This is a genomic window from Octadecabacter sp. B2R22, assembly GCF_018861045.1.
Taxonomy (GTDB): domain Bacteria; phylum Pseudomonadota; class Alphaproteobacteria; order Rhodobacterales; family Rhodobacteraceae; genus Octadecabacter.
On the sequence record NZ_JAHKQJ010000005.1, the window covers coordinates 113340 to 169789 of the forward strand.

General features: G+C 55.0%; 61 protein-coding genes, 3 tRNA genes and 1 riboswitch (2 of these 65 cut by a window edge). Of the genes, 31 read left to right on the top strand and 33 right to left on the bottom strand.

The features are described 5' to 3' along the window. The 3 genes from KO486_RS03075 to KO486_RS03085 form a co-directional block, all read right to left on the bottom strand. Positions 1 to 108, bottom strand: the beginning of a protein-coding gene (locus KO486_RS03075) for a ribonuclease HII (protein WP_216035779.1). 513 nt of this gene lie to the left of the window's left edge; 108 of the gene's 621 nt are visible here — the first part of the coding sequence; its start codon is at positions 106 to 108; its stop codon lies off the left edge, out of view. A 37-nt stretch (positions 109 to 145) separates the two neighbouring features. Then, positions 146 to 304, bottom strand: coding sequence for a hypothetical protein (locus tag KO486_RS03080; protein WP_216035780.1), 159 nt, complete (start codon positions 302 to 304; stop codon positions 146 to 148). Positions 305 to 510: 206 nt separating this feature from the next. Further along, positions 511 to 951 carry a hypothetical protein gene (locus KO486_RS03085; RefSeq protein WP_216035781.1) on the bottom strand — a complete coding sequence of 147 codons (441 nt, stop codon included), beginning with the start codon at positions 949 to 951 and terminating at the stop codon, positions 511 to 513. Between the two features lie 164 nt (positions 952 to 1115). Between KO486_RS03085 and KO486_RS03090 the strand changes: the two genes are divergently transcribed. The 4 genes from KO486_RS03090 (at position 1116) to KO486_RS03105 (ending at position 3144) form a co-directional block, all read left to right on the top strand. Next, positions 1116 to 1397, top strand: a complete 282-nt coding sequence (locus KO486_RS03090) for a hypothetical protein (RefSeq protein WP_216035782.1) — start codon at positions 1116 to 1118, stop codon at positions 1395 to 1397. Continuing rightward, a complete protein-coding gene (locus KO486_RS03095; protein ID WP_216035783.1) occupies positions 1369 to 2073 on the top strand; it encodes a hypothetical protein in 705 nt (234 codons plus the stop codon). The genes KO486_RS03090 and KO486_RS03095 overlap by 29 nt, the downstream gene beginning before the upstream one ends. Positions 2074 to 2279: 206 nt before the next feature. After that, positions 2280 to 2708 carry a hypothetical protein gene (locus KO486_RS03100; protein WP_216035784.1) on the top strand — a complete coding sequence of 143 codons (429 nt, stop codon included), beginning with the start codon at positions 2280 to 2282 and terminating at the stop codon, positions 2706 to 2708. Then, positions 2695 to 3144 carry a hypothetical protein gene (locus KO486_RS03105; protein WP_216035785.1) on the top strand — a complete coding sequence of 150 codons (450 nt, stop codon included), beginning with the start codon at positions 2695 to 2697 and terminating at the stop codon, positions 3142 to 3144. The genes KO486_RS03100 and KO486_RS03105 overlap by 14 nt, the downstream gene beginning before the upstream one ends. On the opposite strand, the gene KO486_RS03110 is transcribed toward KO486_RS03105, so the two are convergent. Together KO486_RS03110 and KO486_RS03115 are read right to left on the bottom strand one after the other, a co-directional pair. Next, positions 3141 to 3455 (bottom strand): hypothetical protein, encoded by a 315-nt coding sequence (locus KO486_RS03110; protein ID WP_216035786.1) that lies wholly within the window; start codon positions 3453 to 3455, stop codon positions 3141 to 3143. The genes KO486_RS03105 and KO486_RS03110 overlap by 4 nt on opposite strands. 149 nt (positions 3456 to 3604) lie before the next feature. Further along, positions 3605 to 3681, bottom strand: a tRNA-Arg gene (locus KO486_RS03115). A gap of 103 nt (positions 3682 to 3784) precedes the next feature. On the opposite strand from KO486_RS03115, the gene KO486_RS03120 reads away from it, so the two are divergent. The 4 genes from KO486_RS03120 (at position 3785) to KO486_RS03135 (ending at position 7874) form a co-directional block, all read left to right on the top strand. After that, complete coding sequence (locus tag KO486_RS03120; RefSeq protein ID WP_303435471.1) at positions 3785 to 4810, top strand: LacI family DNA-binding transcriptional regulator; 1026 nt, start codon at positions 3785 to 3787, stop codon at positions 4808 to 4810. Positions 4811 to 4813: 3 nt separating this feature from the next. Beyond that, a complete protein-coding gene (locus KO486_RS03125; RefSeq protein ID WP_216035787.1) occupies positions 4814 to 5242 on the top strand; it encodes a hypothetical protein in 429 nt (142 codons plus the stop codon). A 32-nt stretch (positions 5243 to 5274) separates the two neighbouring features. Then, a complete protein-coding gene (locus KO486_RS03130) occupies positions 5275 to 6009 on the top strand; it encodes a class I SAM-dependent methyltransferase (protein ID WP_216035788.1) in 735 nt (244 codons plus the stop codon). A 116-nt stretch (positions 6010 to 6125) separates the two neighbouring features. Next, positions 6126 to 7874, top strand: a complete 1749-nt coding sequence (locus KO486_RS03135) for a sugar phosphorylase (protein ID WP_216035789.1) — start codon at positions 6126 to 6128, stop codon at positions 7872 to 7874. 3 nt (positions 7875 to 7877) lie between these two features. Here the strand turns inward: KO486_RS03135 and KO486_RS03140 are convergent, their stop codons facing one another. The 3 genes from KO486_RS03140 to KO486_RS03150 all read right to left on the bottom strand — a co-directional run bounded on the left by KO486_RS03140 (position 7878) and on the right by KO486_RS03150 (position 10113). Further along, a complete protein-coding gene (locus KO486_RS03140; RefSeq protein WP_216035790.1) occupies positions 7878 to 9098 on the bottom strand; it encodes a glycosyl transferase in 1221 nt (406 codons plus the stop codon). Positions 9099 to 9109: 11 nt separating this feature from the next. Beyond that, positions 9110 to 9895 (bottom strand): HAD-IIB family hydrolase, encoded by a 786-nt coding sequence (locus KO486_RS03145; protein WP_252734537.1) that lies wholly within the window; start codon positions 9893 to 9895, stop codon positions 9110 to 9112. Positions 9896 to 10037: 142 nt separating this feature from the next. Further along, positions 10038 to 10113 (bottom strand) — tRNA-Lys (locus KO486_RS03150). A gap of 96 nt (positions 10114 to 10209) precedes the next feature. Between KO486_RS03150 and dapF the strand changes: the two genes are divergently transcribed. The 8 genes from dapF (at position 10210) to KO486_RS03190 (ending at position 17118) form a co-directional block, all read left to right on the top strand. Beyond that, entirely contained in the window at positions 10210 to 11022 is an 813-nt protein-coding gene (gene dapF / locus KO486_RS03155; RefSeq protein WP_216035792.1) for a diaminopimelate epimerase, read from the top strand. Further along, on the top strand, positions 11019 to 12272 hold the full coding sequence (gene mtaB / locus KO486_RS03160; RefSeq protein ID WP_216035793.1) for a tRNA (N(6)-L-threonylcarbamoyladenosine(37)-C(2))-methylthiotransferase MtaB: 1254 nt from the start codon (positions 11019 to 11021) through the stop codon (positions 12270 to 12272). Before dapF ends, mtaB begins: the two co-directional genes overlap by 4 nt. Continuing rightward, entirely contained in the window at positions 12269 to 12898 is a 630-nt protein-coding gene (locus tag KO486_RS03165) for a glutathione S-transferase (protein WP_216035794.1), read from the top strand. The genes mtaB and KO486_RS03165 overlap by 4 nt, the downstream gene beginning before the upstream one ends. A gap of 15 nt (positions 12899 to 12913) precedes the next feature. After that, positions 12914 to 13537, top strand: a complete 624-nt coding sequence (locus KO486_RS03170) for an FMN-binding negative transcriptional regulator (protein ID WP_216035795.1) — start codon at positions 12914 to 12916, stop codon at positions 13535 to 13537. An 11-nt stretch (positions 13538 to 13548) separates the two neighbouring features. After that, positions 13549 to 14145, top strand: coding sequence for a glutathione S-transferase (locus KO486_RS03175; RefSeq protein WP_216035796.1), 597 nt, complete (start codon positions 13549 to 13551; stop codon positions 14143 to 14145). A 152-nt stretch (positions 14146 to 14297) separates the two neighbouring features. Then, positions 14298 to 14882, top strand: coding sequence for a ubiquinol-cytochrome c reductase iron-sulfur subunit (gene petA, locus KO486_RS03180; RefSeq protein ID WP_216035797.1), 585 nt, complete (start codon positions 14298 to 14300; stop codon positions 14880 to 14882). Between the two features lie 12 nt (positions 14883 to 14894). Beyond that, positions 14895 to 16238, top strand: coding sequence for a cytochrome b N-terminal domain-containing protein (locus tag KO486_RS03185; protein WP_216035798.1), 1344 nt, complete (start codon positions 14895 to 14897; stop codon positions 16236 to 16238). Between the two features lie 10 nt (positions 16239 to 16248). Next, complete coding sequence (locus tag KO486_RS03190; protein WP_289847957.1) at positions 16249 to 17118, top strand: cytochrome c1; 870 nt, start codon at positions 16249 to 16251, stop codon at positions 17116 to 17118. A gap of 53 nt (positions 17119 to 17171) precedes the next feature. Here KO486_RS03190 and KO486_RS03195 read toward each other — a convergent pair whose 3' ends face one another. From KO486_RS03195 to KO486_RS03205, 3 genes are read right to left on the bottom strand one after another with little or no spacing between them, the layout of a single operon-like run. After that, complete coding sequence (locus KO486_RS03195; RefSeq protein ID WP_216035800.1) at positions 17172 to 17861, bottom strand: ATP-binding cassette domain-containing protein; 690 nt, start codon at positions 17859 to 17861, stop codon at positions 17172 to 17174. Continuing rightward, positions 17848 to 19344, bottom strand: coding sequence for a thiamine/thiamine pyrophosphate ABC transporter permease ThiP (locus KO486_RS03200; protein ID WP_216035801.1), 1497 nt, complete (start codon positions 19342 to 19344; stop codon positions 17848 to 17850). Before KO486_RS03200 ends, KO486_RS03195 begins: the two co-directional genes overlap by 14 nt. Next, complete coding sequence (locus KO486_RS03205; protein WP_216035802.1) at positions 19320 to 20300, bottom strand: thiamine ABC transporter substrate binding subunit; 981 nt, start codon at positions 20298 to 20300, stop codon at positions 19320 to 19322. Before KO486_RS03205 ends, KO486_RS03200 begins: the two co-directional genes overlap by 25 nt. A gap of 41 nt (positions 20301 to 20341) precedes the next feature. Then, positions 20342 to 20443: riboswitch (TPP riboswitch) on the bottom strand. A 72-nt stretch (positions 20444 to 20515) separates the two neighbouring features. Between KO486_RS03205 and aroC the strand changes: the two genes are divergently transcribed. Then, on the top strand, positions 20516 to 21619 hold the full coding sequence (gene aroC, locus KO486_RS03210) for a chorismate synthase (protein ID WP_216035803.1): 1104 nt from the start codon (positions 20516 to 20518) through the stop codon (positions 21617 to 21619). Here the strand turns inward: aroC and KO486_RS03215 are convergent. From KO486_RS03215 to KO486_RS03235, 5 genes are all read right to left on the bottom strand, one after another. After that, positions 21616 to 22026: a thioredoxin family protein gene (locus tag KO486_RS03215; RefSeq protein WP_216035804.1), complete on the bottom strand. Its 411-nt coding sequence runs from the start codon at positions 22024 to 22026 to the stop codon at positions 21616 to 21618. The genes aroC and KO486_RS03215 overlap by 4 nt on opposite strands. A 13-nt stretch (positions 22027 to 22039) precedes the next feature. Next, positions 22040 to 22753, bottom strand: a complete 714-nt coding sequence (locus tag KO486_RS03220; protein WP_216035805.1) for a cytochrome c biogenesis CcdA family protein — start codon at positions 22751 to 22753, stop codon at positions 22040 to 22042. 38 nt (positions 22754 to 22791) lie between these two features. Then, positions 22792 to 23667: a DMT family transporter gene (locus KO486_RS03225; protein WP_216036211.1), complete on the bottom strand. Its 876-nt coding sequence runs from the start codon at positions 23665 to 23667 to the stop codon at positions 22792 to 22794. Positions 23668 to 23740: 73 nt separating this feature from the next. After that, positions 23741 to 24031, bottom strand: coding sequence for an HU family DNA-binding protein (locus KO486_RS03230; RefSeq protein ID WP_216035806.1), 291 nt, complete (start codon positions 24029 to 24031; stop codon positions 23741 to 23743). A 141-nt stretch (positions 24032 to 24172) separates the two neighbouring features. After that, a complete protein-coding gene (locus KO486_RS03235) occupies positions 24173 to 25648 on the bottom strand; it encodes an AMP nucleosidase (RefSeq protein ID WP_216036212.1) in 1476 nt (491 codons plus the stop codon). Between the two features lie 203 nt (positions 25649 to 25851). Between KO486_RS03235 and KO486_RS03240 the strand changes: the two genes are divergently transcribed. The 4 genes from KO486_RS03240 to KO486_RS03255 all read left to right on the top strand — a co-directional run bounded on the left by KO486_RS03240 (position 25852) and on the right by KO486_RS03255 (position 30732). Further along, positions 25852 to 26607, top strand: coding sequence for a class II aldolase and adducin N-terminal domain-containing protein (locus KO486_RS03240; protein WP_216035807.1), 756 nt, complete (start codon positions 25852 to 25854; stop codon positions 26605 to 26607). Positions 26608 to 26706: 99 nt separating this feature from the next. Beyond that, positions 26707 to 27870 (top strand): acyl-CoA dehydrogenase family protein, encoded by a 1164-nt coding sequence (locus KO486_RS03245; protein ID WP_216035808.1) that lies wholly within the window; start codon positions 26707 to 26709, stop codon positions 27868 to 27870. 59 nt (positions 27871 to 27929) lie between these two features. Further along, a complete protein-coding gene (locus tag KO486_RS03250) occupies positions 27930 to 29945 on the top strand; it encodes an acetate--CoA ligase family protein (protein ID WP_216035809.1) in 2016 nt (671 codons plus the stop codon). Next, positions 29938 to 30732, top strand: coding sequence for a carnitinyl-CoA dehydratase (locus KO486_RS03255; protein WP_216035810.1), 795 nt, complete (start codon positions 29938 to 29940; stop codon positions 30730 to 30732). Before KO486_RS03250 ends, KO486_RS03255 begins: the two co-directional genes overlap by 8 nt. On the opposite strand, the gene aroQ is transcribed toward KO486_RS03255, so the two are convergent. Further along, the gene (aroQ, locus tag KO486_RS03260; protein WP_216035811.1) at positions 30729 to 31163 is read right to left on the bottom strand and encodes a type II 3-dehydroquinate dehydratase; all 435 of its coding nucleotides are present in this window, start codon (positions 31161 to 31163) and stop codon (positions 30729 to 30731) included. The genes KO486_RS03255 and aroQ overlap by 4 nt on opposite strands. Positions 31164 to 31246: 83 nt before the next feature. Between aroQ and KO486_RS03265 the strand changes: the two genes are divergently transcribed. Next, entirely contained in the window at positions 31247 to 32098 is an 852-nt protein-coding gene (locus tag KO486_RS03265; protein WP_216035812.1) for an SDR family oxidoreductase, read from the top strand. Positions 32099 to 32163: 65 nt separating this feature from the next. Next, positions 32164 to 32937, top strand: a complete 774-nt coding sequence (locus tag KO486_RS03270) for an ion transporter (protein WP_216035813.1) — start codon at positions 32164 to 32166, stop codon at positions 32935 to 32937. Here the strand turns inward: KO486_RS03270 and dxs are convergent. The 6 genes from dxs to KO486_RS03300 are packed head-to-tail and all read right to left on the bottom strand — an operon-like array spanning position 32934 to position 38185. After that, positions 32934 to 34841: a 1-deoxy-D-xylulose-5-phosphate synthase gene (gene dxs, locus KO486_RS03275; RefSeq protein ID WP_216035814.1), complete on the bottom strand. Its 1908-nt coding sequence runs from the start codon at positions 34839 to 34841 to the stop codon at positions 32934 to 32936. The two genes, KO486_RS03270 and dxs, sit on opposite strands and share 4 nt — an antisense overlap. Before the next feature lie 15 nt (positions 34842 to 34856). Further along, positions 34857 to 35792, bottom strand: coding sequence for a polyprenyl synthetase family protein (locus KO486_RS03280; protein WP_252734541.1), 936 nt, complete (start codon positions 35790 to 35792; stop codon positions 34857 to 34859). Then, positions 35785 to 36018, bottom strand: a complete 234-nt coding sequence (locus tag KO486_RS03285; protein ID WP_216035815.1) for an exodeoxyribonuclease VII small subunit — start codon at positions 36016 to 36018, stop codon at positions 35785 to 35787. The genes KO486_RS03280 and KO486_RS03285 overlap by 8 nt, the downstream gene beginning before the upstream one ends. Further along, positions 36015 to 36938 (bottom strand): histone deacetylase family protein, encoded by a 924-nt coding sequence (locus tag KO486_RS03290; RefSeq protein WP_216035816.1) that lies wholly within the window; start codon positions 36936 to 36938, stop codon positions 36015 to 36017. Before KO486_RS03290 ends, KO486_RS03285 begins: the two co-directional genes overlap by 4 nt. Before the next feature lie 36 nt (positions 36939 to 36974). Beyond that, positions 36975 to 37676 carry a response regulator gene (locus KO486_RS03295; RefSeq protein ID WP_216035817.1) on the bottom strand — a complete coding sequence of 234 codons (702 nt, stop codon included), beginning with the start codon at positions 37674 to 37676 and terminating at the stop codon, positions 36975 to 36977. Positions 37677 to 37681: 5 nt separating this feature from the next. Then, positions 37682 to 38185, bottom strand: coding sequence for a MarR family transcriptional regulator (locus KO486_RS03300; RefSeq protein ID WP_216035818.1), 504 nt, complete (start codon positions 38183 to 38185; stop codon positions 37682 to 37684). A gap of 145 nt (positions 38186 to 38330) precedes the next feature. On the opposite strand from KO486_RS03300, the gene KO486_RS03305 reads away from it, so the two are divergent. Next, positions 38331 to 39200: a branched-chain amino acid aminotransferase gene (locus tag KO486_RS03305; RefSeq protein ID WP_216035819.1), complete on the top strand. Its 870-nt coding sequence runs from the start codon at positions 38331 to 38333 to the stop codon at positions 39198 to 39200. A gap of 4 nt (positions 39201 to 39204) precedes the next feature. Here the strand turns inward: KO486_RS03305 and KO486_RS03310 are convergent, their stop codons facing one another. From KO486_RS03310 to KO486_RS03350, 9 genes are all read right to left on the bottom strand, one after another. After that, positions 39205 to 39390, bottom strand: a complete 186-nt coding sequence (locus tag KO486_RS03310) for a hypothetical protein (protein ID WP_216035820.1) — start codon at positions 39388 to 39390, stop codon at positions 39205 to 39207. A gap of 64 nt (positions 39391 to 39454) precedes the next feature. Beyond that, positions 39455 to 40384, bottom strand: coding sequence for a DMT family transporter (locus KO486_RS03315; RefSeq protein WP_216035821.1), 930 nt, complete (start codon positions 40382 to 40384; stop codon positions 39455 to 39457). Between the two features lie 46 nt (positions 40385 to 40430). Then, positions 40431 to 41447 carry a tRNA epoxyqueuosine(34) reductase QueG gene (queG, locus tag KO486_RS03320; protein WP_216036214.1) on the bottom strand — a complete coding sequence of 339 codons (1017 nt, stop codon included), beginning with the start codon at positions 41445 to 41447 and terminating at the stop codon, positions 40431 to 40433. 5 nt (positions 41448 to 41452) lie between these two features. Beyond that, positions 41453 to 42118: a glutathione S-transferase family protein gene (locus KO486_RS03325; RefSeq protein ID WP_216035822.1), complete on the bottom strand. Its 666-nt coding sequence runs from the start codon at positions 42116 to 42118 to the stop codon at positions 41453 to 41455. A gap of 78 nt (positions 42119 to 42196) precedes the next feature. Then, on the bottom strand, positions 42197 to 42943 hold the full coding sequence (mtgA, locus tag KO486_RS03330; protein WP_216035823.1) for a monofunctional biosynthetic peptidoglycan transglycosylase: 747 nt from the start codon (positions 42941 to 42943) through the stop codon (positions 42197 to 42199). Between the two features lie 44 nt (positions 42944 to 42987). Next, on the bottom strand, positions 42988 to 43917 hold the full coding sequence (locus KO486_RS03335) for a Hint domain-containing protein (protein ID WP_216035824.1): 930 nt from the start codon (positions 43915 to 43917) through the stop codon (positions 42988 to 42990). 238 nt (positions 43918 to 44155) lie between these two features. After that, positions 44156 to 48694 (bottom strand): glutamate synthase large subunit, encoded by a 4539-nt coding sequence (gene gltB / locus KO486_RS03340; RefSeq protein ID WP_216035825.1) that lies wholly within the window; start codon positions 48692 to 48694, stop codon positions 44156 to 44158. Between the two features lie 40 nt (positions 48695 to 48734). Continuing rightward, positions 48735 to 49439 carry a hypothetical protein gene (locus KO486_RS03345; RefSeq protein ID WP_216035826.1) on the bottom strand — a complete coding sequence of 235 codons (705 nt, stop codon included), beginning with the start codon at positions 49437 to 49439 and terminating at the stop codon, positions 48735 to 48737. A gap of 54 nt (positions 49440 to 49493) precedes the next feature. Then, positions 49494 to 50936 (bottom strand): NAD(P)-dependent oxidoreductase, encoded by a 1443-nt coding sequence (locus KO486_RS03350; protein WP_216035827.1) that lies wholly within the window; start codon positions 50934 to 50936, stop codon positions 49494 to 49496. Positions 50937 to 51150: 214 nt separating this feature from the next. Between KO486_RS03350 and KO486_RS03355 the strand changes: the two genes are divergently transcribed. Further along, positions 51151 to 51954 carry an undecaprenyl-diphosphate phosphatase gene (locus tag KO486_RS03355; protein ID WP_216035828.1) on the top strand — a complete coding sequence of 268 codons (804 nt, stop codon included), beginning with the start codon at positions 51151 to 51153 and terminating at the stop codon, positions 51952 to 51954. Here the strand turns inward: KO486_RS03355 and KO486_RS03360 are convergent. Further along, positions 51951 to 52928 (bottom strand): complex I NDUFA9 subunit family protein, encoded by a 978-nt coding sequence (locus KO486_RS03360; protein ID WP_216035829.1) that lies wholly within the window; start codon positions 52926 to 52928, stop codon positions 51951 to 51953. The two genes, KO486_RS03355 and KO486_RS03360, sit on opposite strands and share 4 nt — an antisense overlap. A 190-nt stretch (positions 52929 to 53118) precedes the next feature. Here KO486_RS03360 and KO486_RS03365 point away from each other — a divergent pair. The 6 genes from KO486_RS03365 to lptB all read left to right on the top strand — a co-directional run. Continuing rightward, positions 53119 to 53205 (top strand) — tRNA-Leu (locus KO486_RS03365). Between the two features lie 40 nt (positions 53206 to 53245). Beyond that, positions 53246 to 53857 carry a ribonuclease H-like domain-containing protein gene (locus tag KO486_RS03370; RefSeq protein WP_216035830.1) on the top strand — a complete coding sequence of 204 codons (612 nt, stop codon included), beginning with the start codon at positions 53246 to 53248 and terminating at the stop codon, positions 53855 to 53857. After that, the gene (locus KO486_RS03375; protein ID WP_216035831.1) at positions 53857 to 54822 is read left to right on the top strand and encodes a KpsF/GutQ family sugar-phosphate isomerase; all 966 of its coding nucleotides are present in this window, start codon (positions 53857 to 53859) and stop codon (positions 54820 to 54822) included. The genes KO486_RS03370 and KO486_RS03375 overlap by 1 nt, the downstream gene beginning before the upstream one ends. After that, on the top strand, positions 54823 to 55413 hold the full coding sequence (locus KO486_RS03380; RefSeq protein ID WP_216035832.1) for a hypothetical protein: 591 nt from the start codon (positions 54823 to 54825) through the stop codon (positions 55411 to 55413). It abuts the gene before it with no gap. Positions 55414 to 55425: 12 nt separating this feature from the next. Next, on the top strand, positions 55426 to 55911 hold the full coding sequence (locus KO486_RS03385; protein WP_216035833.1) for an LptA/OstA family protein: 486 nt from the start codon (positions 55426 to 55428) through the stop codon (positions 55909 to 55911). Then, positions 55911 to 56450: the 5' portion of an LPS export ABC transporter ATP-binding protein gene (gene lptB, locus KO486_RS03390; protein ID WP_216035834.1), read on the top strand. The gene runs 213 nt beyond the window's last position; only the first 540 of its 753 coding nucleotides appear in the window; it begins with the start codon at positions 55911 to 55913; its stop codon lies off the right edge, out of view. Before KO486_RS03385 ends, lptB begins: the two co-directional genes overlap by 1 nt.

Consider the following 56450-nt stretch of genomic DNA (forward strand, 5'->3'; position numbering starts at 1 on the left):
AAGTGGCCCGCGGCCAACTTCGTCAACTCCAGCGATCCGGAGCGCACCACGGGTCAGCAAATCTTGTTCAAACGAAAAGTCGGGGCCGCTGGCCGTATTCTTTGTCATAAGTCCGATCAATCAGACCCAGACGTCATACGCAAGTTTAGAGCCAGAACGCAGCGGACAGGCGGCGACCACGTGTGTAGTCATCCATCACGGGCGTCTTCACGGATTTTGGTTTCACGGCAACAGGTGCTTCAGGCTCGGTCGCTTTGGCGGGTTTGTTGCGTAGAAATTTGGCGGTCAAACGGTCTTGGATCATTGTCTATCCTTTTCAGATCATTGCTCCCCTAAATGAATGGGTAAGGCATCTTGACCTATCGAGGTAGGGCCCAGTTTACAGACCCGATATGCACGGCCTGCAATCACTCTTCTATTCAGGCACAAAAAAGAGGCAGGGGGCCATGTCCTCCCCCCTGCCTCTGATCGGGGTACCGCTGGGGGCGGTCACCCTATTTCGCGACGGCCTTAGTGCCGTGTTGTGCGAAATCCGGCGTTGCGCAGACATTGGGCGCTGTAGCCCTGACGCTGCTGACCGTTCTGCGTGCGCACCGTGATGTGACAGGCTTGCGGCAAACGATCGACGTTGCGGTAATTGTTGTTCAGACAGCGTTGCGTAAACATCCGAACGGTCCCGCGACGGCGCGTTTCAATGTCACGACGGCAACTGGACGGCAGCACCTGTCGTGCACTTTCGGCGCGCGGTGTGCGGTTTACCTGTGGAGAAGGAGCAGGGTCGTCATTGCGACTGTGATGGATCGCCGCGCCAATAACCAAGAGGGACAACAAGCCAAAGACTTCTTCTTCGGACATCCCTGCCTGTGCAGAAGATGGCGCAATGGACGTCAGAGCCATTGAGCTGGCCAAAATTCCTGCGGTGAACGTTTTCTTAAGTGTACGAGCAAACATTGTGTGATCCTTTCGGGTTCGTCTGACGGTGTGCCAGCTTGGTATGGATCAACGATGGGCTTGGGGGCAGATGTCTCTCAATATCGGGGGAATGTTATGCGCTGACAGCGGAGGCTTTTGCGATGGATATTGAATAACAATCCGTCGCAAGGCATGGTCCGGACATGAAACGCATCATCCCCTTCTCTCTCGCACTCCTTGTGCTGAGTTCCGCGGCACAAGCGGCCTGTTACGCGGATTATAAAGCCAAGCGTGACGATCCGCTTCGGTTGCATTACGGTGTCGCCGAGATCAATGGCGAATGTTCTGCCGGCGCTGCCGAGGCCGAACTGAATTCGCGCCTAGCTGCCGATGGATGGCAGCTGTTGAGTATCGAAGGCGTCTTTGATGACGCCGGACTTGAGGAGAGACAGGAAAGTGCAGGAGACTACTACCTCCGCTATTGAAGCGCGCCAGACAGGCAATCGTATTGTCGTCGGCGGAATTGCAGCCATCGTGGTCATATTGGCAACGGCGGCTGTTTTGCTGTTTCTGAACCTGCCGGACGCAAATGCGTTTAATGCACGGGTCGAACAGCTGTTCGTTGAAAACGCGTCCCTGACCGGTCAATCCGAAATCAAGCTGCTGGAAATTCTGGCGCAATCTGGCACGGCATTCTCTGCCACGTTGGACAGCTACCGCTTTGTGATCTTTGTCCTACTGACGTTTGCGACCGCGTTGTTGGTGGCCGCCATCGCGTTCCTTGTGATGCTCATCGCAATGAACCGCCGCATGGGACAGATCGAACGCAAGGGTATCGAAGTGAACTCGCTTCTGATTTCTCGTGATCAGAACATGGTCTACCTCAACAATTTCGAGTTCAAACTGACCGACGCAGCAATTGAAACGCTTTCGGTTCTGGCAGAAGCCCGCATGGATGACGAAGTCCTGACAGGTGCCGAGATTGAGGGCGTGATTTCAGGCCGTCCTTCGTCAGATTGCGAAGAGGCCGCAGGAGCAACCCGCATCAAGCGGTTGCGCGACACATTGGGCAACCAGATGATGTCAGAATTGCTGGTGCGCAACATCGCGCGGCGCGGTTATATGTTGTCGATTGATAAAGACGTCATCCGCATGGTTTGACGCGGTTTACAGGCGATTTTTCACGAACCTGCCCAGCGTGACCTTATCCACGGATAAGGTAACTATCTGTTAACAAAGACATTAAAATCACCTTAACGCGCTTTGGGGAACCTTCCGCGGGGTTTCCCCGTAAAAGGTCAACGTCCCATACCCATATCAAAGGTATGAAAAGACGAGAATTCCTCCGTTCCGCGGGAGCAGCCGCAGTGATCCCAGTCCTGCCCTTGCCCGCCGCCGCTGTCCCAGCAGCAGCAGCCCCAGCCAATGCCATGCAGGTCGGTTGGGCCGCCTTATTTGCGCGTGCAAACCACCGCGCCACCCCCGCACTTATCCAAAAATGGTTGCGGGTCGATGCCACCCAAGCCGAAGCCGTAATGCGCGAACTGGTTCGACAGAATGTCGTTCGCGCACCTGTCGCAGGTAGCGCGGCGGCGATTAAGCCGATGTATGCCTCCAATGGGCCGAACACGCTGTTTGGAAAACGCACCAAAGTTGTTGAAGCGGCCAAAGACGCGATCAAGGATTTGATGCGCGACGAAGACGTGATGCAGGCCGATGATGCTGACGACGTCACACTTGAAACCGCCGCTCAAGAGGAGCCGCACAGTCAGGAGACGCCCAATGCAGAGGCGTAAATTCCTACAAGGTATGATGGCGAGCGCAGGTGCGACCGCCCTTCCCGCACCCGTCATCGCAAAGGCTGCGACAGCAACGACGGCCAAAGTTGTGCCGTTCCATTACGGTTGGGCGTGCGTTTATGCCCAAATGAACAACGGTGTGTCAGCCGCCGATATTGAACGTGTGTTCCGGGTGTCTGGAGCAGATGCCCAAGGCTTGATGGACCGAATGCTGATGCGTGGCGTGATCCGCCCGCCAGGGATTGACGGTCGCAGCCACCCGACGCGTGCTTGGGAGCCGTGGGACAAAAAATCTCCGGCACCAGCATCTGAGGATAAATCTAAAGCACCTGATGATATGCCGAACAATGAGATTGGCCAAAAGGCGCGTAAGAAGTTTGCGCACATGATTGATCGCATGAAGGCGGAGCCACATTATTTGCACGCGGCCTAGAGCTTGAGGAAGTAGGGATCAACGCGGTGCCAGAAATGCAGCAAGTCCTGTGCTGTTGCTCGAACTTGCCCCATGGATTCAACCGCGAATGCATCCGCCGCCACGAGGGCCGCGACACGGTAAGCGAGTGCCGCAATCGCTGCAGATGACTTTGATTCGACGACGTCCTCAAACGACGCGGCCGCAGACGTCACTGCAAATGCAATCGACAAAGCAGGGACCCCCGGCCAGCGCCGCGCCATAACACGTATCATTTTCTTAACTTCGAGATGATTTTCTGTTGCCAGACAGCTCACGGCAAACTCTATCATGAGGTCTAATTCACCCTGACGCATACTTATCCAAAGCCTTCTAATAAAAAGGACAATAGCTGCGAGTTATCCTTTTTGCACGAACTGTATGATTGTGTCTGCCAGACATGTGATCAAATCCCTTACGAAACGGTAAGAAGAAGTTATCGTGGTGACCCCGGCAGGATTCGAACCTGCAACCTGCCCCTTAGGAGGGGGCTGCTCTATCCAGTTGAGCCACGGGGCCAGCGTCAAGACTGTCTGCCTTTAAAACCGGCACGTCGCAAGGGCTTGGACTTCCATCGTTCAGGGCGTTAACACTGAAGGTGAATATTTATAGGACGATGCCTGTGCAGACCCGATCAAAACGACCCCTCACTCTTCGCGACGTTTCTGAAGCCTCCGGTGTGAGCGAAATGACCGTCAGCCGCGTGTTGCGAAACAAGGGTGATGTGAGTGCAGTCACGCGGGAAAAAGTTCGCGAAGCGGCGCGCCGATTGGGTTATGTTCCCAACAAAATCGCTGGGGCGCTTGCATCTCAGCGCGTGAATCTGGTCGCCGTCATTATCCCCTCACTCGGAAACATGGTTTTCCCCGAGGTCTTATCTGGCATTAGCGAGGTCCTTGAGGACACGGATCTTCAACCGGTCGTTGGCGTGACGGATTACCAACCCGAAAAAGAAGAGAAAGTTCTGTTCGAGATGCTGTCGTGGCGACCATCTGGCGTCATCATTGCTGGACTAGAACATTCCGAAGCGTCGCGCGCCATGTTGCTGCAGGCTGGTATTCCCGTGGTCGAAATTATGGACACCGACGGTGAGCCCATCGACACAGCCGTTGGCATTTCCCACCGTCGTGCGGGCCGTGTGATGGCAGAAGCCATCGTTGAGGCTGGATACAAACGCATCGGGTTCATGGGCACGAAAATGCCGTTGGATCACCGTGCACGTAAACGGTTCGAGGGGTTCACACAAACCCTTGCCAAAAACGGGATCGAGATTGCAGATCAGGAATTCTACTCGGGAGGGTCAGCTTTGGCCAAGGGCCGCGAGATGACGGAAGCGATGTTAAAACGGACGCCTGACCTCGACTTTCTGTACTTCTCAAACGACATGATCGGTGCGGGTGGTTTGCTTTATTTACAAGAACAAGGCATCGACATTCCCAACAAGATCGGGCTGGCGGGTTTCAACGGTGTTGAACTTCTAGAAGGCCTTCCGAAACGGCTGGCGAGTATGGATGCCTGCCGTCTTGAGATCGGGCAAACGGCCGCGCGTATCGTTGCCGCGCGCAATGCAGACGGTGCAAGTGATGAAGGTCAGATCGTTGACCTGTCTCCGACGTTGAGCCGCGGCGATACCTTGCGCAAGATCTAAGCAATGGCAGCGTCAGACAGCCTCAGTGGAAGTTGGACGGGTCGGTTTGACTATGACAACATCACGTTGGGGGCGCCTGTGTCATTTGACGCTGTGTTGACCGAGACGGGCGCAACACTACGTGGCGAAATCGTCGAACCCAATACGTTTCGCGACGAGGCGACGGATACTCTTTTGGCCGTAATTGTGGGCACACGCAGCGGATCCGATGTGTCATTTTCAAAGACATACACCGATTTTGATCAAGGCGAAGACCCTGTCTACGAGGGCCGTGTCAACTCCACTGCGACACGGATAACAGGCCGTTGGCATTTTCCAAGCATGACGGGTGTCTGTGGTACGTTCCTTCTGGCGCGCACGGCACAGGCCGCGGCACGTAGAACGACCAAGGCTGCAATCGCGAGAACCCACGACGCCGAAACCACCACCTAAACTGACATTCGATTTGAGAGAGCCACGACACCATGGGATTTGAAATTCGCACCGTCCGTGAAGAGCCAAGCAGCACGATGGCCGGCCTTTTTTCGGCCTATGCTGCTATGAAACCAACATTTGACGCCAAGATGGCCGATCTTTTTGAGTCCATCGAAGACGGCATCGCCAAAACCAACGACCTTGGAAAGCTGCCACTCTGGGCCGATTACAAGAAACTGAAAGACTACGGGCGTCCGATTGGAGACAACCCCAAACGCAAGATGGCTGATGTACGGACGAAGGCGGACTATTGTCAGTTCTACGCTTGGCTGGCGGACGTGTTGCAGCCAGAGGCAATTCTGGAGTTTGGCGCCGCATTCGGGGCCAGTGGGATGTACTGGCTTGCGGGGCTCGGGCAGCGTCAATCCGGCACTCTTTATAGTTTTGAACCCAACCCCGTTTGGCACCCCATCGCTGAACAGAACTTCAACGCGATCAGTGATCGGCACCTTTTGACGCTTGGCACCTTTGAGGACAATCTCGACGTGATTAAGCCCAAGGTGCAGATATCTTTGATCGACGCGATCCACACGCGGTCTTTTGTAGACAAACAGTTCGAACTGGTGCGCAGCGTGTCCGCGCCTGGCGCGCTTGTCCTGTTTGATGACATCCACTTTTCGCCGGACATGAAAGAGTGTTGGCAGCATCACGCACGGAACCCCGAATTCCCGGGAGTCTGGACGTTGGGCAGCCGCGTGGGTGTGGTAGAACTGCCCAAAGACTAGGCATCTCAACGCTAATTTGACCTCTGTCACAACCGTGGTCTCTTTTTGACGACCCATTACTCCGCAAATCATGCAGATTGCTTCCTGTATAACTCAACATCGGACCTTCACTTCGTATGCAAACTTCCAAGACCACTTCGTTCAGCGCGCGGCTGGCTGCACTTATCCTGCAGATTTACCCTGACATTGATGCCGACATTCTGGCCAGCAAGGTGGTTGAGGCGTTTTGGCCTGAAGGCACCAAGCCACGCAAACGCGGACGGCTGCCAAGCAACAACCTGTGGACGGAACAAGATGCGATGTTGATCACCTACGGCAATTCGATTCTGGACGGGACGCATAAACCGCTCGATCTTTTGTACGACTTTTTGTTGCGCCGTATGAAGGGCGTGGTCAACGGCGTGCATATTTTGCCGTTCTTTCCCTATACGTCCGACGATGGTTTTGCTGTGTCGGACTTTCGCGCCGTAAATCCACAATTGGGCGATTGGCCGGACATCAACCGTATCGGTGAGGATTTTCATTTGATGTCTGATCTGGTGCTGAACCATGTGTCGAGCCAAGGGACGTGGTTCAATGCCTATCGCCAAGGCCAAGCACCCTACGACAAGTTCTTCTTTGAGGCCTCCCCTGATGATGACCTAAGTGATGTCGTTCGCCCCCGCACGACTCCCCTGTTGCAGGAAGTCGAAACCGTCAACGGACCGCGCCATGTTTGGTGCACGTTTAGTCACGATCAGATTGATGTCGATTTTCGAAATCCCGAAGTTCTGTTGGAATTCCTGCGGATCATCCGTTTGCACGTTGAAAACGGCGTGCAGATTATCCGCCTAGATGCGGTTGCGTTTCTTTGGAAAGAGGCAGGCACACCTTCAATCCACCTGCCACAAACCCATGCCGTTGTGCAGCTGATCCGAATGCTGTGCGACTATGCTGCGGAAACGATTATTTTGCTGACCGAAACGAATGTGCCCAAAGCCGAAAACCTCAGCTATTTTGGCAATCGCAACGAAGCCCACGCGATCTATAACTTCCCTCTGCCACCGCTGATCCTGCATGCAATGATGTCTGGTTCTGCTGATTATTTACGGCGTTGGTCCAGCGGCATGCCCCCCGCGCAATTGGGGTGTGCCTACCTGAACTTCACCGCCAGCCACGACGGGATCGGGATGCGCCCAGTTGAGGGAATTCTACCAAACGACGAGCAAAACAAGATGATCGACACGATCAAGGAGATCGGTGGTTTGGTGTCTATGCGGGCGCTGCCAGATGGTGGCGAGGCTCCTTATGAGATCAACACAACCTATTACGCGGCAACGGGCCAGACATTCGAAGGCAAAGACGGCTACCACTTTGAGCGGTTCATCTGTTCGCAAACCATAGTCATGTCACTTGAGGGTATTCCCGCGTTCTACATCCACTCGATGCTGGCGACGCCGAATGATCATGCACAGGTCGAACATCGCGGGATGAACCGTGCGATCAACAGGCATCGCTGGGATTATCCTACATTAAACAACTTGCTGGATGATCCAAAGACGGAACAGTCCCGTGTCCTGAAAGCTTTGTCAGATCGGCTGCGCATCCGGAAAAACCAACCTGCGTTCCACCCCAATGCGACCCAATTCACGATGCCGCTGAATGATGCGGTGTTTGGCGTTTGGCGTCAGAGCCTTGATCGTCACCAATCAATTTTTGCGTTGCACAACGTCAGCAATAAAACGGTCGAGGTTTCGCATCTTTCGATGAACCTGATCGAAGATGAAGACTGGGTGGATTTGATCAGTGGCGATCCTATCAACATGGACAAGGATACGGTCACGCTTGCACCGTATCAGTGTCGATGGCTTACCAATCGCAGCTAAGGCTTAGACGTATTCTTGTTCGTCGGCTTTAGCAGCGGCGGCCATATCGCTCAGGAATGTCGGATCGGCAGAATGAACACGATTCCACGTTGGGATGAACGGTGTTTCATGGGGATTCTCCAAGAATACCTGCCCCGCCTTCATGATGTTTTCTGCAAACAGCTCGATCGACCGTTCCTCTGTGTGGCGATCAATCGTCAGCCCGTTCATCTTGGCGTCGTTGTAATAGGATTCGAGCAAATCAAGGGCGCAGCGATAATACGTCGCCTTCAACGTGCGAAACACATTGGCCGTAAAAACGGTGCCGTCAGACGCGAGCTTGCGAAAGATCGCTTTGCAGATGTCCGTGGACATTCGATTTAGGCCGGCGCTGGATTCCTCTGGGCTGAGGGACTGGTGTTTGTGATCATAGGCGTCCGAGATATCAACTTGGCAAACCGCTTTAGGCGCGAGGTTGCGCCACGCTTCGGACAGGACCCCAATTTCCAAGCCCCAATCAGACGGCATCCGAAGGTCCGGTAAAATCGCAGTGCGCATCGCAAATTCGCCTGACAACGGATACCGAAAGCTACGCAAGTAATCGATGTAATCACGATCCCCCACGACCCGTTTCAACGCAATCAACAGTGGGCTCACCAAAAGCCGCGTTACACGACCATTGAGATTTCCACCGCCTATGCGGGGATAGTAACCTTTGGCGACTTGATACGGAAATGTTGGGTTCGCGACGGGGTAGACCAAACGCGCCAACATCTCTTTGTTGTAGGTGAGGATATCGCAATCATGGATCGCCATCACAGCGCTGTCCGCGCATCCGATCAAATATCCAAGGGACGCCCAAACGTTTTTGCCTTTGCCTTGCTCCATCGGCGCCAGCCCCATGGCCTCCAGACGAGCGCCCAGCGCGAGCATACGCGGGCTATCATTCCAGATGACGATGTGGTTCTGGCCCAGCCCTTCAAAGAACTTTTTCGCGTGTCGGTACTGCGCCTCATCGGCAGCATCCAGACCGATAATGATGCGGTGCAGGTAGCTGACCTTTGCCAATTCGGACAGGATATGGGGCATCGCCTCACCCTCAAGCTCTGAATAAAGGCATGGCAAGATCAGCGAGATTTTCCGTGATTGCGCAAAGACCGACAGCTCGTGCTCCATCTCGTCAGCGGACCTCGCCCGAAGATTGTGCAGCGTTGTGATGTTTCCGTTCTGATGAAAATCAGCCATGAGCGTCTATCCTAGTGCAATTCAAGTTTGTGAAGTAGAGACAGGACCGCCTCAGCCCAGCCTGTTGGGCCTGCGGAAACTGTTCTTATGATTTGGCCGGCCTCTTCGCCGCTTAGGGGCGGAAGGGGCGCGCGATTTGGGTTGGCAACGACGACACCATAATCAGCGTTTTCCAACATCTGTATGTCATTCGGGGCATCCCCTAAGGCGATGGTATGCTGCGGCTTATACGCGTCGATGATCGTACGCATCTGGTCAACTTTGTTGCCACCAAACGAAAGCGTCAGGAAGCGACCGCCTTGCTGTGCAATAATTCCGTCTTTCTTTAGGTGATCCACGAAGGCGACCTTTTGCACGTCCGTCCCTAACCACTGCCCTGGTTCTGAAAAGGCCCGTTGCTGGGCTAATGCCGCGTCCGTCTGCGAAAGGCCTGTCATCTCGGCCACTTGCGTTGTTGTCACATCCCCAAACCCACGAAAGAGACCGCGTAGGTCCTCGGGTGCGCGGTTGAGCGCCTCACGAACGGCTGCGTAGCTTGCCCCCCCTGGAGTGGCCGTTTCATTGGGCGGCAGAATACCTGCACCGTTTTCAACGATGGCGGGCCAATCATCCAACCCAAGGGAGGTGCGCAAGGTGGCAATTTCAGGAGTGGTCTTACTGCTCGCCAGTACAACGCCTGCGGAAATTTGATTAAGAACGGTCAGCGCTGGCTGTGCAGCATCCCAGCGGTAAGTTTCGTGATCGATCAATGTACCGTCAAGATCGGTAAACACGATAAGCTGGGTATTGGACTTCATGCCGTAAAACATGATCCCTGCATCTACGGATCACAACAGATCAGAGCCAAGGCAAGGCGCGCCGACTTCGGAAAAGAAACGAATTGAAGCGGAATGCCTAAAAATCAGGCGCACAGCAAAGAATCAGTATTGGTGGAGAAAGTGGTGAGCCGTGATGGGTTCGAACCATCGACCTACTGATTAAAAGTCAGTTGCTCTACCAACTGAGCTAACGGCCCACGAGGGCTGCATTTAGAAACCATGGCCCCCGCGGTCAACCCCTAATCTCGCCATAAGACTGGATTCATTTCCATCGCTCACCTATATCCGCGATCATGACACAAACAGCAGGCATTTTGCCGTTCATGAAGATGCACGGCCTTGGCAACGATTTCGTTGTAATCGATGAACGTGACGGCGTTCAGCGCGTAACCGATTCTATTGTTTGTGCAATTGCGGACCGCCATCGCGGTGTCGGTTTTGATCAGTTGGCCGTAATGTCTCTTCAGGGCAATGCGGATGTCCATCTGACGTTTTATAATAGTGACGGCAGCACCGCCGGGGCCTGTGGCAATGCCACCCGCTGTATCGCTCGGCTTATTATGGATGAAACGGGCAAATCTGATCTGACGCTAACGACGGATCGCGGCACGTTACTGGCGCGGGATGCTGGCAATGGTCTGACGTCTGTGAACATGGGGCATCCTCAGCTGACGTGGGATACGGTACCGCTGGCTCAGGATGTTGATCTTGATGACTTGCCGATTTCAGGCGCGCCGCTTGCGACAGGTATGGGAAATCCACATTGCACGTTTTTTGTAGATGATGCTGAGGCTATCGACCTTGAGGGGCGCGGTGCCGAGATTGAACACCATCCGTTATATCCAGAGCGCACCAATGTTCAGTTTGCCCACGTCATCGGCCCTGACCATCTGCGGATGCGTGTTTGGGAACGTGGGGTTGGCGTGACTTTGGCGTCTGGGTCTTCGTCTTGTGCCACCGCTGTTGCGGCGCACCGCAAGGGGCTGACAGGCCGTAGCGTCCAGATCGATCTGGACGGCGGCACAATCCACATTGATTGGCGCGATGATGGCGTCTGGATGACGGGCCCGACGGCGCATGTCTTTGATGGTTTGTGGCACCTATGAGCGCGCCCAAGTTCACAACACTCGGCTGCCGCCTAAACGCCTATGAAACCGAAGCGATGAAAGAACTCGCCGGCGCGGCAGGCGTTGAAAACGCTGTCGTCGTAAACACATGCGCCGTAACCGCAGAGGCTGTGCGCAAGGCCAAGAAAGAAATCCGCAAACTGCGCCGTGAAAACCCTGATGCGACATTGATCGTGACCGGATGTGCGGCACAAACTGAACCCGAAACATTCGTGGCGATGCCAGAGGTCAGCAAGGTCATCGGCAATACTGAAAAGATGCAGCCTGAAACGTGGAACGGGATGGCGCCTGACTTGATCGGTCAAACGGAACCTGTGCAGGTTGATGACATCATGTCGGTCACGGAAACCGCTGGCCATTTGATTGACGGATTTGGCACGCGGTCCCGCGCTTATGTGCAGGTTCAGAACGGCTGCGATCACCGCTGCACGTTTTGCATCATCCCCTACGGTCGCGGCAATTCGCGCAGCGTGCCAGCGGGTGTTGTGGTTGAACAGATCAAACGCTTGGTTGGCAAAGGGTACAACGAAGTCGTCCTTACGGGCGTGGACCTGACCAGTTGGGGCGCGGATTTGCCTGCGATGCCAAAACTCGGCGATCTCGTCATGCGCATCCTGAAACTTGTGCCTGATCTGCCGCGCCTGCGGATCAGTTCGATTGATTCGATCGAGGTTGACGAGAACCTGATGCAAGCCATCGCGACCGAACCGCGTTTGATGCCGCATCTGCACCTGTCCCTACAACACGGCGATGATCTGATCCTCAAGCGCATGAAACGTCGCCATCTTCGCGACGACGCAATCAAGTTTTCCGAGGACGCCCGCAAACTGCGCCCCGACATGACGTTTGGGGCAGATATTATCGCTGGCTTTCCGACCGAGACTGAGGCGCATTTTGAAAACTCGCTTAAGCTGGTCGAAGATTGTGCCCTGACGTGGCTGCATGTGTTTCCATACTCTCCGCGCCAAGGCACCCCTGCCGCCCGAATGCCCTCAGTGAACGGCAAAGACATCAAGGCACGCGCGGCACGTCTTCGTGCGGCGGGTGACAAAGCTGTTGCCAGCCACCTGTCAGCACAGCTCGGCAAGACGCATCACATTTTGATGGAAAACCCGCGTATGGGTCGTACCGAGCAGTTTACCGAAGTCACGTTTGGTGCCGACCAACCCGAGTCGCAGATCGTGACAGCCGAGATCACTGGCGCACGTGATCATCAGCTCACGGCATGACCCAGCCAATCCTATATTCCTTCCGGCGCTGCCCCTTTGCCATGCGCGCGCGCCTTGCGATTGCGTCGTCTGGTCAACAGGTCGAACTGCGTGAAATCGTTTTGCGCGACAAGCCAGCGGCGATGTTGGAGGCCTCACCAAAGGGCACCGTACCTGTGCTGATCGCCGACAAGGTTATCGACGAATCCTTGGACATTATGCATTGGGCACTGGGCCAATCAGACCCAGAAGGGTTGATAGCTGCGATGCCCGACAGCGGCCACGATTTGATCGCAGAGTCAGACGGCCCCTTCAAAACCGCACTGGATCACACGAAATACGCCGTGCGCCATCCTGAACTTGACCCACTCGAAAGCCGCGCCGAAGCCGCAACATTTATTGCCGAACTAGATACGCTTCTGGGCGGAAAACCTTGGCTTTATGGCGATGCTCCGTCGCTTGCTGACCTCGCAATCCTGCCGTTTGTTCGCCAATTTGCCCACACCGACCTTGGCTGGTGGGATGCTCAGCCCTTTGCCAATGCACAAGCTTGGCTGGCAGAATTCAAGGACTCGGACCGGTTCAAATCCATCATGGCGAAATACACCCCTTGGAAAGCCGGAGATGACGTGATCCAGTTCCCCTAAGTCAAAGGAACAGTCATGCACCCCAATCCAGTCTATCGCAAAGCCACCGATGACCACGCTCGCGCATTCGTACGCGACCGCGCATTTGGTCAGGTTACCACAATGGGATCAGACGGATTGCTTGCCTCTCATGTTCCGGTACTTTTGTCAGATGACGCAAAGACGTTGGATTTGCACCTCGTGCGCTCGAACCCAATTGCGCGAGCCCTGACTGAACCGCTCGACGTATTGCTTACAGTCGCGGGACCCGACGGGTACGTGTCACCGGATTGGTATGAAGTTGAGGATCAGGTTCCAACTTGGAACTATGTCGCCGTCCACATCCGCGGCTCTTTGGAAAAGCTGGACCAAGAAATGATCCGCGATGTGCTGGACCGCCAAAGCGCAGGTTTCGAGAAACGGCTGCCAAAGCCGGAATGGACAACCTCCAAGATGACGCCCGACGTGCTTGAAAAGATGATGCGCCAGATCGTGCCCTGCCGCATAACAATCACCGATCTACAAAGTACGTTTAAGCTGAACCAAAACAAACCCGATGACGTGCGCCTGCGTGCCGCTGACGAAATGGCAATCAGTGGGATTGGCATGGAAACAGCTGCGCTCGCAAACCTTATGCAGACCCCGCCCGAAGATAGTTAAAGGACCTTCCCATGAAACTCATCATGTCTCCCCCCTCCCCGTTTGCCCGCAAGGCACGCGTATTGCTGCGCGAAACCGGCCTCATTGATCGCGTCGAAGAACAGCAAGTTTCGTCCACGCCACTAAACTCCGCGCCAGAAATCCTCGCCGCGAATCCGTTGGGCAAGATCCCCGCGCTTATTCGCGAAGATGGCCCCGCAATCTACGACAGCCGCGTAATTACCCGCTACTTGGACGACATTGCCGACACAAACCTGTACCCGAAGGTCAGCCTATATGAGGTCCTTACCCTCGAGGCGACGGCCGAAGCAGTCATGGAGGCCTGCATCGGTATCACCTACGATGCGCGGTTCCGTCCCGACATGAATGCGCCAGAATGGACCGAAGCCCAATGGGGTAAAGCCGCACGCGCGATTGCTGCGATCAACACCCGCTGGATGAGCCATTTGAAAGGCCCGTTGAACATGGCGCAAATCGCGGTTTCATGTGCTTTGGCCTACGTTGATTTACGCCACGACAGCCGGAACTGGCGTCACGGCAACGAATCTCTGGCCGAGTGGCAAGCCGATTTCGAAGCGCGCGACTCGATGCTGGCCACAAAACCTTAACAGGGCCAAACGCCGCAGGAGACTAAATGCCTGTGAATCATACTGGACCTGCAGCGACTTGGCGGCTAGATAGCGAACCGAATGAAAGTCCCTTTTTTGGGATTCTCATCGTATTTGACGGGCAAAAGCCCCCAAAATTCGGAGAATAACAGGTGTCTAACGCAGAACACGACCACGCAACGCGCCGCGATTTTATCTACTACGCAACCGCTGGCGCGGGTGCCGTAATCACAGGCGCCGCCGTTTGGCCGCTCGTGAACCAAATGAACCCCTCAGCAGATGTGCTCGCACTCGCGTCGATTCGCGTTGATGTCAGCGCGGTTGATCCAGGCATGCAGCTGACAGTGCTGTGGCAAGGTAAGCCCGTCTTTATTCGTCACCGCACAGGTGCCGAAATTGCGGACGCACAAGCGCAAGACGCTGATGCAGCCTCTTTCATTGACGGCTTGTCCCGCAATGAAAACCTGGATGCGACGGCGGATGCCTCTGACGCAAACCGCGTCATGCCGTCCCCTGAAGGCGAAGCCGAAGGCGCATGGATGGTTCAGATGGGCGTTTGTACGCACCTTGGCTGTGTTCCATTGGGTGACGGCGCTGGTGACTTCGGCGGCTGGTTCTGCCCGTGTCACGGTTCACACTACGACCTTGCTGGTCGCATCCGTAAAGGCCCTGCTCCTGAGAACCTTCCGGTTCCACCAGCAGCTTGGGTCGACGCAACAACTATCGAACTCGGTTAAGGAGATAGACACATGGGTGGCATTCCCCACGACCATTACGAACCAAAGACCGGCGCAGAAAAGTGGCTCGAGAGCCGCTTGCCTATCCTTGGACTGCTTTACGGCACATTGATGATCCCCACACCAAAGAACCTGAACTGGATGTGGATCTGGGGCATCGTTCTTGCGTTTACACTGGCGCTGCAGATCGCAACCGGTGTTGTTCTTGTGATGCACTATACACCGCACGTCGACATGGCGTTTGCCTCTGTTGAGCACATCATGCGTGACGTAAACGGCGGCCACATGATCCGCTACTTCCACATGAACGGCGCTTCGTTGTTCTTCGTGGCGGTTTACGCGCACATGTTCCGTGGTCTGTACTACGGCTCATACAAGGCACCTCGCGAAATCACCTGGATCATCGGCATGCTGATCTTCCTGATGATGATGGGCACAGGTTTCTTGGGCTACGTTCTGCCATGGGGTCAGATGTCCTTCCACGGTACGGCTGTTATCACTGGCCTGTTTGGCGCGATCCCGTTCATCGGTGAAAGCATTCAAACTTGGCTGCTAGGTGCATCCGCAGTTGGTCAACCTGCTCTGAACCGCTTCTTCTCACTGCACTACCTGCTGCCGTTCGTGATTGCCGCACTGGTGATCGTTCACATCTGGGCGTTCCACACCACAGGCAACAACAACCCAACGGGTGTTGAAGTTCGTCGCGGTTCCAAAGAAGAAGCCGAAAAAGACACGCTGCCATTCTGGCCATACTTCGTGATCAAGGACTTGTTCGCGTTGGCGGTTATCTTGGCTGTCTTCGTCGCAATCGTTGGCTTCATGCCAAACTTCTTGGGTCACCCAGATAACTACATCGAAGCAAACGCTCTGGTCACACCAGCGCACATCGTTCCTGAATGGTACTTCTTGCCGTTCTACGCGATCCTGCGTGCGTTCGATAACACTGTATGGGTTGTGATCTTTGCTGACTGGATCAGCTTTGGCATCATCGATGCGAAGTTCTTCGGCGTGTTGGCCATGTTTGGCGCAATCGCGGTCATGGCTTTGGTGCCATGGTTGGACACATCCTCTGTTCGTTCCGGTCGTTACCGTCCGATGTTCAAATGGTGGTTTGCGATCCTCTGCGTAGACTTCATCGTTTTGATGTGGGCCGGCGCTATGCCTGCTGAGGGTATCTACCCAATCATCGCCCTGATCGGTGCAACATACTGGTTCGCCTATTTCCTCGTAATCCTGCCGCTGCTTGGCGTTATCGAAAAACCGACAACACCACCTGCGACAATCGAGGACGACTTCAACGCGCACTACGGCTCTAAGGCTGCTTCGGATTCTTCCGCTGCATCCCCGGCTGAGTGAGAAAGGACAAATGAACATGTTCCGCAAACTCACCCTGACCGCAGCAACCATTCTTGGCCTCGCCTCTGGTTCTGCTTACGCCGCTGGTTCCGAAGTCCACGTTGAGGATTTTGACTTCTCGTTTGAGGGGGCATTCGGCAGCTACGACACCAACCAATTGCAGCGCGGCCTGCAGATCTACACTGAGATCTGTTCCAGCTGCCACGGTTTGAAGTACGTGTCATTCCGCAACCTGCATGACGAAGGCGGGCCAAGCCTGCCGGAAGATCAAATGCGGGCTTACTCTGCAAACATCGAAGTTTTCGATCCTGCATTGTTTGATGGCGAAGGCGACTACCGCCCAGCGACACCAGCAGACCGCTTCCCTGAGGGCGGCGATCCAAATGCACCTGACCTGTCATTGATGGCAAAGGCGCGCGCTGGTTTCCACGGTCCTTACGGTACGGGCATCAACCAGTTAATGCGCGGCATGGGCGGCCCAGAATACATCGCATCCTTGTTGGATGGTTACCACGAAGCACCAAGCTGTGCGCCTGAGGATTTCGACGGCTACTACAACACAGTCTTCGCTTCCGGTGGTTATCCTGACGAATGTAAAGACGACCACGGTGCGCACATGTATCCAGGCAGCTGGATCTCAATGGCTCCGCCTCTCTATGATGACGCTGTTGAATTCAACGACGGCCACGCAGCAGACGTTGAGCACATGGCACAGGACGTTGCGGCGTTCCTCATGTGGACTGCTGAACCAAAGATGAATGCGCGTAAGCAGGCAGGCCTGACTGGCGTGATCTTCTTGGTCGTACTTTCTGTTCTGTTGTACCTCACAAACAAACGTCTGTGGGCACCACACAAGAAAGCAGCGAAGAACAAAGACTAAGCGCTTCGCATACTCCTAAACGAAAGGCCCGCCAATTTGGCGGGCCTTTTGCGTTAGAGGTAACTGGTAAATACTGTCGGCGGGTCACGCAGAAACGTCTGCGTGTCCTGAGGGGGCCATACACGACCTTCAGCAACGCCTAACACTTTATCAGCCACACGTTCAGCGTCGGCTGGGTCATGGGTGACCATCACCAAAGTGCGCCCCGCTGCCTGTGCGAGCCCCACCGACAAATCAAGCATCTCGGCTTTAAGTGCGGGGCCCAGTGCGCTGAAAGGTTCATCCATGAGCATGAGGTCTCGGTCCAACAGCAAAGCCCTCGCGAGTGTTGCGCGGCTTTGCTGCCCACCGGACAAAGCGGACGGCTTACGCGCTGACATCCCCTTCAGGCCCACGCGGTCCAGCATGTCCTCAACCTTTTCACGGATTTCAGCGCTCGGGCGGAGTTGAGGCCCACAAGCCAAAGCGACGTTCTGCATCACCGTCAGATGTGGGAAAAGATTGTTGTCTTGGAACAACATCGAAACCGGCCGCTTAGCCGGCGCTAAATCAGATATGTCTTCAGCATTCCAGCGAAGCCGTCCCTGCTTTAGCGGCACAAACCCTGCAATCCCGCCAAGAAGTGTGGACTTACCCGCGCCTGAGGGACCAATGACTGCAGTCACTTTGCCAACCTCCAACTGCACGTCCGCAGTAAGCTGGTAATCGCCTTGCACAAACACTGCCTTTTCAAGCGTCAGCATTCACACGTCCCCCTTTATCAAATACCCAGAACAGCCCCACAGACAGGGCTACCAAAAGCAAGGCCGCGCCGTATGCTGCTTCCATCTGGTAGCGTCCCATTAGGTCATACATCATCAACGGCAGCGTCCCCTCGCCTGGGCGGGAGAACAATGTGATGACGCCAAGGTCCCCCATCGCCAACGCGCCCGTTAGACCCGCTGCAAACCCCATCGGTCGGCGCAATCGCGGTAGGTAGGCGATGCGCCAAAGGGCCCAACCTTCAAGCCCCAACGATTCTGCCAAGCGTCCAAAATCTTCTTTGGCACTTTGCACGCTTGGCCGCAGGATTCGCAGGACAAACGGCAGGGCCATTAAAACGTTCACCAACATGGTGATTGGCAACGCAACGGATGATGGCCGCACAAACGGCTGCACGATCAGGAACAAGCCTGTTCCAAGGACAAGACCCGAAACCGAGATTCCAAGCAGAGAAGCTGCCTCACCCGCTTTGGTAGCCAGAGGTAAGGCCAAGGTCATGGTCAGCGCGACAGCGCCAAGTGCAATGAGGAGTGACCGTAACGCGGCCGGCCAAATGCTTGGCGGCAGATCGAACATACCCGGAAGGCCCGCAACCAATATTGCGCACAAGGGTGCCAACAAAAACAGGGAAGCGGTGCTGATCCAAAGGGCGTCCAAAAGGCGGTTGCCGTCCCACCGTTGCACCACACGGTCCAACCCCGCACCGAGCATGTCACCCCGAGATAAAAGCAACGCAACGGTCCCCGCCGACAGGCCCAAGCACAGCTGCACCACCGCCAATGAGGCTGCTTTGCTCAGGTCGAAGTCAAACTTGAATGCTTGGTAGATTGCCAATTCTACGGTTGTCGCCCTTGGGCCACCGCCCAACGTCAGGGCGACCGCAAACGACCCAAGGCAAATAACGAAGATAACGGCAAAAGCGCTCGGTGCGATGCGCCGCAGCATCGGCCATTCCAATAACCAGAACACGGGAGCATCCAACGACGCCGCGACACGGAACCGCTCCGATGGAATTTGCAGCCAGCCCTGTACGATCAGGCGCACGGCAAGCGGTAAATTGAAAAAAACATGGGCAAGGATCACGCCTTGAGCACCATAAATATCGAGCTTGGGAATTCCGAGTGGGCCCAAGACTGCATTGACGACGCCATTGCCCCCGAACACGGCCAGAAGCCCTAAGATTGCGACGATCACGGGTAATATGAATGGCGCGCCCATAACCGAAATCAACGCAGATCGGCCCCAAAATGTCCGCCGCGACAGGGCACGTGCCACTGGGATGGCCAGACAAACACTCAGCGTAGCGGACCAGAACGCCTGCCATACGGTAAATCGCAATGCGGCCAAGTCAGCCGCAGACAGGGCAGCGAACCCGCCGCCCCGCCATAGCACTGCCGCCACGGGGCCAATCACCAGCCCCGCGACGACAAGTGCCGCTGTTATTGAGACAAGGCGCTGCGCCACGCTTCAATCGCTCCGTCGCGCAAGGCGGCGGCTTCGTTTTCGTCGTAGAACAGAACTGTCTCAGGCATTGGAAGGTCTTGGAAACCTGTCGGCCATTTGTCCTCGGACAAAGCAGCCGGGAAAGACCAGTTCGTTGTCGGGATCATCGTTTGGAAGTCTTCCGTCAGAATGAATTCCAAGAACTGATCCGCCAATTCAGGATTGTCTGTGGTCGCCAGTTTTGCGGCGAGTTCGACCATAAAGTAATGGCCTTCTTCAAAAATCGCAGCTGACTTGGTCAGGTCTTCTTCGGCAATGATGTGGTACGCTGGGGATGTTGTATAAGACAACACAACGTCCGCTTCGCCGTCTGTGAACAAGCCATAGCTTTCAGACCACCCCTGCGTGACTGTAACGATCTTGGGTGCAAGACGTGCCCACGCGGCCTCTGCCTCGTCGCCGTAAACAGCATTCACCCAGAGAACCAGCGCGAGGCCCGAGATGGACGAACGTGGGTCTTGGATCACAATGCGCAGATCATCCGGTGCATCAAGCAGCGCTTCGAAACTATCAAAACCGTCCGATTTTGTGTTGTCGTAGATGAACGCCGTGTGGCCGTAGTTGAACGGGAGGAACGTGTCATCGGACCATTCAATTGGAAGCGTCAGTGGGGACAGGTCCAACCCGTGTGGGGCAAACAAACCGCTATCACGGGCACGCTTGGTGACGTCAGTGTTAAAGCCAATCGCAACGTCGGCTTCCGTGCGTTCACCTTCAAGCAACAAACGCGGCAGCAGATCGCCTGTTTGGTACTGAAGATCGCAGCCACAGCGTTCTTCAAACGCCGCCTCAATGGACGGGCCCGGGCCCCATTCGGAGCCAAAGTAATCTGGTGCGTAAACTGTCAAAACTTCTGTTTGAGCGGCCGCAGCCGATGCAAACGTAAGTCCTGCGACAGTGAGTAGGGTCTTCTTCATGGTCTTTCCTCTCAATGCGCCGGACGGATGGGGGCATTAGGGGATTAACCCGTGACCTTCCCTCCGCCGGTTTTAACCGGTTCAGGTTCAACGGGTCCGCCTGTGGCATCTCAGCTTCATATGAAGCCCCCCGAGGTGCCGACAGACCTAGGACGTTCCCTCAGACTTGGCAAGGGGGGCCTGTCGGGCTAGACCACGCCCAAAGGAGCCTTTCCATGTCGATCAACAGCTACGGTCATCTTTTCCGCGTCACCACTTGGGGCGAAAGCCACGGACCCGCGCTTGGCGCGACGGTTGATGGCTGCCCTCCCGGTGTGTCGCTGACAGCACCGATGATCCAGCAATGGCTTGATAAACGCCGCCCAGGTCAAAACAAGATGACCACCCAGCGCAACGAACCCGATGCTGTCGAAATCCTGTCTGGTGTGTTTGAGGACACGACGACAGGTACGCCAATCCAATTGATGATCAAAAACACCGATCAGCGTTCCAAGGATTACGGCGACATCGCCAACACGTTCCGCCCCGGCCATGCAGATATCACGTACCACCAGAAATATGGTTTGCGCGACTATCGTGGCGGTGGCCGCTCATCGGCGCGCGAAACTGCGGCACGTGTTGCGGCCGGCGGTGTGGCGCGCGAAGCGATCAAAGCGATTGCCCCAAACGTCGAGATCAAAGGCTACATGGTTCAAATGGGCGAAAAGCACATCGACCGAAACCGGTTCGATTGGAACACCATCGATGGCAACGATTTCTGGTGCCCTGATGCAGGTGCTGTTTCCGAATGGACTGACTACCTCAATTGGTTGCGCAAGGATGATCACAACTCTGTCGGTGCGATGATCGAAGTCGTGGCGCGCAATGTGCCAGCGGGCATCGGCGCACCTGTTTACGGCAAGTTAGACACTGATTTGTCCGCCGCGATGATGTCCATCAACGCTGTGAAAGGTGTCGAGATTGGCGAAGGCATGGCCGCCGCAGCGCTGACCGGTCGTGAGAATGCCGACGAAATCTTTATGGGTCTAAATGGGCCGGAATATTCCAGCAACCATGCTGGTGGTATATTGGGTGGTATTTCTACTGGTCAGGATATTGTGGTTCGCTTCGCAGTAAAACCTACGTCGTCGATCCTTAGCCCACGTGCGTCGATCCGTATGGACGGCTCTCCAACTGAAGTGGTGACAAAGGGCCGGCACGATCCATGTGTTGGTATTCGTGCCGTACCCGTTGGTGAGGCCATGATGGCCGCCGTCATCCTCGATCACATCCTTCTGGACCGAGGACAAACAGGCGGCACGCGCGGCCAGATCGGTTAGGCTGTCGCTGCGTTCAATGCGACATCCATAAGCTCCTGAATGTCGGCAGGTCTTGTTCCAGCGACGATACGACCAAGCTCGGCTTCGCCTTTCAGAACGACCAATGTCGAGCGACGTGGGATGTTCAAATCGTTGACCAACTGCGAACGGCCGAATTCGTCCCAATCCACATCGATAAACGTAATTGCGTCGTCATAGGCACCGTTGTCCGCTTTGATACTGTTGATAACGCGTTCCTGAGCACGGCACGTTGTGCACCAAGACGCTTTGAAATCAAGGAAGACAGTCTCGCCTGCGGCCAAACGTTCTTGAACCAGCCCTTCAGTGTAGGGCAAGCCAGCAGCCTGCGCGGCAAATGGAATCAGTGTGGTGGCGCCTGCGGCGACCAAGAAGTCTCTGCGTTTCATATGGTATTCCTTTCTAAAAACGGACCGAAAGATCCTGTAGCCAGTATGGGAGAGTATCGAGAAGCCAGATTTCGGCGTATTTATGCAGCCCCAAGGCAAGCACGAGACCGGTGAGGATAAACAGCGCCCCCATTGCCGGGCGCGCCTTGGCGGCCGTTGTACGCAGCCAATCGCGGCGATTGCGGATCGCAGCCTGTGCACCGTAAGCCAGCAAAAAAATGATGGTTGAGATACCGAAGGCGAAGAACAGCATGATCAGCGTCGCCCAACCGAGGCTTTCGCCGGTGGACGCCAATGCAATAGCACCACCAAGGGTCGGGCCGACACAAGGGACCCAAACAGCCCCCAAAAGCATCCCGCCCAAAAACTGGCCGCGCAAACCATTGCGGTCTAGATCATCAAGTTGTTCGTCTGCAGCCGTAGCCATTCCGCCTGTTACAGATGCAAACTTATCGGCAAAGCGCGGCACCAGCATCATGACGCCGAAGGCAATCATCAACAGTGCCCCAACGAAGGCGACCGCATCTGTATCAACGCCAAGGGCCCGCCCGAACGCGGCAATACCAACACCTAGCAAAACAAAAGAAAGGCTAAGCCCAGAGCACAGCGCAAGGGGGCCAGCGCGACTTACCTGCAACGCGCTTGCCAGTACAATTGGCAAGATCGGCAGGACGCATGGGTTGATCAAAGTCAGCAACCCAGCAACATATGCGAATATCAATTCCATCGCGGAAATCTATGCCGCGCTAGACCTTCACTGTCACTTCACAAGGACGTTGGTTTTTGTTTCGACAATTGAACGGCCAAGATGCCCCCCGTGATAATCAAAACACCGATGACATCCATCGAACCGAGCTTTTCGCCCAACAATACTGCCGCGATCAGGACCCCAAAAAACGGCGTAAGGAAGTGGAAGACGGCAGCAGGTGTCGCGCCAATTCGGTCAACCAACATGAACCAAATCAATGTCGCCCCTAAACCCGGCACGATCACGGTGTATGTGAATGCGACGCCCAATTGCCACGTCCACGTGACATCAAACGTTTCAAACGCGAGCGCAGGCAACCACAGGACGGCACTGCCGACAAGCATCTGCAAAGACACCACCATCAAGAAGTTTCCGCCAGATGATGCACCGCGTACAGCGAGCGTTGCCACAGTCAGAGACACAACACTGATTGCGCAGAGTCCGACCCCGTAAAGGTCTACCTCGCCTTGCAATCGTGCGCCCATGATCAATGCAACGCCCAGAACACCTGCCAACAGTCCAGCGATGCCTAATGGGCGGATGGTTTCTCGATAAATCGCCCAGCCAGCAAACGCCGCCAGAAGGGGCATGGTGGATGCGATGATCGACGCAAGTGACGCTTCAACAGTCTGCATGGCGATAAAGTTCAGGCCAAGATAAAGACCGTTTTGCGCGATGCCGAACACCACGACTGCGATCCACTGCTTTCGGGTCAAATGCCAGCTTTGACCGAGCCAGAGTGCAATCACGAGGCCGATCACCCCTGATGCTAGAAACCGCAAAGCGAGCGCATGTAGAGGCGGCGCGTATTGAACGATTACGCGTGCTGATGTGAATGCCGAGGCCCACATGATCCCAAACACCACACCCATAAGGATCGCTTCTCGGTCAATCTTGTTCATCATCTCTCCAACGAAAAAGGGTCGCCCAAATAGGCGACCCTTTCTATCGAAATGTAAACCAGCCTTAGCCGTTTACGCTGTCTTTCAGAGCTTTCGCAATTGTCATTTTGACAACTTTGTCTGCGTCTTTTTTGATCTGCTCACCCGTTGCTGGGTTGCGAACCATACGCTCTGGACGCTCACGGCAATAAATTTTGCCAACGCCTGGCAAAGTCACGGCACCACCGCCGGATACTTCGTCAGTGATCAGACCTGTGATCGCGTCCAGTGCTGCAGATGCGGACTTTTTGTCTGTGTCCATTTTTTCAGCAAGCGCTGCGACCAGCTGTGTCTTGGTCATTGGTTTCGTCGCCATGGTATTTCTCCTCGTTGATGCCCTATTAAATGGGCTCATTACTTAGACAGTAAACTGTATGTCGCTATGTTCCACAACGAATAGTGGCACATTACAAGTGAAAAACTGCATATTGTGGGTAAAATCGCAAAAATACCTGCGTTAGAGGAAGGCAGTTTCCTCAAAAGATCGCAATTTCCGACTATGAATCCGCTCAAGCGGCATTTCGCGCAGGTGCTCCATCGCACGGATTCCGATCATCAAATGGCGTGAAACCTGCGTTTTATAGAAGTCAGATGCCATACCGGGCAGCTTCAATTCTCCATGCAAAGGCTTGTCTGAAACACACAGCAAAGTGCCATAGGGCACGCGGAACCGGAAGCCGTTGGCAGCGATCGTTGCGCTTTCCATGTCCAGCCCAACCGCGCGAGATTGACTAAGCCGTTGCACGGGACCGGATTGATCGCGCAGTTCCCAGTTGCGGTTGTCAATGGTCGCAACCGTCCCAGTTCGCATGATCCGTTTCAACTCATAGCCCTTCAGTTCTGTCACCTCCGCGACGGCATCTTCCAGAGCAATCTGAATTTCCGCAAGTGCAGGGATCGGCATCCAAACAGGCAAATCGTCGTCCAACACGTGGTCTTCCCGCAGGTAGCCGTGTGCCAGAACGAAATCACCTAACCGCTGCGAATTCCGTAAGCCGGCGCAATGCCCAACCATCAACCAAGCATGAGGGCGCAGAACCGCGATATGATCTGTCGCGGTTTTGGCGTTGGATGGCCCGACCCCGATATTAACCAACGTGATTCCCGCCTGCCCGTCACGACACAAATGATAGGTCGGCATTTGCGGCAGTTTTTCCGGCACATTCAAAGGCGCGTCGGGATCGGTGATCACCTGATTACCAGTGCTAACAAAAGACGTGTACCCGCTGTTGGGATCGGCCAGCATCTTGCGGGCGTAGGCTTCGAATTCTTCGACGTAGAACTGGTAATTTGTAAACAGCACATGGTTCTGAAAATGCTCAGCCTTGGTCGCCGTGTAGTGTTGCAAACGCGCCAGTGAATAATCGATCCGTTGAGCCGTAAACGGCGCAAGAGGGCTGGAGCCGTCTTGGTGATGGAAATCCAGACCATTTACGATGTCATCATTTGTCGTCGTCAAATCCGGCACATCAAACACATCGCGCAGGGTATATTCCAAAGCCCCCTCTTGCGGGACAGCGATCTCACCAGACACAGCGAAATGCATGGGCATAGGCGTGTTTGAGACGCCAATCACCACGGGTTCGTCATGGTTTTCGATCAACAAGCCAATCTGCTGTTGAAGGTATCCCTCGAACAGATCAGGCCGCGTGATCGTCGTTGAATAAATCCCGGGACCCGCAACGTGACCAAAGCTGAGCCGCGAATCCGTCTGGGCGTAGGTCGTCGTACGAATGCGGATTTCCGGATAGAACGCGCGGAACCTATTGTTTGGTCGTGCCCCTCCAACATTCTCCGCAAACGTCTTGGACAAAAAGTCTTGAGCGATCTTGTACAATTCTTGCAGCCGCTCAACGGCGGCAACGGGATCGCGAAATTCCTGTGCGGCGGGTGTTTCCGGCGACACGACCGGCAGATGTGCATGTGGTTTCATCACGGCGAGACCCTCCTGTTTCCGATGGTATCTGTCCCAAATAAAAACGCCGCATGAAGCGCGCGGCGAAGGTAACTGACAGACATTCTGATCATCCTGAAACGTGGCACTGCTTTGTGATGTTATCAAGACCTGCTCTTACGTCGTTTTCAGGCTAGCCATGTCGCAAGAAACGGTGTTGGCTCCCCTCAGGAGGCACTGCAATGTCCGTTTCATCCCTGCGCCCAAACCTTGATCATCTTCAAGACCGCATTGATCTTGCGGCCGCGTTCCGTTGGACGGCTCGCTTGAACATGCACGAAGGCGTCGCGAACCACTTCAGCCTTGCGATCAATGATGATGGAACGCGGTTCCTGATGAACCCTAACCAAATGCATTTTTCGCGCATCAAGGCGTCCGACATGATCGAAGTCGACGCGAATGACCCTTCGACATTGACCGGACCAAATGCGCCAGATCCAACTGCATGGGGCTTGCACGGCGGAATTCACCGTCATTGCCCACATGCCCGCTGCGCCATGCACGTTCATTCGATTCATGCGACTGTTCTGGCCACGTTAAAAGACAGCAGCCTTCTGCCGATTGACCAAAATTGCGCGACCTTCTTCAACCGCTATGTCATCGACGACCATTACGGCGGGCTCGCGTTTGAGGAAGAAGGCGAACGGTGCGCGGAGCTCCTTGGTGATCCGAAAAAGAAAGTCATGATCATGGGCAACCATGGCATTATGATCATGGGCGCCACGGTCGCGGAAACCTTTAACCGTCTGTATTATTTTGAACGCGCCGCCGAAACCTACATCCGTGCGCTTCAAACAGGCCAACCCTTGCGCGTGTTATCAGACGAGATCGCGGAAAAAACCGCGCAAGAGCTCGAAGATTACCCTGAACAAGACGAACGCCACTTGGCCGAGCTCAAGGCCATTCTGGACGAAGAAGGCTCTAACTATGCGGGATAGGATCTTTTTTGAGAACCTGAGACGCTGGACCAGCACGCGTCGCCTAGGGAGAGGATACAGGATTTAACCCTGTAATTCCCTCTATCTAAGGTACATCCAATGACTATTTACGGCCTCACTGACGAACACACTATGATCGCGGATACCGTCCGCAGTTTTGTTGAAAACGAAATCTACCCGCATGAAGACCTTGTGGAACGCACCGGCGAAGTTCCCCAAGAAATCGCGGACGACATCAAACGCAAAACCAAAGAACTAGGGTTCTACGCCTGCAACTTTCCTGAAAGCGCCGGTGGCGCGGGCCTAAACCATGTGGAATTTGCTTTGGTCGAACGTGAACTGGGTCGAGGGTCTATGGCCCTCAACCATTTCTTTGGCCGCCCTCAAAACATTCTAATGGCCTGCGAAGGTGAGCAAATCGAACGCTATCGTGATCCAGCAATCCAAGGGGACCGCATGGATGCTCTCGCCATGACGGAACCAGGTGCCGGGTCCGACATTCGCGGCATGAAATGTTCAGCCGTGCGTGATGGTGGTGATTGGGTCTTGAACGGGACGAAACACTTTATCTCCGGCGCGGATCATGCGGATTTCATAATCGTCTTTGTGGCCACCGGCGAAGATCAGACCCCCCGCGGCCCCAAGAAACGGATCACCACATTCCTTGTTGATCGCGGCACGCCCGGTTTCACCATCCGTGACGGGTATAAATCTGTATCGCACCGTGGTTACAAAAACATGATCCTCGAATTTGACGATTGCCGCCTACCAGACGCGCAGGTTCTGGGGGAAGTCGACGGCGGTTTTGCTGTAATGAACGAATGGCTTTATGCGACTCGCATCACAGTTGCGACCATGTCCGTCGGCCGCGCCAGACGCGTTTTTGATTACGCGCTGGATTATGCCGCTGAGCGTGAACAATTCGGGCAGAAGATCGGCAAGTTTCAAGGCATCAGCTTTCAGATCGCCGATATGATTACCGAAATTGACGCCGCGGACTTGCTGACACTCGCCGCCGCAGATCGGCTGGATAAGGGCCTACCCGCGAACCGTGAGATCGCGAGTGCGAAACTATATGCCTCCGAAATGCTGTCTCGGGTGACTGATGCCACGATTCAAATCCACGGCGGAATGGGCCTTATGAATGATTACCCCCTTGAAAGGTTCTGGCGCGACGCACGTGTTGAACGCATCTGGGACGGCACATCGGAAATTCAGCGTCACATCATCAGCCGTGAATTGCTTCGTGCGTTAGGAGCCTAAACTATGAACATCGTTATTCATCGCATCCCTGATGCGGGTGGTGGTCGAGGTTTATGCACATGACAACATCGATTTCGAGACTATTACAGCCAAAAAGTGTTGCTGTTATCGGCGGAGGCGCGTGGTGCAAATCCGTTGTTGAGCAACTTCAAAAGTCGGGCTTCAAGGGAGACGTCTGGCCCGTTCATCCAAAAGCAGACACCATCTGTGGGTTACCAGCGCACCCATCTGTGAGTGATCTTCCCGAGGTGCCGGATGCTGCCTTTGTTGGTATCAACCGCGAAGCCACGATTGGGGCGATAGAGGAGCTTTCGCAGATCGGCGTCGGGGGTGCTGTCTGTTTTGCTAGTGGGTTTGGTGAAACAGACGACGGGCATACTGCCAACGAAATGCTTCTCAAAGCGGCGGGTGACATGCCTATCCTTGGACCCAATTGCTACGGGATGATCAATGCGCTTGATGGGGCCTGTCTTTGGCCCGATCAGCACGGTTGTGTTCCTGTCGACAGCGGTGTCGCGATCCTGACCCAAAGCTCGAACATTGCGATCAATCTCACGATGCAATCGCGCGCTTTGCCAATCGCTTACGTTGTCACATGCGGAAACCAAGCCCAGCTGACGGAAGCTGAAATAGCGTCTGCTTTGCTCGACGATCCGCGTGTCACGGCCGTCGGTTTGCATATTGAAGGGTTCAAAGACTTACCCACATGGCAGGCGTTTGCCCGAAAGGCACACGACAAGGGTATTCCAGTGGTCGCCCTGAAGGTGGGGAAATCCGTGGAAGCCCAAAACGCGACCATCTCTCACACGGCATCCCTCGCTGGAAGCGGCGCGGGTGCGACTGCTTTGCTGGATCACCTTGGCATTGCTCAGGTGGGCGACCTTCCAACCCTTATTGAGACCCTAAAGATCCTTCACGTTGCAGGGCCGTTGTCATCGACTGCAATCGCATCCGTCAGCTGTTCCGGAGGCGAGGCAAGCCTGATCGCAGACATGGCACACGACACGCCTTTGACGTTTCCGCCGCTAAACACTGTCCAGCATGAACGGCTGTTTCAAGCGCTTGGCCCGAAAGTCGCCCTCGCCAATCCTCTCGACTATCACACCTACATCTGGCGTGATGATAATGCCATGACGCAGGCATTTTCGGCCATAATAGACCCTAATATTGCGATTACCTTTTTGATTGTCGACTTTCCACGAAACGACATATGTGATGCCGACGACTGGGAATGCGCAATCAACGCTGCAATCAACACCCGTAGTGCGACAGGTGGGGTTGTCGCAATGGTCGCAACCTTGCCCGAGCTTATGCCAGAGGACACAGCAAGACGTCTGATGGCAGGCGGAGTCATACCGCTTGCCGGATTAGCAGAGGCACTGGGTGCCACGATCGCCGCACAAATCCAATCCCAAAGCGCTCGTGACGTCATTCAACCAGTTCCAGTTCGAGAGGCACAAACACTCTCGGAATCAGCTGCCAAGACGGCGCTATCAGAAATGGGTGTTGCCGTTCCTGCGCTTACGGTTGGACCAATCGATGATCTGGCCAAACTGGCCGATAAATCCGCTGGTCCGTACGTGCTAAAATCCACGGGTCTGGCCCACAAAAGCGAATCCGGCGGCGTTGCTTTATCGCTTATGAATAGCCATGAGGTTTTGGCCGCGAGCGCCAAGATGCAAGGTGACACCTTTATTCTAGAAGAGATGATTGACGACAAAGTTGCTGAACTTCTCGTTGGCATCGTCAAGGATCCCGCCCATGGCTTTGTAATTACGATAGCGGCTGGTGGGATTCTTACGGAAATCCTCGAAGACCGCACTTCCCTGCTGGTTCCTGCATCACGAAATCAGATAGAACAGGCTCTAACACAGCTTAGAATGTTTCCTGTTCTGGATGGTTACAGAAATCAGCCTAAAGCCTCCGTCGATAGCGTTCTGGACGCGATTGAAGCCATTCAAGCCTACGTCCTTGCCAATCGGACGACAGTTGAAGAGGTTGAAGTGAACCCTCTGATCGTCACCCCAAGCCGCGCGGTAGCCGCTGACGCACTCATAAGGAAATACCATGACTGACAGAACAACAGGCCCGATCAAAACACGCCGCGAGGGGGCAATCCTCGAAGTCACGCTTGATCGACCAAAGGCGAATGCAATCGATCTCGCGACCAGCCGGATCATGGGTGAGGTTTTTGCGGAATTCCGCGATGACCCCGATTTGCGTGTCGCAATCATCACCGGAGCAGGCGAAAAGTTCTTTTGCCCCGGTTGGGACCTAAAGGCCGCGGCTGATGGAGACGCCGTCGACGGCGATTATGGCATTGGCGGCTTTGGCGGGTTGCAAGAACTGCGCGGCCTTAACAAGCCAGTGATTGCCGCCGTGAATGGCATTTGCTGTGGTGGCGGGCTCGAACTGGCGCTGTCCGCGGACATTATCCTCGCGGCGGATCACGCGACCTTTGCATTGCCGGAAATCCGCTCAGGTACGGTGGCAGACGCGGCGAGCATTAAGCTCCCGAAACGCATCCCCTATCACATCGCGATGGAGCTGCTTTTGACCGGACGTTGGTTTGACACATCCGAGGCACTCAATTGGGGTCTAATCAACCACATCCATCCTGCTGTTGAGCTTTTGGATCAAGCATGGGAAATGGCGCGAATGCTCGCCTCTGGTCCGCCACTGGTTTACGCCGCGATCAAAGAAGTCGTGCGTGACGCCGAAGATTCCAAATTCCAAGACGCCATGAACCGTATCACGAAACGGCAGTTGGCCAGTGTAGATAGGCTCTATTCTAGCGAAGATCAGCTTGAAGGTGCAAAAGCCTTTGCTGAGAAACGTGATCCTGTTTGGAAGGGGCGTTAGGCCAGCAAGGCCTTCAAACGTTGCAATGCAAAACCGTAGCCTTGGGTGCCAAATCCGGCAATCACACCCTCGGCGCGGCCTGACACATAGGAATGGTGCCGGAACCGTTCGCGACGGTGAATGTTGGAGATGTGAACCTCCATCACGGGCCCCTCAAACGCGTTCAACGCATCAAGTATCGCCACGGATGTATGACTAAGCGCGCCGGGGTTTATAACAATTCCGCCTGCGTCCCCGCGTGCGTCCTGAATCCAGTCCACCAAAAGACCTTCGTGGTTGGACTGCTTGGCCTCAAGTTCAAACCCAAGCGTTTTACACAACGCGGTGCAATCAACGACGACGTCATCAAGCGTCTCGGACCCGTAGATTTCGGGTTGTCGTTGCCCAAGCAGGTTCAGGTTCGGGCCATTCAGGAGAAGTATTTTTTTCATGCTCGGACCATTGAACAGGATGGTCGATATGGCAAGCCCCTATGACACCTTGCACAACGCGGCAGGCTGGGCGACCAAGGGGCATGACAAAAACACTCCTCTCATTTGGGCACGGCTACTCCGCCCGTGCTTTGACCCGCCTCTTGCCGGACGATTGGCGTGTGATCGGCACGACCCGTAGCGAAGACAAAGCCGCGACTCTTATGACTGACGGCGTCGAGCCGCGCATTTGGCCGGGGGCAAACATCATCCCCGCATTGGATGCCGCAACGCATCTACTGATTTCTGCCGGTCCATCGGACGCGGGCGATCCTGTTCTGAAGGAACTGCGCGACGAGATCGCTGCGCGAAAAGGACAGTTCGAATGGGTTGGATATCTCTCTACGACGGGGGTCTATGGCGACCATAAGGGTGGATGGGTAGATGAAACGACACCTCTCACCCCATCCACCAAGCGCGGCCAATTGCGTGTCGAAGCCGAACAGGCGTGGCAAAATATGGGCTTGCCGCTTCATATCTTCCGTCTTGCTGGGATTTACGGACCTGGACGAGGGCCATTTGCGAAAGTTCGCAACGGCACTGCGCGTCGTATCATAAAACAAGGACAAGTGTTTAGCCGCATCCATGTCGACGATATCGCGCAGGTACTTGCGGCATCGATTGCCCAACCCAAGCCCGGTGCAATCTACAACCTTTGCGACGATGATCCCGCGCCTCCAGAAGACGTCATCGGACACGCAGCTGAATTGTTGGGCCTCCCGCTCCCGCCCGCTCAAGACTTCGAGACCGCCGAAATGACCCAAATGGCCCGCAGTTTTTACGCGGAAAGTAAGAAGGTACGAAACGATCAGATTAAGGACGAACTGGGCGTGAAGCTGCTATTTCCGGATTACCGCGTGGGGTTGGCATCACTTTTAGCCGCAGAAACGCGTTAGTCAGACCCGTGCACTTGCCCTAGGAACCCCCAGTCGCCATATCGTGCGCAAAAGAGGGTATCCACATGACGTTCCGCGAAAAAGTAGCAGCCTATCTAGACACCCCAATGGTGCGCTACGGAATCATAGCGGTCATCATATTCAACGCTGTGATCCTTGGGTTGGAAACCTCTGACACTGTGATGAACGTCGCAGGTCCACTGATCCATACGCTTGATCGGCTTTGTCTTGCGGTTTTCATAATCGAAATTCTTGCAAAGCTCTTCGCACACCGTTTTCAGTTCTTCCGTTCGGGTTGGAATATCTTCGACTTTATCATCGTTGGAATTGCCCTTGTTCCCGCCGCGCAATCCCTGTCCGTCTTACGGGCATTGCGGATCTTGCGTGTGTTGCGCGTCATCTCGGCCACCCCAAGCTTGCGCCGCGTTGTAGAAGGTTTTCTGACCGCCCTGCCAGGTATGGGCAGTGTCTTTATGTTGATGTCTCTGATCTTTTATATCGGCTCTGTTATGGCGACAAAATTGTTTGGCGATGCCTTTCCCCAATGGTTTGGCAGCCTTGGTGCTTCAGCCTACAGCCTGTTCCAGATCATGACCCTAGAAAGCTGGTCAATGGGCATCGTGCGTCCCGTGATGGAGGTTTACCCCTACGCTTGGGCGTTCTTCGTGCCATTCATCATGGTCACTACATTCGCTGTCGTGAACCTGCTCGTTGGTCTGATTGTGAACTCGATGCAAGACGCGCATCACGTAGAAGAAAATGCTGCAACAGACAGCTACCGCGATGAAGTTCTCGTGCGGCTGGAAGCGATCGAAAAACGTCTGCCAAAATCCGACTAGGCGCGCTTACCAACTACGGCCACGCCCAAAACATCCAGCACTTTGGCTTCGATGTGTTCTGCGTTCATTGCTGCGGTATCATACATATCGCGCGGGCTGGATTGGTCGATGAACGTGTCCGGTAAAACCATGCTGCGAAATTTGAGGCCGTGGTCGAACACGCCTTCATCGGCCAGCAATTGCGCCACATGTGAGCCAAACCCACCTACAGCGCCTTCTTCAACAGTGATCAGCCCGTCGTGATCTGCCGCCAGAGATAGGATCATGTCTCGATCCAAAGGCTTGGCGAAACGTGCATCGGCAACCGTTGGAGTGATGCCCTTTGCGGCCAGCGCTTCACAGGCTTTTTCAACCTCTTGCAGACGGGTCCCGAATGACAAAATGGCGACCTTTGATCCTTCGCGGATCATCCGGCCTTTGCCAATTTCAAGCGGTTGCGCGTTGTCCGGAATGTCGACTCCAACGCCTTCACCGCGCGGAAAGCGGAACGCGATTGGCCCGTCGTCATAGGCAACGGCCGTCGCAACCATGCGCGTCAATTCCGCCTCATCTGCGGCGGCCATCACAACGAACCCCGGCAAGTTCGCAAGGAAGGCGACATCGAAAGAACCTGCATGGGTCGCGCCGTCAGCACCGACAAGCCCAGCGCGATCAATCGCAAAGCGCACTGGCAGACGCTGGATCGCTACATCATGCACAATCTGGTCATAGCCGCGCTGTAAAAACGTAGAATACAGCGCACAAAAGGGTTTCATCCCGCCAGCCGCAAGGCCCGCACAAAATGTCACTGCATGCTGTTCCGCAATACCAACGTCAAAACAGCGCGAGGCGAAACGCGTCATGAACCGGTCAAGCCCCGTGCCGTCTGGCATGGCAGCCGTCACCGCAACGATCTTTTCGTCTTTACCCGCTTCTTTGATCAAGCTCTCTGCAAAGACCGAGGTATAGGACGGCGCATTGCTGACCGCTTTGGCCTGCTCGCCGGTCACGATATCGAACTTACCTGTAGCATGGCCGCGATCAGCGCGGTGTTCTGCGTAACCTTTGCCTTTTTTGGTAATCGCGTGGATCAGGATGGGGCCGGTCGCGCGGGTCTTCACCGTCCGCAAAACGCTGAGCAGTTGGTCCATGTCGTGGCCATCAATCGGACCAAGGTAACTGAACCCGAGCTCTTCGAACAACGTGCCGCCAACGGTCATGCCTTTCAGCATTTCCTTTGCTCGACGGGCGCCTTCTTGGAAGGGTTCGGGCAGAAACGAAACCGCGCCTTTTGCGGCCGCTTTGAAATCTTGGAACGGGTCGCCAGCGTAAAGTCGGCTCAGGTAGGACGACATGGCCCCGACCGGCGGCGCAATCGACATTTCATTGTCGTTCAAAATTACGATCAGCCGTTTCTTTAGATGGCCGGCATTATTCATCGCTTCATAGGCCATGCCCGCAGACATAGACCCATCGCCGATAACAGCGATTGCATCACCGCCTTCGCCCCCCAAATCACGTGCAACTGCAAACCCGAGCGCTGCGGAGATCGATGTAGACGAATGCGCAGCGCCAAACGGATCGTATGGGGATTCACTGCGTTTGGTGAACCCGCTCAGCCCGTCTTTTTGGCGAAGTGTGCGAATACGGTCTCGACGACCTGTCAGGATTTTATGCGGATAACACTGGTGGCTGACGTCCCAAATAATCTTATCTTTTGGCGCCTCGAACACGGCATGCAACGCGACCGTCAGTTCCACCACACCAAGACCAGCGCCCAAGTGCCCGCCCGTTTCGGAAACCGTCGAAATCGTCTCGGCGCGCAATTCGTCTGCGACGCTGCGCAGTTGCGCATCGCTAAGCCCGCGCATGTCGCTGGGCAAATCAATCTGATCGAGCAATGGGGTTTTGGGTCTCTCGGCCATATCCGGCGTCTTTCTTCAGTGGCTGCGGTTTACAACAAACCGCGCGGCGTCTCGTAACGTATCAGCCGCCTTTCCGTAAACACTTAGCGCATCGCAGGCCGATTCCACCAACTCATCTGCGCGGCTTTTCGCCCCATCCAGTCCCAAAAGGGATACGAACGTTGCTTTTCCAGCGGCTTCGTCTTTGCCGACCGCTTTGCCAACTGTGGCGGCATCGCCTTCAACATCTAGAATATCATCGGCAATTTGGAACGCGAGCCCCAACTCGTCACCGTAGATCTGCAACGCAGACGGATCGTCCTGCGCCATCGTCGGACCTGCCGTACAGGCCCAAGTGATCAACGCACCGGTTTTACCTGCCTGCAGCGCGATAATCTGATCAAGCGTCAGCGGGGTTGTGGCCGTCTCTGCGGCGATATCGGCAGCCTGCCCGCCGACCATCCCGCCAATGCCTGCCGCCTGCGCCAACGTCAAAACCATTTTGACCCGCGCCTCGTCGGTCATAGCCGCAGAGCTTGCCCGCTCAAAAGCAAGAGCCTGTAGCGCGTCGCCAGCTAGAACCGCGGTCGCCTCATCCCACTTCCGATGCACAGTAGGTTGGCCCCTCCGCAAATCATCATCGTCCATGCAGGGCAGATCATCATGCACCAAAGAATAGGCATGCAGGCATTCAATGGCTTCCGCTGCCATACGAGCGAAAATCGGGTTAACTTTGTGCAACTGCGCCGACTGATAGACAAAGAACGCCCGCAATCCTTTGCCACCTTCCACTGCATATCTCATCGCATCAGCGACGTCCCCACGGTAGCCCTTGGTGGAAACTCTGATACCAACTGCGGTCGCCTCCGCCGTCTGTTCCAAGGCGTCGCGAAAGGGCATGGGTTCGCTTTCCGCCTTGAGCGGCGTGACCACAAACTGATCCAAAGGTTTAAGGTCTAGCTTCTTAGCCATCCAACGGTGCCGTGCCCGTCGGATTCCCATCACCGTCCAAGGTCAACTTGGCAACCTTCTCCTCGGCCTCTTTCAGCTTTGTCTCACAACGCTTCTTAAGGGCAGCTCCGCGTTCATATAGCGAAATCGACTCGTCTAGCGGAACTTCGCCCCGTTCCAGCTTACCTACGACCTGCTCAAGCTCGCGCAGGGCATCTTCAAAGCTCATCTCATTTACGTCGCTCATGCGCCTCGCTCCGTTAGTACTTTTACATGTGCGCGGGCGGATCGGCCCAGCGCTTCTAGATCATAGCCGCCCTCTAGCGCAGACACCACACGGCCTTCGCAATGTTCATCTGCCAAATCGCACAGTTTTTCAGTGACCCATTTAAAATCATCATCACCCAGCATCAGTCCAGCCAGTGGATCATCTGCATGTGCATCAAATCCCGCAGAAATCAGCAGAAGTTCAGGTTTAAAGTCCGCGATACGAGGGAACACATCGCGCTCATAGGTGGATCGAAACACCTTTGACCCGCAGCCCTCTGGAAGCGGCACGTTCACGACATTGCCCACACCCGTTTCATGGGCTGCACCCGTGCCCGGCCACAGCGGCATCTGATGGGACGAGATGAATAAAATGCGCGCATCTTCCTCGACCAGGTCCTGCGTGCCGTTCCCGTGGTGCACATCGAAATCCACTATCGCAACTTGTTTGAGCCCATGAAACTCGATCGCATGTTTCGCCGCCGTGGCGACTGATCCGAAGAAACAAAAGCCCATCGGCGTCTCTTTTTCAGCGTGGTGTCCGGGGGGACGCACCGCTGCAAATGCATTGTAAGCATCACCAGACATCACCAAATCTACAGCTCGAATGACGCCTCCAGCTGCACGATAGGCTGCCTCCAGCGTACCGACGGACATGTGAGTGTCTGCGTCCAAACTGCGCCAGCCCTCGGACGGGACCGCATCGCGAATTGCGTCGAGGTGGGCTTTGGTATGGCACCGCAACAAATCGTCGTCCGCAGCCAATGGCGCAGACACACGGGCCAACTCTAGTCCATCCAACGCATCCAGAACCGCATCAAGGCGCGCCACCTGTTCGGGATGCCCGGGCGGCGTTACGTGATCATAACAGGCCTTATGGGTGATCAATGCTGTCGCCAAAAGACGCTCCTATCTGTGTTGATTCCGTCGAAAGGCCTAGTCTGGCGCCAACATGTAACCGGCACCACGCACCGTCTGAAGGTAACGGGGTTGTTTCGGGTCAGCTTCCAGTTTTCGACGCAACCGTGTGATCTGAACATCGACCGCGCGTTCTTGGGCTTGGCCACCGGACCGACCAAGCCGATCAACGAGTTCCTCGCGACTGATCGCTTCGGCAGGTGTCGCCGAGAAAATACGCATCAACTGCGCCTCGGTTGCTGTCAGCCTGACCAAGTCCTCACCTTGCCACATCTCGCCCCGTTCCATGTCATAGCGCAGCGGTCCTAAGTGCAGCACCTTCGGAACAACATTCTCTGTCTCGCTTGGTGGGACACGCCGCAGAATTGAATTGATCCGCAGCAGCAGCTCTTTGGGTTCAAACGGTTTGGCAAGATAATCATCCGCCCCGGCTTCAAGCCCAGCGATCCTATCGCTCGTCTCAGCTTTGGCCGTCAACAAGAGGATCGGAGTTTCGCGTTCTTGGCGCAGGTCAGCACAAAGCGAGACGCCATCTTCGCCCGGCATCATCACATCCAGCACGATCATATCGAAGTCCAGCCCCGACAAAATTCGCCTTGCGTGCGCTGCGTCTCGCGCTGCGGTCACCAAGAACCCATTCCGCACAAGAAACTTCTGCAATAACACACGAATGCGTTCATCATCGTCCACAATCAACAAATGCGGTTGGTCACTTTGCATCAACATCATCCCTTTAAATCTTTAAGCGCATCATATCGCTTCCGCATTTCATCATCCATCATGGCCTCAAGCACTTGCCGAAACCCTGTTACGGCTTCTGGCCCCGCCGCACGATAAGCCGCACGCATCCGGTCCCGTTGTGCATCTGACAACTGCCGCTCCAAAGCCTCCCCCGCTTCGGTTAGATACAAATGCCGTTCTCTCTTGTCGCGCTTTCCGACTTCACTGCGGACCAAACCATCCTCAACCAATGCACGCAACACACGGTTCAGCGATTGCTTTGTAACACCAAGAATCGCCAACAGGTTATTAACGGTGGTTCCAGGACTGCGATGAATAAAGTGAACAGCGCGGTGATGCGCACGGCCATAAGCCATGTCTGCAAGAATACGATCTGGGTCCGCTGTGAAACCGCGATAAGCAAAAAACATCGCCTCGATGCCCTTGCGCAGTTGCTCATCCGTTAGGAATAACAATGCATTGCCACTCTCTCGTCCGCTCCCCTCCATCGTACCCTCCTTCACATTCGCCGTCATAATACGTCAGCTTTGTTGACATTCCAAGCCAGCATCGGTATCGAATCGCAGGTTTCGCGCAACAAAATGTCCACAACGGACCTATTTGCGAAACAAATGCAATTTGAAGGAGGCTGACATGGCTGGCTCATATGATGATCGTGATGGAAAAATCTGGATGGACGGCAAGCTTGTCGAATGGCGTGATGCCAAGGTCCACGTCCTGACCCATGCTATGCATTATGCTTCTTCTGTCTTTGAAGGTGAGCGTTGCTACAACGGCAAAATCTTCAAATCCCGCGAGCACTCCGAACGTTTGCACTTTTCTGCAGGCGAATTGGATTTCGAGATCCCATACACCGTCGACGAGATCGAAGCAGCGAAACAGCAGGTTCTCACCGAGAACGGCCTGACAGACGCCTACGTGCGCGCTGTTGCTTGGCGTGGCGCTGGCGAAGACATGGGTGTCGCGTCCCTGCGTAACCCTGTCCACCTCGCGATCGCAGCATGGGAATGGGGCAACTACTACGGTGACGCCAAAATGAAGGGCGCCAAAATCGACATCGCGAAATGGAAACGCCCGTCACCGGAAACGATCCCTGTGCACGCCAAGGCCGCTGGTCTTTATATGATCTGCACAACATCCAAACACGCGGCCGAGGCCAAAGGATGCTCTGACGCTCTGTTTATGGATTACCGCGGCTATGTTGCCGAATGCACAGGGGCCAACATCTTCTTCGTAAAAGACGGCGAAGTGCACACCCCAAAGGCGGACGTTTTCCTGAACGGCATTACACGTCAGACCGTTATCGGCATGTTGAAAGACAAAGGCGTTACAGTCCACGAACGGGTCATCATGCCTGAAGAGCTCGAAGGGTTTGAGCAGTGCTGGCTCACCGGCACTGCCGCAGAGGTCACACCTGTCGGCCAGATCGCTGATTACAACTTCGAAGTCGGTGCACTGTGCCGTGAGATATCAGAAGACTACGAAAAACTGGTCCGCGCATAAGCGCTCAGGCTTCGCGACCTCGTTCAATCTTTAGGTATTGAGCGAGGCGTCGGCCGCTCGTTTCTCGATCGTGTTCAAGTAATTTACGGCGTGCAGCACTGCTGATGTCCTGCTTCTGGTGCTGCACCTGAACGGCAGCACGTTTGCTTGAATCTAGCGTTTGCTGATTGTCGGAAATATGTCGGGTCATGACAGGTCCTTCCTTGCTGTGTTCCGAATACTAACACGGATCGTCGCAAAAATCACGTTGGACGCTATTGTAGCCCCTTCGCCTTCACTTTACGGCGAGCCGTTGCATTCATCCCGAGCTGGCGCTCCCGCACCACAATGATCACTCCAGCGCAGATCACCAATGCCGCCCCGGCGAGCATGCCAGCGGTTGGAACTTCGTCAAACCAGATGTACCCGATCGCAACCGACCAAAGCATTGAGACATAAGTAAACGGAGCCAAAACGCCAGCATCGGCCAGCCGGTAGCTGGCTGTTAACAAGATTTGACCAACACCCCCGACAAGACCCGCCCCACACAGCAAGACCAGCTCCGGTCCGGTTGGCCAAACCCAGCCAAATGGGATTGTCAGCAACGACAACACCGTCGACGTTGCTGAGAACCAAAATACAATCGCCGTAGTGCTTTCTGAATTGGCCATGCCTTTGACGAAGACCTGCGCCAGTGCCGCAAGGCACGCCGATCCAAGTGTCAATCCCACGCCGAGCGCCTCTGTCGACCCGAGCCCGACACTCAGCCGCGGCGCAACAATAATCACAACTCCAACGAAGCCTAGAGATACAGCAGCAATGCGCACCAGCCGGAATTTTTCTCCGAGGATCAGGGCCGCCAGAACGACCATCACGATCGGCGTGACAAACCGGATCGCGGTAACCTCGGGCAATGGCAAGTACTTCAGGCCAGCAAAGCCAAGCCCCATCGCGCATGACCCTACAATACCGCGCACTGCGTGATTTCGAATCGACTGCGTCCGAATGCCCTGTGCGATACCACCATTGACCAGTAACCAGATCAAAATAATCGGCATCGCCATGATGGATCGAAAGAACATCGTCTGCCCCGCAGGGACACCTTCCGCGGCTTTAATGAAGGCAGACATGACTGTGAACATCGTGATTGCCGACACCATCAGGAAGATCCCGCGCGGAACGTTTAATGTCGGTGTAGATGTCATGAGAACTGCTTACGCCTGACAGTTGAAAAGAGCCAGCCGTCTATACTTATAATCGAGCGATCGCCCAACGCGCTGCATCCGACACCTCTGGTGCTGGGTCTTCGATCAAAGTCGCGGCAACGGTTTTCAGTGAGGCATCCCCAGAATTGCCAATCGCATAAAGCACGTTGCGAACGAACCGATCCCGCCCGATGCGCTTGATCGGGCTACCCGAAAACTTTTCTCTAAAGGCAGTGTCATCGAGCACCGCCAGATCGCGCAAAGGTGGCGCAACCAAATCATCACGCGCGGCATAGCGCACCTCTTGGGCCTCAACGGCAAACTTGTTCCAGGGACAGGCCGCCAAACAATCGTCACACCCGTAAATGTGATTCCCTAGTAAGGCCCGCAACTCTTCCGAAACGGGGCCTTTGTGCTCAATCGTCAGATATGAAATGCACCGTCGCGCATCGAGCTGGAAGGGAGCCGGAAAGGCATTCGTCGGGCAAATATCGAGACACGCCGTACACGACCCGCAGTTTTCGATGCCCGCTGCATCTGGCGCTAGATCAACTGTTGTGAAAATAGCCCCCAAGAAAAACCAGCTTCCCAGTTCTCGGCTTAGCAGGTTGGTGTGCTTACCCTGCCAGCCAAGGCCAGCCGCCTGTGCCAAAGGTTTTTCCATGACGGGTGCTGTGTCCACGAACACCTTTATCTCGCAATCGGCTTGATCCACCAACCAACGTCCGACCCGTTTCAGGCGTTTCTTTACGATGTCGTGATAATCGCGGTTCTGGGCATACACAGAAATCGCCGCCCGATCTGAATGCTCCAATACATCCAGTGGGTCATGTGTTGGTGTATAGGGTTCAGCCAACATCACGACTGATTTTGCTTCCGGCCATAGCGCGGTCGGGTCGCCACGCCACGCCATGCGCTCCGCCATCCACGCCATTTGACCATGACGTTCTTGGTCTACGAATGTCTTCAGTCTTTCGGGTAATTCTGGAACGGCATCAGGGCGGCAGACGCCAAAACTGGCGAACCCTTCGCTCAGGGCCTTTTCGCGTAGCTGTTCTTTCAGCCCGTTCAAAAATCCAAGTCGCTATAGTGCGACGGCTGAGGGAACCCAGAAATTTGATCTGCCAGAATCGACCGGAACGCTGGCCGCGATTTGATCTTCGCATACCAATCTTTGACGATCTCCGACCGGTTCCAATCCACGTCCGACACATAGTCTAGACAAGACAAATGCGCAGCGGCCGCAAAGTCTGCCAAAGTCATGTCATTGCCAGCCAGCCAGCGCCGCTGATCCAAAAGCCAATGCATGTAGTCCAAATGGTATTTAATCGCCCGCGATCCTGCTTTCACGTTCGCACTGTCTGGGTAACCGGTTCCCATGACTTTACGGAACACGCGCTCGCCCATGAGTTTGGTCGTGACTTCTTCGTTAAACTTATCGTCAAACCAAGCAACCAAACGACGCACTTCGTAACGGCTGTCGGCCCCTTGTGGCAATAACATCGGCGTCGGGTGAGTTTCTTCAAGATACTCACAAATGGCAGTGCTATCAGCCATCGTGCGGTTGCCCATCTTAAGAACAGGCACTTTACCGGCAGGGTTGCGGCGCAAGAAGTCGGCATCCTTCTCCCAGTAGCGCTCTTCGATCAGCTCGACCTCAATCCGCTTCTCGGCCAGTGACAAACGCACTTTGCGGGAAAACGGCGACAACGGATAATGGTAGAGACGGTTCATCAAGGGCCCCAGATACAGTGTTCCCCTTCAATGCATCAAGCAGCAGCGCGTTTCAATCCCGCGCGCCACGTCAGGGTGTTATTCGAAACAGTCTGCGCGGCCATCCGCCCGTATCGTTGCGGCACCATCAACGATGCTCGAGGCACGTCTACGCACCGAGGATGACGGCTCTGACGCTGATCGAGTCTTGGGGCTTGGAAGGATCGCAGCCAATCGTGCGGCCTGTACCGGCGACAAATCTGCAGCCGTCACGCCAAAATAATGCACGGCGGCGGCCTCAACCCCGAACACGCCTTCGTCAAATTCGGCCACGTTCAGATAAACCTCAAGGATGCGCTGCTTGCTCCAGATCGCTTCGACCATGGGCGTCATCAACGCCTCGAGTGACTTACGAAACCACGACCGCCCGTGCCACAAATAAACGTTCTTTACGACCTGTTGGGAAATCGTAGAACCACCGCGACTGCCGCCCTCTGCCAAAGCTGCCTGAATCGCCCCAACGTCCAAGCCCCAATGTAGGCAAAAATTAGCATCCTCAGCGGCTACAGCAGACCGTGCCATCACCGGCGCAATGTCTTCCATTGCAACCCAGGTGTGGTTCACTCCACCGACGCGGCGGCTTTCGGAGAGCATGTAGGGAGTTGTTGGGGGATTCACGATCGTTAGGGCCGCCGTCACCACCACTGCCAATGCGATCATAATGAGGATGCCTCGAAATAAATATTTGAGAATACGTCGGACAAATAGCCGAGGCCTGTCACGAAGCCGCACGGCAGCCTTGCGCGTCGTTTTGGTTTTTCGGGTCTTTGTCGGTGTGCGGGCCATAACATCATTCATCGCAGCCAGAGGTCTAGGGTCAAGCTATTGCGTTACACAACGAACAATTTGTCACTACAAAGCACCTTTGCCTCGCGACCGTGCATCACGGGACGGGCAAACGTCCAAGCCGCGTCCGTAGTGCCTATCATTTCTGGGAACAATGCAGTCACTTCGTCATGAAGGTCGGAATCCTGGAGAATATACTCACCGGGATAGAAACTTTCGGTTGGAATGCCCTCTGCCAAAACAATCTCGTGCGCATCAAACATCATGTGATGGTAGTCGATGTGACGGCGTGGCGCTCGGTGGATGGTATCTGCATTCACCAAGTGAGCCGCTGCAACCAAGACTTCATCTTCACCAAAGTAGAGCTCAGCGCGCCATCCGGTCAAAAGAATTTTGTGCTGGGGCGACACCAGAAGTTCACGTTCGTTTCCGATCGCGCCAGCCGCAAAACGGATCGGCGCGCGCTTGTCCAACGCCGGTGTGCTGCGTGACCCGCGCCAGCGAACGGATTGCAATCCATTGTCCAACGTCCGCACAAGGTCACCGACCTGGATATCCTGAACGGCCGTCATCCCACGTTCTGTTTCGATGAGTGTGCCCGCGGCGAAACACGGCGGGCCGAGGTCACCCACATCCAGCGGCCCCTGACCAGAGACCCAAGTGCTTGACACAAATGTCCCGTTCTCAAGGACCTGCCCGTCCGTCGGCGTGAAGACCCGCTGGCCATTCGCAAGGTAAAACGTCGTACCCACATAGGTCACATTGCCCGTTCCCGGTACGTTGATCGTCACAGTGTCACCGGGATAGGAGGAGGAAACGTCACTCCCGTTGACACTGTCATTGTTGAACCTGTCGACGTCCCCATCATCGTTCTGGTCGATGAGATCGTAACTGACATGTGTCACAGAAGTACCGCCCGCCGGGGGATTGGCAGGATCGAACGTAAAGAACTGATCTGTGTAGGTCGTAGGCATAACAGCACCTGAAGATTTATGAACAATCACAAACTGACAGGGGAATTAGCCCGATTTCGGGAGCAATTAAGGTTACCCTAAGGTAAATTACGGTCAAAAGTGACCGAAACGTAAACTGAAGGTTAACGCAGAGTTTCATATTTTTAAGGGGTTTGGCGTTGTTTCCGTGTCAGCAACAATTGTCGCCAACACGGAAACAGCCAAATTCATCCGCCATCAATCATGGCGAAACCGTGCCCTATTCGGCGGGCACGGCCGTTTGTTCAAGGCTTAGCGGGGCAGGCAAATGGACCAGCATTTCTTTCGGACAAACCTGTACGAAGTTGCCTCGCTCAAGGTCCCAGTGTTGCAGAATATCGGCGGCCTTACGGCTTCCGGTCTGCTCTAGGTGCTGTTCAATCAAACCTTTCAACTGAGCTTCCCAGTGATCGACCGTAACGGGGCAGGTCACCAGTGTTTCCATGTTGATCAACGGATCCGACTGGCGTTCCGGATCGTACAGGTAAGCCATACCCCCTGTCATGCCAGCACCAAAGTTGGCCCCAATCGACCCAAGAATGACAGCGACGCCGCCTGTGGTGTATTCGCACCCGTTTGACCCGCAGCCCTCAATCACGACCTTCGCGCCAGAGTTTCGCACAGCAAAACGCTCACCAGCACGGCCCGCCGCGAACAGGTACCCGTCCGTTGCACCGTAAAGAACCGTGTTGCCGATAATCGTGTTGTCAGACGCAACCAATGGTGAGTTCATCGGTGGGCGCACGACAATCGTACCCCCAGACAGACCTTTGCCAACATAGTCATTAGCATCGCCGCTGACTTCCAGCTTCAATCCAGGTGCAGCGAAAGCTCCCAATGATTGACCGGCTGAGCCTTTCAGCTTCACAGTCAAATGGTCAGCCTGCAACGTGTTACGCATACCGAAATTCTTCACGATATGTGAAGACGTCCGCGTACCAATCGTGCGCAGGGTGTTCTGAACAGCATATTCCAACTGCATCTTCTCACCTTCCCCAAGGAAGCGCGCGGCATCCTTGACGATTTGCGCATCCAACGTATCCGGCACGGCATTGCGTGGCTTGTTGCGGTCGTAGACAATCTCTTTGGCGCCATCGACGGTGATCAACAGCGGGTTAAGGTCAAGATCATCAAGGTGCGCAGACCCGCGAGAAACCTGATCCAAAAGATCAGCACGACCGATGATTTCGTCCATCGAACGCGCGCCGATCTCGGCCAGAATTTCACGCACTTCTGTTGCATAGAACGTGATAAGGTTCACAACCTTATCTGCGTTGCCCGTGAACTTATCGCGCAAGGCTTCGTCCTGCGTGCACACGCCAACTGGGCATGTGTTGGACTGACACTGGCGAACCATAATACAGCCCATCGCGATCAGAGCGGCAGTACCGATACCGTATTCTTCGGCGCCCAACATCGCAGCCATAACAATGTCACGACCCGTGCGCAGGCCGCCATCTGTCCGCAAGGTTACGCGACCACGCAGGTTGTTCATTGCAAGAACCTGATGCGCTTCTGTCAAGCCCATCTCCCACGGAAGACCCGCGTATTTGATGGACGTCGCGGGGGACGCACCTGTACCGCCATTGTGACCTGAAATCAGGATCACATCGGCCTTCGCCTTGGCCACACCTGCCGCAATTGTGCCAACACCGCTGGATGCAACCAGCTTAACGGTCACTTTACAGCGCGGGTTGATCTGCTTGAGGTCGTAGATCAGCTGCGCCAAATCTTCGATCGAATAGATATCGTGGTGCGGTGGTGGTGAGATCAGAGTCACACCTTTGGTCGAGTGACGCAGACGCGCAATCAGGTCAGTGACCTTCATACCAGGCAGCTGACCACCCTCACCGGGCTTAGCGCCCTGTGCAACTTTGATTTCAAGCTCTTCGCACTGGTTCAGATACTCAGCAGTCACACCAAAACGGCCAGACGCAACCTGTTTGATCTTCGCAGACGGGTTGTCGCCGTTGGCCTCAGGCACGAAGTGTGCCGGATCTTCGCCACCCTCACCAGAGTCAGACTTCGCACCGATGCGGTTCATCGCCACGTTCAGGGTCTTATGTGCCTCGGGGCTAAGCGCACCAAGCGACATACCCGGAGTGACGAACCGCTTACGAATGCTCGTAATCGATTCAACCTCTTCAATCGGGATCTTTTTGCCCATCGGCTTAACAGCCAGCAGATCACGCAAATGGATCGGCGGGTTCGCCTTCATCGCGTTCGAATACTGTGTCCACAGCTCATAAGACGCGCGGTTACATGCCTGCTGCAACAGGTGCATTGTCTGCGCTTCCCATGCGTGCTTTTCGCCGCTGCGACGTGCTTTGTAAAAACCACCAATCGGCAGAACGTCAGATTCACCAAGCCAACCAGCTTTGTGAACGCCTTCGACTTTACGCTGAATGCCCGACACACCGATACCGGAAATCCGGCTGTGCATGCCTGGGAAATACTCTGCAACCATCGCGCGGGAGAGGCCCACAGCCTCGAAATTCAGGCCACCACGGTAGCTTGAGATGACGGAAATACCCATCTTTGCCATGATCTTGAGCAAGCCCTGATCAATCGCATTGCGATACCGCGACACGGCCTCGGTCAGTGTGCAATCCAGCAAACCGCGTTCAATCCGGTCATCCAAGGAATCTTCAGCGAGGTACGCGTTAACGACAGTCGCACCACAGCCAATCAAAACGGCGAAGTAATGCGGGTCGATACATTCGGCAGACCGCACGTTGAGCGATGTGAACGTGCGCAGACCTTTGCGTGTCAGCCAGCTGTGCACAGCCGACGTCGCGAGGATCATCGGCATCGGCACTTTGTTTTCGCCTTGGTGCTGGTCGGTCAAAGTCAGATGACCCGCGCCAGAACGTACGGCATCTTCTGCCTCGGCACGAATACGCGCCAGCGCATCGTTCAACCCACCTGCACTGCCATCCGCAGGGAAGGTGCAGTCGATCTCAACACATTTCGCATTGAACGCTGTTTGCAACGCATCCCACTGAGCATTGCCGACAAAGGGGCTGTCCAGAACGATGATCTCGGTCTGGCTGCTGTCTTCGTCCAGCACGTTCTTCAGGTTCCCAAACCGTGTCTTCAGGCTCATCACGCGGAATTCGCGCAAGCTGTCGATCGGAGGGTTGGTCACTTGGCTAAAGTTCTGGCGGAAGAAGTGGCTGAGCGGGCGATACTTTTCGGACAGAACGGCAGACGGCGTATCATCGCCCATAGACGCGAGCGCCTCTTTGGCATCCTCGGCCATTGGCGCAAGAATGTTTTCCAGTTCTTCAATAGTGTAACCCGCTGCGATCTGACGCTTGCGCAGCTCGCTACCTGAATAGATCGGAGCCTCGGTGACGGCGCCCAGTTCAGTGTCCAGTTCATTGATCTTACCGACCCAATCCCCAAACGGCAGAGCCTTCGCCATTTTATCCTTCAGCTCGACGTCATGGTAAAGTTCGCCTTTACCCATGTGAACGCCAATCATCTGCCCCGGACCAAGTGCGCCTTTTTCGACGACATTGGCTTCGTTGATCGGAACCATGCCGGCCTCGGAACCAGCGATCAGCAAACGATCTCCGGTCACGACATAACGCATCGGGCGCAAACCGTTGCGGTCAAGCCCAGCGCAAACCCAGCGACCGTCGGTCATGGCAAGCGCAGCAGGGCCGTCCCATGGCTCCATCACGGAGTTGCAGTAGGAATACATGTCACGCCAAGCTTCCGGCAGCTCAGTTGCTTGCTTGGACCAGCTTTCTGGCACAAGCATTGTCTTTGCCATCGGCGCAGACCGCCCAGCGCGGACCAGAACTTCGAATACGGAATCCAAAGCAGCGGAGTCAGATGAACCGCCAGAAATGATCGGCTTGATGTCCTCGGCCATATCGCCAAACGTCGATGACGCCATGCGAATTTCATGGCTCTTCATCCAGTTTACGTTGCCCTTAAGCGTATTGATCTCACCGTTGTGCGCCAACATGCGGAACGGTTGCGCCAACCACCACTGCGGGAAGGTGTTCGTAGAATACCGCTGGTGATAAATCGCAAACGCGGACTCGAAACGTTCGTCCATCAGGTCGGGATAAAACTCCGCAACCTGTTCAGCGAGCATCATGCCTTTGTAGATGATGCTGCGGCACGACAAAGACGCCAGATACAATTGACCAACGCCAGCCGCTGCTGCCGCTTTTTCGATACGACGGCGAATAACATAAAGCTCGCGCTCGAATGTTTCTTCGTCGACGCCTTTAGAGTTGGAGATCAGAATTTGTTCGATCTCGGGGCGGGTCGCATTGGCTTTCTCACCGAGGCAGGAAATGTCGACCGGAACGTGGCGCCAGCCATAGATGTAATAGCCCATCCGCAAGACTTCGGATTCAACGATCGTTCGACAGGTTTCCTGAGCACCAAAGTCGGTGCGCGGCAAGAACACCTGACCAACCGCCAGCAATTCATTCGCGCGAGGCTCATGACCTGTGCGTGAGACTTGATCGTAAAAGAACGGGACGGGGATCTGGACGTGAATGCCTGCACCATCGCCGGTCTTGCCATCAGCATCGACAGCACCACGGTGCCAAATTGCCTTCAGCGCCGAAATACCGTTTTCAACCACGGAACGCGATTTCTTACCGTCAATTGAGACAACCAAGCCTACACCGCAGTTGGCCTTTTCATCATCGTGGGAATACAGGCCATTTTCAGCCATGTAGTCGCGCTTTGCCTGTTCGGCTTCTGCCCATGCGTCATCATATTTGGTCATTTAATCACTCCTCGTGCGGCCCTTTGCGGGGTGGCATGTCTTAATTCTGGATGGGGCGTGTCGGCAGGTTCGATGCATCAAAGAATGACATTTCAACGCCGCAGCCAAATTTTGGATTTGTGGACAGGAAACCGGGTTCGTCAGGAAAGATGAATTCTACTGGCGTGTCGTCGCTATCGAAACGATCATCAGACGTGATGTAGCTGCTCTCACCCCCGATAAACATGTTCCATTCGTCGCTGACGTATTCGCGGCCTTCACTGCGCCAGGCAACGTCGCCAGCACTGTCGTAAGACGTCAGCGCATACTCCGTACCAAGCAGTGTAACCCCATCAATGACGATGGTTTCGCCGGTCAGTCGGTCCATGCCTTCGTAGCGGCTGTCGCCAATCTCTGCGCTTTCCGTGACGAAATCCCACGTATCAACACCGTTCGCGATCAGCTCATTAATATTCATCTGGTCAGACGCTTCGCTCAGCCGCTCCGTGTGGCCCGACCGTAAATGAAAGCTTTCCAACCATTCGGCCTGTGCATTGATGCGGCCGATGTAGGACATGCCTTCTTCGTCCAGCGTCGCGCGGCGCTGCTCCCCGTTGGTGTCTTCGCCGCAGCGGAAATAATGCGACACGGAACAGCTCTGGGACTGGATCGTTAGATAAGCCTCACAACCTGCAGGCATGGAAAACTGCTGTGCAGCCAGTGGGCTGGCGGCAAGAACGGCAATAGTAGTTGCTGTCTTCATCATCTGTTTACTCTCCATTTCAGCTGGGCTGACCAATCCTGCTTACGCGAAGGGCTGCTATTCAGCCGCCACTGACGCGCCTTGGCTGATGTACTCGATGATCGCGTCGGCCGCATCGCGCCCGTCTTTGATCGCCCAAACCACAAGGCTTGCACCACGAACGATATCGCCTGCTGCAAACACGCCATCGAGGCTCGTTTGCCCTGTGGTAAACTCCGCTTTAACAGTGCCCCAACGGGTCACTTCCAGCTCAGGAACGCCCCAAAGTGTCGGGATGTCTTCAGGTTCAAAACCAAGCGCCTGAACGACAAGATCTGCGTCCTCAACATAGTCGCTGCCTTCGATCAATTCGGGCATCTGACGGCCAGACGCATCTGGTGCACCAAGACGCATCTTTTGCACCATGACACCTTCAACGGCTGCGTCATCATTGGTTGTGAAACCCTTAGGGGCAGACAGCCAAACAAACTCCACACCTTCTTCTTCGGCGTTTTGCGTTTCCCGCTGAGAACCCGGCATGTTCGCCTTGTCGCGACGATAGAGACATTTCACGCTTTCAGCGCCTTGGCGGATCGCCGTGCGTACACAGTCCATCGCCGTGTCACCTCCACCGATGACGACAACTTTTTTGCCAGCCGCATTCAGCTCGCCGTTGTCAAACTCTTCAACGTCATCACCAAAGCTTTTGCGGTTGCTTGCGGTTAGATAATCGATGGCACGAACGATACCATCAGCTTCGGCATTCGGAGCCTGCAACGCACGGGTCTTGTAGACACCCGTCGCGATTAGAATCGCTTCGTGCTTGCCGCGAATGGCGTCAAAGCTCAGGTCTTCGCCAACATTACAGTTCATCACGAACTCAACGCCGCCATCTTCCAGCTGCGCCATGCGTTGCATGACAATGTCTTTTTCCAGTTTGAACCCGGGGATACCGTATGTCAGCAAGCCGCCCCCGCGGTCATAACGGTCATAGACGGTAACCTGCACACCCTGACGACGCAGGGCATCAGCCGCCGCAAGCCCACCTGGGCCGGCACCGATGATGCCAACGCTTTCACCGCGCTCAACACTTGGACGGATCGGCTTAACCCAACCCTTCTCAAAAGCAGTGTCGGTAATGTATTTTTCAACGGAACCGATTGTAACAGTACCGTGGCCTGACTGTTCAATAACGCAGTTGCCTTCGCAGAGACGATCTTGTGGGCAAATACGACCGCAGATTTCAGGGAACGTGTTGGTCGCCTGTGAAATATCATAGGCTTCTTCCAAACGCCCTTCGGCTGTCATGCGCAGCCAGTCTGGGATGTTGTTGTGAAGCGGGCAGTGAGATTGGCAATACGGCACGCCACACTGAGAACAGCGGCTCGCTTGTTCAGCGGCTTTGGCTGTCGCGTATTCTGCATAAATCTCTGAGAAGTCTTCTTTGCGTAGGTTTGGCGGGCGCTTTTCAGGCATATCCCGTTCCACATCGACAAATTTCAGCATCTTTTGACCAGCCACAGGACATTCTCCAAATCGAAAATTCGAACTGCCCTTCTAATGCGCTATGGCGGAAAAGAAAAGTCAGTATGGTTTACCTAATTGTCAATTATTTGCACCACACAACAGGGCATTGTCAACATCTTCGTGGATTTTAGGTCCGATACGGTTCTATCTATCCTCTTCCCCCGCGACTCCAGTGATTTACAAAGGCCAAAACGAATCAAAGGTTCTTATGCCCCTCCTCACTCTCCTGCTTGTCGCGCTCATCCAAGGAATCACGGAATTCCTACCGGTGTCTTCCTCTGGGCACCTTATTCTATTGCCGCAACTGACAGGGATGGCGGACCAAGGTCAGGTCATTGATGTCGCTGTTCATGTCGGCACGCTTTTCGCCGTCATCCTGTTTTTCTGGCAGGATGTCCGCTTGGCTCTTGCTGGTATCCCACGTGTGTTGCGCGGCAAAATCGACACCCAAGGCGCACGCTTGGCATTCGGCTTGGCCATCGCAACACTCCCCGTCATCGTCTTTGGGCTAATCCTGAAACTCACAGGGTGGGATGATGCCCTGCGCTCTATGACGGTCATCGGGTGGACCATGCTCATCTTTGGGATTGTTCTTTACTGGGCAGACCAAACAGGCCCAACAGACCTAGAAGCACCAGACTGGACCCCGCGCCGCGCGATCATCATGGGGCTCTGGCAAGCGATATCGCTGATCCCGGGCACATCACGATCCGGCATCACGATCACCGCTGCACGCTGGCTTGGCTTCAAACGAGAAGACGGTGCAAAACTGTCAATGCTGATGTCGATCCCAACTATCATTGCAGCTGGCACATTGGCGGGTGTGGAAGTTGCTGCAACGGCGGACGTTCAAGCCGCCAAAGACGGGGCCATCGCGGCTGTCTTGTCATTCTTGGCGGCGTTGGTCGCGCTTAGTCTAATGATGCGCTTGCTGCGCTCCGTAAGCTTCACACCTTACGTGATCTACCGCGTGCTTCTTGGCATTGCCCTACTGGCGATCGCCTACACCTAAACCTTAAGGTTCGCGGCGCTCTCTTTGATCGCGTCATACTGGCCAGACGGACGGAAGCGCCACAGGTAATCAGGCAGAATCGCTTCCAATGCGGTCGGTGTAATTCCCAAAGCGTCAAAGCCCTGAGCCCCCTCGGACACAACATTATCAATCTTCAGGCTTTCAACCTGATCCGCAGTAATCGGACCACGCACAAGGCCCAGCGACAAGAACCGCCCAACCTTAAATCCGAACGCCATGATCTTTGCGATCCCGAACGGAATATTCAGAACCAAACGACGACGGCGCACGACTTTCAACATCTGCCCCATCAGCTCACGGAAGGTGTTTACGTCAGGCCCGCCAAGCTCAAAAACGCCCTGTGCTTGCCCATCGACACCCATGACAGCAGCAGCTGCAACATCGTCAACATAAACAGTCTGGAACTTTGTCGACGCCCCGATAACAGGCAAAACTGGACCGAAACGTGACATGCCTGCAAAACGGTTAAAGAATCCATCTTCATGGCCAAACATGATGGACGGCCGCAAAATCATCGCGCTTGGCATGTTTTGCAGAACCGCAGCTTCGCCTTGAGCTTTGGTACGGCCATACTCGCTTGCACTGTTCTCATCCGCACCAATGGCAGAGATATGAACCATCGTGCCAACGCCATTTGCAGCCGCAAGGCGCGCAACACGCTCAGCGCCTTCAACGTGAACCGCATCAAATGTATTCTTGCCGATGTTGTCGAGCACGCCAACACAGTTCACGACCGCATCGGCACCTGTCATCACGGATGCCACCGAAGCATCATCGCGGATGTTGCAGAATACCGGCTCAACCTGACCAACTGCACCATAAGGCTTTACGAACATCGCTTCGTTCGGGCTGCGCACTGCGACGCGGACACGCCAGCCGTCTTTCGCCAAACGTCGCGCGATATAACGCCCAAGAAATCCGGATCCGCCGTAAATGGTGACAAGTTTGGACATGCTAATAGTTTCCTGCAGCTAGTGTTGCGCCACATTTACCGCCCTGCCCCTTGATAAACAAGGATCAACTGGACGAGTCTGCCGCTTCATTTTGCTGAAAATACCGATCAAAACCTTTCAAGCGGAAATCGCGGCCCGAATCTCGTTGACAGCCCAACGTCACGGGCTTAAACGCCCCTCTGTTATCTGTGCCCAGATGGCGGAATTGGTAGACGCGCCAGCTTCAGGTGCTGGTGTCTGTATGGACGTGGAGGTTCGAGTCCTCTTCTGGGCACCATTCTCTCCACATCAACGCAAGCGCGTGTTAGAGAGATCACATGACAAATCACCTTTACCAAAATGATTTACCAGACGGTCTCGACCTTGGTCCGGCTGTCGCGATTGATTGCGAAACTATGGGGTTGAACCCACATCGTGACCGACTTTGTTTGATCCAGATGAGCAGTGGAGACGGCGATTGCCACTTGGTCCAGGTCGCACCCGGTCAGACCCAAGCGCCGAACCTATGCAAAATGCTTGCCGACCCTGATGTGCTGAAGCTGTTCCACTACGGGCGCTTTGATATCGCCGCCATGGCGAATGCCTTTGGCACTGTGGCCGCGCCAATCTATTGCACCAAAATTGCAAGCAAACTTGTGCGCACCTACACGGATCGCCACGGGCTACGAAACCTTCTTCAGGACCTATTGCGCGTTGATATCTCCAAATTCCAACAACAGAGCGACTGGGGCGCTGCCGAACTCTCAAAAGCCCAGCTTGATTATGCGGCGTCGGATGTATTGTATCTGCACAAACTGCGGGACGAGCTGAACATTCGCCTCGACCGCGAAAGCCGAACAGAAATGGCGCAAGCCTGCTTTGACTTCCTTCCAATGCGTGCGCAACTCGATTTAGCGGGCTGGCACGAACAGGATATATTTGCACACTAATGGCACAATCTAAATTCATCGATACCGCACGCCGCGTCATCCGCGAAGAAGCAAACGCCCTGAATACCTTGGCGGATTCTTTGGGAACGTCGCTGTCCGACGCAGTTGATCTGATCCTGAATGCCAAGGGCCGTATCATCATTTCGGGCATCGGTAAGTCCGGCCACATCGCACGCAAAATCGCTGCAACTTTGGCCAGCACAGGAACCCCTGCGCATTTCGTTCACCCTGCCGAAGCATCCCACGGCGACCTAGGCATGGTGACACGTGGCGACGTGGTTTTGGCAATCTCCAATTCCGGCGAAGCGCCCGAACTTGCGAATCTCATCGCCTACACGCAGCGGTTCGGGATTCCGCTGATCGGGATCACAAGCCGGCCGGAAAGCTCGCTTGCGACCCAATCAGACATCGTCCTTCTGATGCCCAAGCTGCCCGAGGCCTGTGGAACAGGCGTCGTCCCAACGACGTCCACGACCATGACACTTGCGCTGGGCGATGCGCTCTCGGTTGCGATCATGCAGCACCGCGCGTTCAGCGCTGACAACTTTCGTGATTTCCACCCTGGCGGCAAACTGGGTGCGCAATTGTCGCGTGTTGGCGACTTGATGCACAAAGGCGATGCTGTTCCATTGGTCGGCGAAGACACCCCAATGAGCGATACATTGCTAACCATCAGCCAAAAGGGGTTCGGTGTGGTTGGCGTATTGGACGACGATGGTTATCTTTCAGGCATCGTGACCGACGGCGACTTGCGTCGGAACATGGCCGGACTTCTGGACCTAACTGCGGGCAAGGTCATGACCAAAGACCCCCGCACCATTGGAACAGCAGCTTTGGCCGAAGAAGCCGTGAATGTAATGAACACTAGCAACATCACATGTCTGTTTGTCGTCGACCCTGAGGGGTCGAACAGAGTGGCAGGCATATTGCACATTCACGACTGCCTGCGCGCTGGCATTGTGTAGATGGTCAACGACGACAATCTTTATTCCCAATTCGTCGGCATCCTTAAGATCACTTTGCCTTTGGCTGCCCTTGCTTTGATGTCGACGGTGTTCCTATTCGCCCGCGCACCCACACAAGACAGTGCGATTCCATACGCCGAAATTGAACAGCTCGCCCAAGAACCCCGCCTCTCTGGTGCGCAATTGTCGGGCGTGGCTGACGATGGCTCTGTTATTGAACTCACAGCAAGAACCACCCGCCCTAATGGAAGCACGATAGCGGCGGATAACATTCAAGCCTCGATTGAAACGGTAGACGGAACGCATATCGACATTCGCGCTGGCGGGGGCGAGATTGACAACGATGCGCGCATCGCGCGCCTGACGGGTTTGGCACATCTCGAAACGTCTAATGGCTACGAAATGGAAGCGCTCGGTTTTGTCGCGGAGCTTTCGACGGGGCGTATTGCATCTGATGGTAACATCGAGGGGCTTGCACCTTTTGGGTCATTATCTGCGGGCCAACTGGTCATCGAAACCCCAGAAGGAAGCACAGGCCAAGTGATGCTTTTCCAAAACGGTGTTCGGCTGATATATACGCCGCAACAATAGGATTCTTTTATCGTGAAACTCATTCAGTCAGCTGTAACCTTTGCCGCGCTCTTTGTAGCATCGGCTGCCCTTTCCCAGACGAACATTAATCTCGGTGCGGTCAATGCCGACCCGAATGCGCCCGTTGAAATTACAGCGGACAACCTGAGCATTGATCAGACCAGCGGCGAGGCGGTTTTCGCGGGCAACGTGATTTTGGGCCAAGGCGATCTGCGGCTTTCAGCTGGACGCGTTCAAGTCATTTATAACGATGCTTCTGGCGACATCAGCCGCCTGTCTGCAAGCGGCGGCGTTACCCTTGTAACAGCCTCCGAAGCTGCTGAATCCACGACTGCTGAATACAACCTTGATGCTGGAACTCTGGTGATGTCGGGAGATGTCCTATTGACGCAAGGCGCCAGTGCAATTTCCGCCGACCGCATGAACATCGATCTCTCGACGGGCGCCGCCCGCATGGAAGGGCGCGTTCGTACGATCTTTAACCAAGGCGGCAACTGATGGCTGAATTGACCGTGACAGACGGCGACGTTGGCCTCCAAGTCCGCCACCTGCGCAAAAGCTACGGAAAACGCGTGGTTATTCGCGACGTCAACATGGAGCTCGGCCGGGGCGAGGTTGTTGCCCTGTTGGGTCCGAACGGATCCGGCAAGACCACTTGTTTTTATTCTATCGCTGGCCTTGTCACGCCCGAAGGCGGCCACGTTATCGTTGACGGTCGCGATGTAACGGCGCTGCCCATGTATCGACGTGCCAAGTTGGGCATCGGGTATTTACCGCAAGAAATGTCCATCTTTCGCGGGCTAAACGTCGAAGACAACATTCTCGCAATTCTTGAAATTTCAGAACCCGACCGCCGCCGCCGCCGCGAACGCCTTGAAGAACTCTTAAGCGAATTCTCAATCGAGCACCTTCGCCGCGCGCCTGCGCTGGCTTTGTCTGGCGGTGAGCGACGCCGAGCCGAGATCGCGCGATGTCTTGCGGCAGACCCGAAATATGTACTACTTGATGAACCTTTTGCTGGGGTTGATCCGATTGCT

Coding starts and splice junctions, on each gene's coding strand:
- KO486_RS03255 (WP_216035810.1), top strand. CDS start 29,938: ATGACTGACAGAACAACAGGCCCGATCAAAACACGCCGCGAGGGGGCA.
- KO486_RS03285 (WP_216035815.1), bottom strand. CDS start 36,018: ATGAGCGACGTAAATGAGATGAGCTTTGAAGATGCCCTGCGCGAGCTT.
- mtgA (WP_216035823.1), bottom strand. CDS start 42,943: ATGGCCCGCACACCGACAAAGACCCGAAAAACCAAAACGACGCGCAAG.
- KO486_RS03280 (WP_252734541.1), bottom strand. CDS start 35,792: ATGGCTAAGAAGCTAGACCTTAAACCTTTGGATCAGTTTGTGGTCACG.
- KO486_RS03355 (WP_216035828.1), top strand. CDS start 51,151: ATGCCCCTCCTCACTCTCCTGCTTGTCGCGCTCATCCAAGGAATCACG.
- KO486_RS03190 (WP_289847957.1), top strand. CDS start 16,249: ATGAACATGTTCCGCAAACTCACCCTGACCGCAGCAACCATTCTTGGC.
- KO486_RS03195 (WP_216035800.1), bottom strand. CDS start 17,861: ATGCTGACGCTTGAAAAGGCAGTGTTTGTGCAAGGCGATTACCAGCTT.
- mtaB (WP_216035793.1), top strand. CDS start 11,019: ATGAGCGCGCCCAAGTTCACAACACTCGGCTGCCGCCTAAACGCCTAT.
- KO486_RS03165 (WP_216035794.1), top strand. CDS start 12,269: ATGACCCAGCCAATCCTATATTCCTTCCGGCGCTGCCCCTTTGCCATG.
- KO486_RS03135 (WP_216035789.1), top strand. CDS start 6,126: ATGCAAACTTCCAAGACCACTTCGTTCAGCGCGCGGCTGGCTGCACTT.
- KO486_RS03170 (WP_216035795.1), top strand. CDS start 12,914: ATGCACCCCAATCCAGTCTATCGCAAAGCCACCGATGACCACGCTCGC.
- KO486_RS03380 (WP_216035832.1), top strand. CDS start 54,823: ATGGTCAACGACGACAATCTTTATTCCCAATTCGTCGGCATCCTTAAG.
- KO486_RS03145 (WP_252734537.1), bottom strand. CDS start 9,895: ATGAAGTCCAATACCCAGCTTATCGTGTTTACCGATCTTGACGGTACA.
- KO486_RS03300 (WP_216035818.1), bottom strand. CDS start 38,185: ATGGAGGGGAGCGGACGAGAGAGTGGCAATGCATTGTTATTCCTAACG.
- KO486_RS03335 (WP_216035824.1), bottom strand. CDS start 43,917: ATGCCTACGACCTACACAGATCAGTTCTTTACGTTCGATCCTGCCAAT.
- KO486_RS03295 (WP_216035817.1), bottom strand. CDS start 37,676: ATGCAAAGTGACCAACCGCATTTGTTGATTGTGGACGATGATGAACGC.
- KO486_RS03325 (WP_216035822.1), bottom strand. CDS start 42,118: ATGAACCGTCTCTACCATTATCCGTTGTCGCCGTTTTCCCGCAAAGTG.
- KO486_RS03140 (WP_216035790.1), bottom strand. CDS start 9,098: ATGGCTGATTTTCATCAGAACGGAAACATCACAACGCTGCACAATCTT.
- KO486_RS03235 (WP_216036212.1), bottom strand. CDS start 25,648: ATGAAACCACATGCACATCTGCCGGTCGTGTCGCCGGAAACACCCGCC.
- KO486_RS03105 (WP_216035785.1), top strand. CDS start 2,695: ATGCAGAGGCGTAAATTCCTACAAGGTATGATGGCGAGCGCAGGTGCG.
- KO486_RS03215 (WP_216035804.1), bottom strand. CDS start 22,026: ATGAAACGCAGAGACTTCTTGGTCGCCGCAGGCGCCACCACACTGATT.
- KO486_RS03230 (WP_216035806.1), bottom strand. CDS start 24,031: ATGGCGACGAAACCAATGACCAAGACACAGCTGGTCGCAGCGCTTGCT.
- KO486_RS03240 (WP_216035807.1), top strand. CDS start 25,852: ATGTCCGTTTCATCCCTGCGCCCAAACCTTGATCATCTTCAAGACCGC.
- KO486_RS03080 (WP_216035780.1), bottom strand. CDS start 304: ATGATCCAAGACCGTTTGACCGCCAAATTTCTACGCAACAAACCCGCC.
- aroQ (WP_216035811.1), bottom strand. CDS start 31,163: ATGAAAAAAATACTTCTCCTGAATGGCCCGAACCTGAACCTGCTTGGG.
- KO486_RS03125 (WP_216035787.1), top strand. CDS start 4,814: ATGGCAGCGTCAGACAGCCTCAGTGGAAGTTGGACGGGTCGGTTTGAC.
- KO486_RS03130 (WP_216035788.1), top strand. CDS start 5,275: ATGGGATTTGAAATTCGCACCGTCCGTGAAGAGCCAAGCAGCACGATG.
- KO486_RS03375 (WP_216035831.1), top strand. CDS start 53,857: ATGGCACAATCTAAATTCATCGATACCGCACGCCGCGTCATCCGCGAA.
- KO486_RS03175 (WP_216035796.1), top strand. CDS start 13,549: ATGAAACTCATCATGTCTCCCCCCTCCCCGTTTGCCCGCAAGGCACGC.
- KO486_RS03245 (WP_216035808.1), top strand. CDS start 26,707: ATGACTATTTACGGCCTCACTGACGAACACACTATGATCGCGGATACC.
- aroC (WP_216035803.1), top strand. CDS start 20,516: ATGTCGATCAACAGCTACGGTCATCTTTTCCGCGTCACCACTTGGGGC.
- KO486_RS03360 (WP_216035829.1), bottom strand. CDS start 52,928: ATGTCCAAACTTGTCACCATTTACGGCGGATCCGGATTTCTTGGGCGT.
- dapF (WP_216035792.1), top strand. CDS start 10,210: ATGACACAAACAGCAGGCATTTTGCCGTTCATGAAGATGCACGGCCTT.
- KO486_RS03085 (WP_216035781.1), bottom strand. CDS start 951: ATGTTTGCTCGTACACTTAAGAAAACGTTCACCGCAGGAATTTTGGCC.
- KO486_RS03270 (WP_216035813.1), top strand. CDS start 32,164: ATGACGTTCCGCGAAAAAGTAGCAGCCTATCTAGACACCCCAATGGTG.
- gltB (WP_216035825.1), bottom strand. CDS start 48,694: ATGACCAAATATGATGACGCATGGGCAGAAGCCGAACAGGCAAAGCGC.
- KO486_RS03265 (WP_216035812.1), top strand. CDS start 31,247: ATGACAAAAACACTCCTCTCATTTGGGCACGGCTACTCCGCCCGTGCT.
- KO486_RS03370 (WP_216035830.1), top strand. CDS start 53,246: ATGACAAATCACCTTTACCAAAATGATTTACCAGACGGTCTCGACCTT.
- KO486_RS03090 (WP_216035782.1), top strand. CDS start 1,116: ATGAAACGCATCATCCCCTTCTCTCTCGCACTCCTTGTGCTGAGTTCC.
- KO486_RS03185 (WP_216035798.1), top strand. CDS start 14,895: ATGGGTGGCATTCCCCACGACCATTACGAACCAAAGACCGGCGCAGAA.
- KO486_RS03345 (WP_216035826.1), bottom strand. CDS start 49,439: ATGATGAAGACAGCAACTACTATTGCCGTTCTTGCCGCCAGCCCACTG.
- KO486_RS03315 (WP_216035821.1), bottom strand. CDS start 40,384: ATGACATCTACACCGACATTAAACGTTCCGCGCGGGATCTTCCTGATG.
- KO486_RS03205 (WP_216035802.1), bottom strand. CDS start 20,300: ATGAAGAAGACCCTACTCACTGTCGCAGGACTTACGTTTGCATCGGCT.
- KO486_RS03220 (WP_216035805.1), bottom strand. CDS start 22,753: ATGGAATTGATATTCGCATATGTTGCTGGGTTGCTGACTTTGATCAAC.
- KO486_RS03305 (WP_216035819.1), top strand. CDS start 38,331: ATGGCTGGCTCATATGATGATCGTGATGGAAAAATCTGGATGGACGGC.
- dxs (WP_216035814.1), bottom strand. CDS start 34,841: ATGGCCGAGAGACCCAAAACCCCATTGCTCGATCAGATTGATTTGCCC.
- KO486_RS03110 (WP_216035786.1), bottom strand. CDS start 3,455: ATGATAGAGTTTGCCGTGAGCTGTCTGGCAACAGAAAATCATCTCGAA.
- KO486_RS03310 (WP_216035820.1), bottom strand. CDS start 39,390: ATGACCCGACATATTTCCGACAATCAGCAAACGCTAGATTCAAGCAAA.
- KO486_RS03250 (WP_216035809.1), top strand. CDS start 27,930: ATGACAACATCGATTTCGAGACTATTACAGCCAAAAAGTGTTGCTGTT.